This is a genomic window from Alloalcanivorax xenomutans, assembly GCF_900217905.1.
In the GTDB taxonomy this organism is placed as follows: Bacteria; Pseudomonadota; Gammaproteobacteria; order Pseudomonadales; family Alcanivoracaceae; genus Alloalcanivorax; species Alloalcanivorax xenomutans.
The window spans coordinates 56,684-112,873 of the sequence record NZ_OBMO01000015.1 but is presented as its reverse complement, the minus strand read 5'-3'; the positions used below and the strand labels follow the sequence as shown (position 1 = coordinate 112,873).

Annotated in this window: 55 protein-coding genes (2 of these 55 only partly in view); 39 read left to right on the top strand and 16 right to left on the bottom strand. The window is 62.5% G+C overall.

Going from position 1 to position 56,190, the window contains the following annotated elements; all coding sequences use genetic code 11:
* From flgD to flgL, 9 genes are all read left to right on the top strand, one after another.
* Nucleotides 1-675, top strand: partial view of a flagellar hook assembly protein FlgD gene (flgD, locus tag CRO06_RS13270; protein WP_097058623.1) — the 3' portion only. It extends 9 nt beyond the left edge of the window; only the last 675 of its 684 coding nucleotides appear in the window; the start codon falls outside the window, past its left edge; the stop codon is at nt 673-675.
* Nucleotides 676-689: 14 nt separating this feature from the next.
* Nucleotides 690-1,871 carry a flagellar hook protein FlgE gene (flgE, locus tag CRO06_RS13265; protein WP_097058622.1) on the top strand — a complete coding sequence of 394 codons (1,182 nt, stop codon included), beginning with the start codon at nt 690-692 and terminating at the stop codon, nt 1,869-1,871.
* Between the two features lie 17 nt (nt 1,872-1,888).
* Complete coding sequence (locus CRO06_RS13260; RefSeq protein WP_022995669.1) at nt 1,889-2,626, top strand: flagellar basal body rod protein FlgF; 738 nt, start codon at nt 1,889-1,891, stop codon at nt 2,624-2,626.
* 53 nt (nt 2,627-2,679) lie between these two features.
* A complete protein-coding gene (gene flgG, locus CRO06_RS13255; RefSeq protein WP_022995668.1) occupies nt 2,680-3,462 on the top strand; it encodes a flagellar basal-body rod protein FlgG in 783 nt (260 codons plus the stop codon).
* Entirely contained in the window at nt 3,431-4,123 is a 693-nt protein-coding gene (locus CRO06_RS13250) for a flagellar basal body L-ring protein FlgH (RefSeq protein ID WP_022995667.1), read from the top strand. The genes flgG and CRO06_RS13250 overlap by 32 nt, the downstream gene beginning before the upstream one ends.
* Nucleotides 4,124-4,137: 14 nt before the next feature.
* Nucleotides 4,138-5,274: a flagellar basal body P-ring protein FlgI gene (locus CRO06_RS13245; protein ID WP_022995666.1), complete on the top strand. Its 1,137-nt coding sequence runs from the start codon at nt 4,138-4,140 to the stop codon at nt 5,272-5,274.
* Nucleotides 5,274-6,173, top strand: coding sequence for a flagellar assembly peptidoglycan hydrolase FlgJ (flgJ, locus tag CRO06_RS13240; protein WP_097058621.1), 900 nt, complete (start codon nt 5,274-5,276; stop codon nt 6,171-6,173). The genes CRO06_RS13245 and flgJ overlap by 1 nt, the downstream gene beginning before the upstream one ends.
* Nucleotides 6,174-6,347: 174 nt before the next feature.
* Complete coding sequence (flgK, locus tag CRO06_RS13235; protein ID WP_022995664.1) at nt 6,348-7,967, top strand: flagellar hook-associated protein FlgK; 1,620 nt, start codon at nt 6,348-6,350, stop codon at nt 7,965-7,967.
* Nucleotides 7,968-7,987: 20 nt separating this feature from the next.
* The gene (gene flgL / locus CRO06_RS13230) at nt 7,988-9,181 is read left to right on the top strand and encodes a flagellar hook-associated protein FlgL (RefSeq protein WP_097058620.1); all 1,194 of its coding nucleotides are present in this window, start codon (nt 7,988-7,990) and stop codon (nt 9,179-9,181) included.
* Nucleotides 9,182-9,340: 159 nt separating this feature from the next.
* Here flgL and fliR read toward each other — a convergent pair whose 3' ends face one another.
* From fliR to fliF, 13 genes are all read right to left on the bottom strand, one after another.
* Nucleotides 9,341-10,132 (bottom strand): flagellar biosynthetic protein FliR, encoded by a 792-nt coding sequence (gene fliR / locus CRO06_RS13225; RefSeq protein WP_022995662.1) that lies wholly within the window; start codon nt 10,130-10,132, stop codon nt 9,341-9,343.
* Nucleotides 10,133-10,135: 3 nt separating this feature from the next.
* Nucleotides 10,136-10,405: a flagellar biosynthesis protein FliQ gene (fliQ, locus tag CRO06_RS13220; protein ID WP_014995753.1), complete on the bottom strand. Its 270-nt coding sequence runs from the start codon at nt 10,403-10,405 to the stop codon at nt 10,136-10,138.
* A gap of 13 nt (nt 10,406-10,418) precedes the next feature.
* Nucleotides 10,419-11,177, bottom strand: coding sequence for a flagellar type III secretion system pore protein FliP (gene fliP / locus CRO06_RS13215; RefSeq protein ID WP_022995661.1), 759 nt, complete (start codon nt 11,175-11,177; stop codon nt 10,419-10,421).
* Nucleotides 11,174-11,599 carry a flagellar biosynthetic protein FliO gene (gene fliO, locus CRO06_RS13210; RefSeq protein ID WP_097058619.1) on the bottom strand — a complete coding sequence of 142 codons (426 nt, stop codon included), beginning with the start codon at nt 11,597-11,599 and terminating at the stop codon, nt 11,174-11,176. The genes fliP and fliO overlap by 4 nt, the downstream gene beginning before the upstream one ends.
* A gap of 3 nt (nt 11,600-11,602) precedes the next feature.
* The gene (fliN, locus tag CRO06_RS13205) at nt 11,603-12,118 is read right to left on the bottom strand and encodes a flagellar motor switch protein FliN (protein ID WP_022995659.1); all 516 of its coding nucleotides are present in this window, start codon (nt 12,116-12,118) and stop codon (nt 11,603-11,605) included.
* The gene (gene fliM / locus CRO06_RS13200; protein WP_022995658.1) at nt 12,111-13,142 is read right to left on the bottom strand and encodes a flagellar motor switch protein FliM; all 1,032 of its coding nucleotides are present in this window, start codon (nt 13,140-13,142) and stop codon (nt 12,111-12,113) included. Before fliM ends, fliN begins: the two co-directional genes overlap by 8 nt.
* Nucleotides 13,143-13,184: 42 nt before the next feature.
* On the bottom strand, nt 13,185-13,652 hold the full coding sequence (gene fliL, locus CRO06_RS13195; RefSeq protein ID WP_031228450.1) for a flagellar basal body-associated protein FliL: 468 nt from the start codon (nt 13,650-13,652) through the stop codon (nt 13,185-13,187).
* Between the two features lie 284 nt (nt 13,653-13,936).
* Nucleotides 13,937-15,001 (bottom strand): flagellar hook-length control protein FliK, encoded by a 1,065-nt coding sequence (locus tag CRO06_RS13190; protein ID WP_097058618.1) that lies wholly within the window; start codon nt 14,999-15,001, stop codon nt 13,937-13,939.
* Between the two features lie 17 nt (nt 15,002-15,018).
* Complete coding sequence (gene fliJ, locus CRO06_RS13185) at nt 15,019-15,474, bottom strand: flagellar export protein FliJ (RefSeq protein ID WP_022995655.1); 456 nt, start codon at nt 15,472-15,474, stop codon at nt 15,019-15,021.
* On the bottom strand, nt 15,471-16,829 hold the full coding sequence (gene fliI / locus CRO06_RS13180; protein ID WP_022995654.1) for a flagellar protein export ATPase FliI: 1,359 nt from the start codon (nt 16,827-16,829) through the stop codon (nt 15,471-15,473). The genes fliJ and fliI overlap by 4 nt, the downstream gene beginning before the upstream one ends.
* Entirely contained in the window at nt 16,826-17,536 is a 711-nt protein-coding gene (gene fliH, locus CRO06_RS13175; RefSeq protein WP_026948654.1) for a flagellar assembly protein FliH, read from the bottom strand. The genes fliI and fliH overlap by 4 nt, the downstream gene beginning before the upstream one ends.
* Nucleotides 17,529-18,545 carry a flagellar motor switch protein FliG gene (gene fliG, locus CRO06_RS13170; protein ID WP_014995743.1) on the bottom strand — a complete coding sequence of 339 codons (1,017 nt, stop codon included), beginning with the start codon at nt 18,543-18,545 and terminating at the stop codon, nt 17,529-17,531. Before fliG ends, fliH begins: the two co-directional genes overlap by 8 nt.
* A complete protein-coding gene (gene fliF, locus CRO06_RS13165; RefSeq protein WP_097058617.1) occupies nt 18,532-20,226 on the bottom strand; it encodes a flagellar basal-body MS-ring/collar protein FliF in 1,695 nt (564 codons plus the stop codon). The genes fliG and fliF overlap by 14 nt, the downstream gene beginning before the upstream one ends.
* Before the next feature lie 265 nt (nt 20,227-20,491).
* Between fliF and fliE the strand changes: the two genes are divergently transcribed.
* On the top strand, nt 20,492-20,809 hold the full coding sequence (gene fliE, locus CRO06_RS13160) for a flagellar hook-basal body complex protein FliE (protein WP_097058616.1): 318 nt from the start codon (nt 20,492-20,494) through the stop codon (nt 20,807-20,809).
* A 48-nt stretch (nt 20,810-20,857) separates the two neighbouring features.
* Here the strand turns inward: fliE and CRO06_RS13155 are convergent, their stop codons facing one another.
* Both CRO06_RS13155 and CRO06_RS13150 read right to left on the bottom strand, forming a co-directional pair.
* The gene (locus tag CRO06_RS13155; RefSeq protein WP_022995650.1) at nt 20,858-21,208 is read right to left on the bottom strand and encodes a flagellar protein FlaG; all 351 of its coding nucleotides are present in this window, start codon (nt 21,206-21,208) and stop codon (nt 20,858-20,860) included.
* A 258-nt stretch (nt 21,209-21,466) separates the two neighbouring features.
* Nucleotides 21,467-22,360: a LysR family transcriptional regulator gene (locus CRO06_RS13150; RefSeq protein WP_097058615.1), complete on the bottom strand. Its 894-nt coding sequence runs from the start codon at nt 22,358-22,360 to the stop codon at nt 21,467-21,469.
* Nucleotides 22,361-22,497: 137 nt separating this feature from the next.
* Here CRO06_RS13150 and bla point away from each other — a divergent pair, with 137 nt between their 5' ends.
* Nucleotides 22,498-23,394: a class A beta-lactamase gene (gene bla / locus CRO06_RS13145; RefSeq protein WP_097058614.1), complete on the top strand. Its 897-nt coding sequence runs from the start codon at nt 22,498-22,500 to the stop codon at nt 23,392-23,394.
* 147 nt (nt 23,395-23,541) lie between these two features.
* Here the strand turns inward: bla and CRO06_RS13140 are convergent, their stop codons facing one another.
* Nucleotides 23,542-24,657, bottom strand: a complete 1,116-nt coding sequence (locus CRO06_RS13140) for a FliC/FljB family flagellin (protein WP_097058613.1) — start codon at nt 24,655-24,657, stop codon at nt 23,542-23,544.
* A 331-nt stretch (nt 24,658-24,988) separates the two neighbouring features.
* On the opposite strand from CRO06_RS13140, the gene fliD reads away from it, so the two are divergent.
* The 28 genes from fliD to CRO06_RS13000 form a co-directional block, all read left to right on the top strand.
* The gene (gene fliD / locus CRO06_RS13135) at nt 24,989-26,338 is read left to right on the top strand and encodes a flagellar filament capping protein FliD (RefSeq protein WP_022995646.1); all 1,350 of its coding nucleotides are present in this window, start codon (nt 24,989-24,991) and stop codon (nt 26,336-26,338) included.
* A gap of 114 nt (nt 26,339-26,452) precedes the next feature.
* The gene (gene fliS, locus CRO06_RS13130) at nt 26,453-26,878 is read left to right on the top strand and encodes a flagellar export chaperone FliS (protein WP_022995645.1); all 426 of its coding nucleotides are present in this window, start codon (nt 26,453-26,455) and stop codon (nt 26,876-26,878) included.
* Nucleotides 26,875-27,291 (top strand): flagellar protein FliT, encoded by a 417-nt coding sequence (locus tag CRO06_RS13125; protein ID WP_026948661.1) that lies wholly within the window; start codon nt 26,875-26,877, stop codon nt 27,289-27,291. Before fliS ends, CRO06_RS13125 begins: the two co-directional genes overlap by 4 nt.
* Entirely contained in the window at nt 27,288-28,376 is a 1,089-nt protein-coding gene (fliK, locus tag CRO06_RS13120) for a flagellar hook-length control protein FliK (RefSeq protein ID WP_097058612.1), read from the top strand. Before CRO06_RS13125 ends, fliK begins: the two co-directional genes overlap by 4 nt.
* Nucleotides 28,369-28,656: an EscU/YscU/HrcU family type III secretion system export apparatus switch protein gene (locus tag CRO06_RS13115; protein ID WP_097058611.1), complete on the top strand. Its 288-nt coding sequence runs from the start codon at nt 28,369-28,371 to the stop codon at nt 28,654-28,656. The genes fliK and CRO06_RS13115 overlap by 8 nt, the downstream gene beginning before the upstream one ends.
* Nucleotides 28,657-28,987: 331 nt before the next feature.
* Nucleotides 28,988-29,314: a flagellar transcriptional regulator FlhD gene (gene flhD, locus CRO06_RS13110; RefSeq protein ID WP_097058610.1), complete on the top strand. Its 327-nt coding sequence runs from the start codon at nt 28,988-28,990 to the stop codon at nt 29,312-29,314.
* A gap of 3 nt (nt 29,315-29,317) precedes the next feature.
* The gene (gene flhC, locus CRO06_RS13105) at nt 29,318-29,890 is read left to right on the top strand and encodes a flagellar transcriptional regulator FlhC (RefSeq protein ID WP_097058609.1); all 573 of its coding nucleotides are present in this window, start codon (nt 29,318-29,320) and stop codon (nt 29,888-29,890) included.
* 276 nt (nt 29,891-30,166) lie between these two features.
* Entirely contained in the window at nt 30,167-31,054 is an 888-nt protein-coding gene (motA, locus tag CRO06_RS13100) for a flagellar motor stator protein MotA (protein ID WP_022995639.1), read from the top strand.
* Nucleotides 31,051-31,911 carry a flagellar motor protein MotB gene (gene motB / locus CRO06_RS13095; protein WP_022995638.1) on the top strand — a complete coding sequence of 287 codons (861 nt, stop codon included), beginning with the start codon at nt 31,051-31,053 and terminating at the stop codon, nt 31,909-31,911. Before motA ends, motB begins: the two co-directional genes overlap by 4 nt.
* A 2-nt stretch (nt 31,912-31,913) precedes the next feature.
* Nucleotides 31,914-33,917, top strand: a complete 2,004-nt coding sequence (gene cheA / locus CRO06_RS13090; RefSeq protein ID WP_026948663.1) for a chemotaxis protein CheA — start codon at nt 31,914-31,916, stop codon at nt 33,915-33,917.
* Nucleotides 33,914-34,414, top strand: a complete 501-nt coding sequence (locus tag CRO06_RS13085) for a chemotaxis protein CheW (protein WP_022995636.1) — start codon at nt 33,914-33,916, stop codon at nt 34,412-34,414. Before cheA ends, CRO06_RS13085 begins: the two co-directional genes overlap by 4 nt.
* Nucleotides 34,415-34,465: 51 nt before the next feature.
* Complete coding sequence (locus CRO06_RS13080; protein ID WP_425319673.1) at nt 34,466-35,704, top strand: methyl-accepting chemotaxis protein; 1,239 nt, start codon at nt 34,466-34,468, stop codon at nt 35,702-35,704.
* On the top strand, nt 35,697-37,358 hold the full coding sequence (locus CRO06_RS13075) for a methyl-accepting chemotaxis protein (RefSeq protein WP_097058607.1): 1,662 nt from the start codon (nt 35,697-35,699) through the stop codon (nt 37,356-37,358). The genes CRO06_RS13080 and CRO06_RS13075 overlap by 8 nt, the downstream gene beginning before the upstream one ends.
* Before the next feature lie 19 nt (nt 37,359-37,377).
* Nucleotides 37,378-38,205, top strand: coding sequence for a CheR family methyltransferase (locus CRO06_RS13070; protein WP_097058638.1), 828 nt, complete (start codon nt 37,378-37,380; stop codon nt 38,203-38,205).
* Between the two features lie 129 nt (nt 38,206-38,334).
* A complete protein-coding gene (locus CRO06_RS13065; RefSeq protein ID WP_022995632.1) occupies nt 38,335-39,387 on the top strand; it encodes a protein-glutamate methylesterase/protein-glutamine glutaminase in 1,053 nt (350 codons plus the stop codon).
* A 33-nt stretch (nt 39,388-39,420) separates the two neighbouring features.
* Entirely contained in the window at nt 39,421-41,172 is a 1,752-nt protein-coding gene (locus CRO06_RS13060) for a methyl-accepting chemotaxis protein (RefSeq protein WP_022995631.1), read from the top strand.
* A 25-nt stretch (nt 41,173-41,197) separates the two neighbouring features.
* Complete coding sequence (cheY, locus tag CRO06_RS13055; RefSeq protein WP_097058637.1) at nt 41,198-41,587, top strand: chemotaxis response regulator CheY; 390 nt, start codon at nt 41,198-41,200, stop codon at nt 41,585-41,587.
* Nucleotides 41,588-41,677: 90 nt separating this feature from the next.
* On the top strand, nt 41,678-42,334 hold the full coding sequence (gene cheZ, locus CRO06_RS13050) for a protein phosphatase CheZ (RefSeq protein ID WP_097058606.1): 657 nt from the start codon (nt 41,678-41,680) through the stop codon (nt 42,332-42,334).
* A gap of 200 nt (nt 42,335-42,534) precedes the next feature.
* A complete protein-coding gene (gene flhB / locus CRO06_RS13045; protein WP_080531358.1) occupies nt 42,535-43,692 on the top strand; it encodes a flagellar biosynthesis protein FlhB in 1,158 nt (385 codons plus the stop codon).
* The gene (flhA, locus tag CRO06_RS13040; protein WP_022995627.1) at nt 43,689-45,773 is read left to right on the top strand and encodes a flagellar biosynthesis protein FlhA; all 2,085 of its coding nucleotides are present in this window, start codon (nt 43,689-43,691) and stop codon (nt 45,771-45,773) included. Before flhB ends, flhA begins: the two co-directional genes overlap by 4 nt.
* 22 nt (nt 45,774-45,795) lie before the next feature.
* Complete coding sequence (locus tag CRO06_RS13035) at nt 45,796-47,844, top strand: flagellar biosynthesis protein FlhF (RefSeq protein WP_097058605.1); 2,049 nt, start codon at nt 45,796-45,798, stop codon at nt 47,842-47,844.
* Nucleotides 47,841-48,290: a hypothetical protein gene (locus CRO06_RS13030; protein WP_097058604.1), complete on the top strand. Its 450-nt coding sequence runs from the start codon at nt 47,841-47,843 to the stop codon at nt 48,288-48,290. The genes CRO06_RS13035 and CRO06_RS13030 overlap by 4 nt, the downstream gene beginning before the upstream one ends.
* Nucleotides 48,287-48,679: a flagellar protein FlhE gene (locus CRO06_RS13025; protein ID WP_022995624.1), complete on the top strand. Its 393-nt coding sequence runs from the start codon at nt 48,287-48,289 to the stop codon at nt 48,677-48,679. Before CRO06_RS13030 ends, CRO06_RS13025 begins: the two co-directional genes overlap by 4 nt.
* Before the next feature lie 188 nt (nt 48,680-48,867).
* The gene (locus CRO06_RS13020; RefSeq protein ID WP_022995623.1) at nt 48,868-49,563 is read left to right on the top strand and encodes an RNA polymerase sigma factor FliA; all 696 of its coding nucleotides are present in this window, start codon (nt 48,868-48,870) and stop codon (nt 49,561-49,563) included.
* Between the two features lie 81 nt (nt 49,564-49,644).
* Nucleotides 49,645-51,225 carry a peptide chain release factor 3 gene (prfC, locus tag CRO06_RS13015; protein ID WP_026948670.1) on the top strand — a complete coding sequence of 527 codons (1,581 nt, stop codon included), beginning with the start codon at nt 49,645-49,647 and terminating at the stop codon, nt 51,223-51,225.
* 229 nt (nt 51,226-51,454) lie between these two features.
* Nucleotides 51,455-53,575: a purple acid phosphatase family protein gene (locus tag CRO06_RS13010; protein ID WP_097058603.1), complete on the top strand. Its 2,121-nt coding sequence runs from the start codon at nt 51,455-51,457 to the stop codon at nt 53,573-53,575.
* Between the two features lie 132 nt (nt 53,576-53,707).
* Nucleotides 53,708-55,309, top strand: a complete 1,602-nt coding sequence (locus CRO06_RS13005; RefSeq protein WP_022995620.1) for an isocitrate lyase — start codon at nt 53,708-53,710, stop codon at nt 55,307-55,309.
* Between the two features lie 276 nt (nt 55,310-55,585).
* On the top strand, nt 55,586-56,190 hold the 5' portion of the coding sequence (locus CRO06_RS13000) for an AMP-binding protein (RefSeq protein WP_097058602.1). 952 nt of this gene lie beyond the right edge of the window; only the first 605 of its 1,557 coding nucleotides appear in the window; the start codon lies at nt 55,586-55,588; its stop codon lies beyond the right edge, outside the window.

Below are 56,190 nucleotides of genomic sequence, written 5' to 3'. Positions count from 1 at the left end.
GCCACCCAGAACATTAGTAGCTCCGTGCTGAACAGTATGAACGGCACTTCCGGCACCAACGGCCGGGGCGCCGCCGGTGAATTGCAGGACAGCTTCATGACCCTGCTGGTGACGCAGTTGAAGAATCAGGATCCGATGAATCCGATGGAAAACGCGGAGATGACCTCGCAGCTGGCGCAGATCAATACCGTCAGTGGCATCCAGGAACTCAATGCCCGGCTCGGAGAAATCAACGATCAGATCGACGCCGGCAAGGCGCTGCAGGCCACCGCCCTGATCGGCCGGGGGGTGCTGGTTGCCGGCGACCGGGTGCTGGTGGGTGAAGAAGGCGCCACCACGCCGTTTGGCGTGGAGCTGGATAAAGCGGCCGACAATGTGGTGGTCACCATCACCGATGGTTCCGGCCAAGTGGTGCGCCGCTTTGAGCTGGGCGCCCTGGACGCCGGTGTCGAATCCTTTGTCTGGGATGGCAAGCTGGAAGACGAAACCCTGGCGCCGGAAGGCGCTTATAAGGTGGCCGTGACCGCCACCAGCGGTGATGCGTCGATGGATGTCACTACCTTGAATTATGCCCTGGTCAACGGGGTGAAGATGGGAACCGATGGTCAGCCGCGTCTGGATCTTGGCGGCATTTCCGATCCGGTGACGCTGGACGAAGTCCGGCAGATTCTCTGAACAGGAGCTGAAAGATGGGTTTTTCTCAGGCATTGAGTGGCCTTAACGCGGCCGCCAGTCAATTGGACGTGGTTGGCAACAATATCGCCAACTCGCAGACCGTGGGGTTCAAGGGCTCCTCGGTGCAGTTCGCTGATGTCTACACTGGTGCCAAGGTGGGGCAGGGCGTGCGTGTCTCGGGCGTGTTGCAGGATTTCTCCAACGGCACTCTGGAAAGCACCGGCCGCAATCTGGATCTGGGTATCAACGGCGCCGGCTTTTTCCGCTTCCTGCAGGGCGAGCAGATCGTCTATTCCCGTAATGGCCAGTTGACTCTGACCAAGGAAGGCTACCTGGAAAATGCCCAGGGAGCCCGGCTTACCGGTTTCCCCGCCGGGGTGGGCACCGGCGGCCAGCCCCAGGTGTTGCAGGTGCCGGCCGGCGGCATGAGCGCCAGTGCCACCACCGGGGTGGACGCCACCTTCAATCTGGACGCGGAGAGCGACATCATCACCGGCGCCTTTGATCCGGCGGATGACGATACCTACTCCTACGCCAACACCGCCACGGTGTATGACTCCCTCGGCGTACAGCACACCATGACGTTGTATTTTGTCAAAACCGGTGAGAATGAATGGGCGGTTCACAGTGCCGTGGACGGCACCGTGGATGCGGCCAACACCGGTGAGTTGCGCTTCAACAGCAATGGCACCCTGGACGAAGCCAACAGTGCTTTTCCGGATTATTCCTTTGCCATGAACAACGGTGCCAATGACGTGACGTTCGGCATCAACTTCGATGGCACCACGCAGTTCGGTCAGGAATTTGACCTGGGTTCACTGGACCAGAACGGTTACACCGCTGGCAGCCTGGTGGGGGTCACCGTGGATGATGATGGCAACATCATCGGTAATTACGCCAATGAGCAGTCCCAGGTGCTCGGCACTCTGGCGCTGGCCAACTTCCGTAACCCTGAAGGTTTGCAACCGGCCGGTGATAACGCCTGGGTGGAGACCGGCACTTCCGGGCAGCCTCTACTTGGCCTGGCCGGCACCGGTATGTTCGGCAACGTGGAGTCCCAGGCACTGGAAGTGTCCAACGTGGACCTGACTTCCGAACTGGTGGATCTGATCATCGCCCAGCGTAACTATCAGGCCAACACCCAGACCATCAAGGTGCAGGACGAGGTTTTGCAGAACGCGGTGAACCTGCGTTAATCGCCGAGGCTTGAGACATGGATCGCATCCTCTATACCGCCATGGTGGCGGCCAAGCAAAGTCAGGATCAGCAGGCGGTGGTCAGTAACAACCTGGCCAACGCCACCACCTCCGGCTTCCGCGAGCAGATTCACGCTTTGCGGGCGGTGCCGGTGCGGGGTGACGGTGCGTTGCCGACGCGGGTGTCGATGATGGCGACCACGCCGGGCACCGATTTCAGTATCGGCCCGATCAACGCCACCGGTCGTGATCTGGATGTTGCCCTGCGGGAGGGCAACTGGCTGGCGGTGCAGGGCGCCGACGGCGCCGAGGCTTATACCCGGCGCGGCGATCTGCAGGTCAACGGCGAAGGCTTGCTGACCAGCGGCGGGCGGCCGGTGATCGGTGATGGCGGCCCGATCGTGGTGCCGCTCGGCGCCAGCCTGTCGATTGGCGCCGATGGTACCGTCAGCGCCATCGGCGCCGGGGAACAGCCGGACGCCATCGCCGAGGTTGGGCGTCTGAAACTGGTTAACGATACCGCCGGGAACCTGGAGCGGGGCGATGATGGCTTGTTCCGCGCCGGGGACGGCGTGCTGCCGCGCGATGAGCTGGGACGCCTGCAATCCGGTGCTCTGGAAGGCAGTAACGTCAGCACCATGGAAGCCATGGTGTCGATGATCAACACCGCCCGCCGCTACGAAATGCAGCTCCAGGTGATTGAGCATACCGATCAGAACGCGCAGCGCGCCAACGCTCTGCTGTCGATGAACTGAGGCCGGCCCGCGAGCGCCGCCCGATAACGAGATAACCGAAAGAGGACATCATCATGATTCGCTCTTTGTGGACCGCCAAGACCGGTCTCGAGTCGCAGCAGGTGAAGATGGACGTGATCGCCAACAATCTGGCCAACGTCAGCACCAACGGTTTCAAGAAAACCCGCGCCGTGTTCGAGGATCTGTTGTATCAGAACCTGCGCCAGCCCGGAGGGCAAAACGATGTGCAGAACCGCCTGCCCTCTGGCCTGCAGATCGGTACCGGGGTACGGCCGGTGGCCACCGAGCGTCTGCATGCCCAGGGGGGGCTGGAACAGACCGGCAACTCGCGGGATCTGGCGATCAACGGCAAGGGGTTTTTCCAGGTGCTGATGCCGGATGGCACCATCGCCTATACCCGTGATGGCAGTTTCCAGCTGGATGAGAATGGCCAGATGGTGACCTCCAGTGGCTATCCGCTGGAGCCGGCGATTCTGATTCCCGACAACGCGCTCAGCGTCACCATCGGTCAGGACGGTATTGTCTCCATCACCGAGCCCGGTTCCACCGATGCCCGGGAAGTGGGGCAGTTGACCCTTTCCACCTTCGTCAATGCCGCGGGCCTGGAAAGTATCGGCGAGAATCTCTATCTGGAGACCGCCGCTTCCGGTATGCGCACCGAAAGCATGCCGGGCATGAATGGCGCCGGCCGGATTTACCAGTCCTATGTGGAAACCTCCAACGTCAATGTGGTGGAGGAAATGGTCAACATGATCCAGACCCAGCGGGCCTATGAGATCAACAGCAAGGCAGTGCAAACCTCCGATGAAATGCTTGCCCGGCTCACTCAGCTCTGATCCGCGCCTGTGGGGGCTGGCCCTGGGCCTGATTCTGTTGGCGGGCTGCGCGCAGCTGCCACGCCCTTCCGTGGTGGGTGAACAGGAGCGGGTGGAGATTGCCCAGCCGCCGGCGCCGCGGGCCAACGGATCCATTTTTCAGGCCAGGCGTGGCTATCACCCCTTGTTTGAGGACAATCGGCCGCGCATGGCCGGTGACGTGCTGACTATCGTGTTCGACGAAGAAGTCAGCGCCAGCAAAGTTTCCAGCAGTAACGCCAATCGTACCGGCAACAGCACGTTCACGCCGCAGGTGCTGCCCAAGGGGCTGGAGGACCTGGCCGACTATGGCTTCGACCTGACCGGTGAAAACACCTTCGAAGCGGGCGGCGGTTCCCGGGCCAACAACAGTTTCACCGGCACCCTCACCGTTACCGTTTTGGAGGTACTGAGCAACGGTAATCTGCGCGTGCGGGGGGAAAAACAGATCGCCATCAACCAGGGAACGGAATTCATTCGTTTCGCCGGCGTGGTGGATCCCCAGGTGATTCGCGGCGACAACTCGGTACTGTCCACCCGGGTCGCCGACGCGCGCATCGAATATGTCGGCGACGGCTACATCAATGAAGCTCAGCACATGGGGTGGCTGCAGCGGTTCTTCCTGAATATCTCCCCGTTCTGATGACGGCGCCAACCATGAAACTGTTTGCCTTACCTCGTTCCCGATCGCACCGCCCCAAATGGTTGGCGGCATGGTTATTCCTGCTGTTGTCATGGCCACTGTCCGCCGGCGCGGAAACTCTGCGGGAACTGGCCAGCTTTGCCGGCGTGCGTGACAACACCCTGGTGGGATACGGCCTGGTGGTGGGTCTGGATGGCAGCGGCGACCAGACCATGCAGACACCGTTCACCACCCAGGGGCTGACCAACATGTTTTCGCAACTGGGTATCACCGTGCCCGCGGGGACCAACATGCAGTTGCGTAATGTGGCGGCGGTGATGGTGACCGCCGATCTGCCGCCCTTTGCCCGCCCCGGGCAACGCATCGACGTGGTGGTGTCCTCGGTGGGCAATGCGCGCAGTCTGCGGGGAGGCACTTTGTTGATGACGCCCTTGAAAGGCGTGGATGGGCAAACCTATGCCCTCGCCCAGGGCAATCTGCTGGTCGGCGGCGTCGGTGCCGAGGCCGGTGGCAGCAGCGCCCAGATCAATCAGCAGGCCGGTGGTCGTATCAGCGGCGGTGCCATGGTGGAACGGGAGGTGCCGTTGCAACTCGGCGGCGACAACGGCGTGCTGGAATTGCAGTTCCATGACGCCGATTTCGATACCACCTGGCGGGCGGTGCAGGCGATCAATGAGGAATTCGGCTCGCCGGTGGCCAGTGCCGTCAACGGTGGGGTGATTCGTCTGGTCGGACCCCGTGACGATAATCGCCGTGTGGCGTTCATGGCACGGGTGGAGCGCATTCAACTGAATCCCTCGGACGCTCCCGCCAAGGTGGTGATCAACGCCCGTACCGGCTCGGTGGTATTGAACGGACGCGTTACTCTGCGTCCGGCGGCGGTGGCCCACGGCAATCTTTCGGTCACCATCGATACCCGTTTTGGTGTCAGCCAGCCCGCTCCCTTCGGTGAAGGCGAAACCGTGGTGGTGCCGGACAGTGATATCCGTATCGAACAGGAAAGCGGCGCGCTGCAAGTGGTGGAAGGCGCCGATCTGATGGAAGTGGTGGACGCGCTGAATGCGCTGGGCGCCACGCCCCAGGATCTGATGTCGATTCTGCAAGCGCTGAAATCAGCCGGTGCGCTGCGCGCGGAGCTGGAGATTCTGTAATGGCGATTGGCGCAAGCGACAACCAGTTCGCCCTTGATTTGCAAGGGTTGCAACGGCTCAAGCAAAAAGCCGCGCTGGACCCGGAGAAACAACTGGCGCATGCGGCGCAACAGTTCGAGGCATTGTTTCTCCAACAGATGGTCAAGAGCATGCGTGACGCCATCCCGCGTTCGGATTTGCTCGACAGTAATCAGTCGCGCTTCTATCAGTCGCTGGCGGATCAACAACTGGCACAACATGTGGCGGGTCGCGGCGTCGGTCTGGCCGAGCAACTGATCAGTCAGCTGTCGCCGCAAACCGGTGGTGGTACCGACCTGGCCGCCGCTTTTGGTGCCCCGCCACGTACCTTGGGGGCGGGGCAGGCACTGCCGGTGACCACGTCGGACACCGTTGCCGGAGCGGTGGCGCGGCAGGAAGGCTGGAGCAAGGAGATGTTCCTGCAGCGGCTCTCCGGGCCCGCCCAAGAGGCCAGTGAACGTAGCGGTCTGCCTCGGGAACTGCTGCTGGCACAGGCGGCGCTGGAAACCGGTTGGGGGCGCTATCGCATCAATACCGCCGATGGCGCCGACAGCCATAACCTGTTTGGTATCAAGGCTGGATCGGGGTGGCGCGGCAACACTACCGACATTGTTACGCACGAGTACGTGGACGGTGAGCGAGTGCGTCAGGTGGGCCGGTTCCGGGTCTACGATTCGTACGCCGATGCCTTCGCCGATCATGGCCGTTTGTTGAGTGAGAATCCGCGTTACGCCTCGGTAATGTCGGCGCCGGACGCACACAGCGCCGCCCGCGCCCTGCAAGCGTCCGGTTATGCCACCGACCCGGCCTACGCGGAGAAGTTGATTGCGGTCATGGAAGGGCTGAACAGCATGACGGTGGCCAGCACGACGATGAAATAACATCGCGGTTCTTGAACCACTGGCATTCCAAATACTCAGGTACGCTGGGGATATGGATTCATAGGTTGCTACAACGACGCTGTGGGAGCTTAAGCACAAATAAAGCCGCCGCCGGGACTCAAGTACCGCCGGCTGCCGCCGATAACCTGACTAGATAACGCAGGGATACCGTCGATGAGCTTGTTTTCCATTGGCCTGAGTGGTCTGAACGCGGCCCAGAATGCGCTGTACGCCACCAGCAACAACATCAGTAATGTCTACACGCCCGGCTATAACCGGGAGTTGGTTTTGCTGGGCGAGCGTGGCGTTGGTAATGGCGTCCAGGTGAATGACATTCAGCGCCAGTTCGACCAGTACGTGGCCGGGCAACTGAACCAGTCCACCAGCAACGCCAGCGCCTTGCAGGCCTACGAGACCCAGGTCAGCCAGATCGACAACTTGCTGGCGGACCAGGAAGCCGGTCTGGCCCCGCTGATCCAGAATTTTTTCTCCTCCCTGGAAGATCTGGCCGGAGCGCCTTCCGATCCTTCTTCCCGGCAGGGCGTGATCGGCAGTGCCGATACGCTGTCCGCCCAGTTCCGCTCGTTCCAACAGTATCTGGACGATATGCAGAACGGCATCAACGGACAGATCAGTGACGAAATCACCCAAATCAACAACACCGCCGAACAGATCGCCAATCTGAACCGGGAGATCGCCCTGGCCAAAGCCAAGCAGGGTGAAGCGCCGAACGCCTTGCTGAATCAACGGGACCAGCTGGTGGCGGAACTGAGTGAACGTATCGACGTAAAACTGTCGGTACAGGAAAGCGGCACCTACAACCTTAGCATCGGCAACGGCCAGCCGTTGGTGGCCGGAACCCGCAGTTTCGAACTGGAAGCGGTGGAATCGAAAACCGATCCCTCCCGCTTGGTGGTGGGCTACCACGATTCCGCCGGCAATCTGGTGGAGCTGAAGAGCAAGAATATCCAGGGCGGTTCACTGGGTGGCTTGCTGAACTTCCGCGAAGAGACGCTGGATAAAACCCAGAACGAGCTGGGCCGGCTGGCGGTGTCCCTGGCCCAGGCCTTCAATGAACAGCATCGTGACGGCGTGGATCTGAACGGCGACGCCGGCGGTGATCTTTTCGCCATCGGCTCCCCAAGGCTGTACAGCCATGCCGATAATACCGGCACGGCCACGCTGTCGGTTGCCTTTGGCGATGCCGAGGGGCTTACCACCAGTGACTACACGGTGACGGTGGTCGATCCGGCCACCGGCGAGTTCGCCATTACCCGCAACGACAATGGCGAAACCGTCAATGCCACCCTGGATGCCAATAATCAGCTCAGCTTTGGCGGTGTCGTCGTCACCATCGACGATCCGGCACAACTGGCCGCCAATGATCGCTTCGAAGTTCAGCCCACCCGGTACGCCGCCGGCGGTATGGAAATGTTGATTCGCGATACCGCCGAGATCGCCGCCGGTAGTGCCGCGGGCAGCGGCAACAACGAAAACGCGCTGGCGCTGCAGGAATTGCAGAACCAGTCTCTGGTCAGCGGCAACGCCACGTTCAGTCAGGCTTATGCCTCGCTGGTGGGGGACGTGGGTAATCGCACCAACATCGTCAAGGTGAATCTGGCGGCACAGCAGGGGCTGCAAGAGCAGCTCAGCGCCGTGCAGCAATCGGTATCCGGTGTGGACCTCAACGAGGAGGCCGCCAACCTGATTCGTTTCCAGCAGTATTTCCAGGCCAACGCCAAGGTGATCGAAGTGGGCAGTACCGTGCTCGATTCAATCCTGGGCCTGCGCTAACCGGTTGAGGAGCCATCGTTATGCGTATCAGTACGGTGACCATGTTCGAACAAAGCATGACTTCCATGAATCGTCAGCAGGCCGACTTCATGAAAGTCAGTCAGCAAATCGCTTCCGGACGCCGCGTGGTCAATCCCTCCGATGATCCCCAGGCCGCTTCCCAGGCTGTGCGCGTGGCGCAATCTCTGGCGCTTACCGAGCAGTATGGCGACGCGCGGGTCAGTGCCCGCAATGCGCTGTCCCAGGAAGAGAGTGTGCTGAACAGCGTTAGCGATTCAATCACTCAGGCCAAGACGCTGATCCTGCAGGCGGTGAACGGCACGCTCAGCGATGCCGATCGCGACTCCGCCGCCAGTGAGCTGCGCGGGATCTATGAAACGCTGCTGGGCCAGGCCAACGCCACCGATGGTAACGGCCGTTATCTGTTCGGCGGCTACCAGGACGACAGTCCGCCGTTCGTCAAAAACGGGGGCGGCGTGGATTATGTGGGGGATACCCAGGTACGACAGCAGCGCATTGATGCCTCCCGTTTGATGCCGGTATCCGATAACGGTGAGGACATCTTCCAGAGTGTGCATACCAGTGCCGGTTATCTGGCTCGCGCCGACGGCGGCAACAGCGGGTCCCTGACGTTCACCGGGCCGGACGTGGTCGACGTCGACGATCCGGACTTCGGCGGCGCCTTTACCATCGAGTTCGCCGACGACGGAACCGACATCACCTACACCGTCAACGGCGGCGCGCCACAACCCTACCAGGAAGGCGAACCGATCCGCTTTGGTGGTTTTTCCATGACGCTGGAAGGCACGCCGGCGGACGGTGACAGTATCGCGGTGGATAAAGCCGCCGACATGGATCCGGATTTGTTCGCTACCTTTGAGCGAGCTCTGGCGGTGCTGGAGAATCCGGCCTCCACCGACGCGGAGAAAGCCGCGCGTACCAATACCCTGAATAACGCGTTGCGCGAACTGGATAACGGCCTGGACAATGTCCTCACCGTGCGAGCCTCGGTCGGCGCCCGCCTCAACGAACTGGACGTGGTGGATACGGTGGCGGAGAACCGCGCCCTCAACTACGAGCAGACCATGTCCGATCTGGTTGATCTGGATTATGTGGAGGCGATTTCCGAGTACGTGCTTCGCCAGGTCGGTCTGCAGGCCGCTCAACAGAGCTTCATGGGCATCAAGGGGATGTCCCTGTTCGACCGGATGTAGCAGGCGGGCCAGTTTCCCATGGCGCGATCCGCGGCGCCGCTGTGGGAGCCTGCCAGCAGGCGAAAGGGCTGTCTTCCGGGACTGTCCTGATATTCGCCTGCAGGCAGGCTCCCACCGAGGCTTCGTAGTTACCTCTGAATTGATCTTTCCAAAGATCTCTCAAACGGGAGAGACCATGCGCTCCAGCAGATGCTGCAAAACGCCCAATCCTTCCCCGAACAAGCCCTGAAGAAAACGTCCCAGATCCCCCATCAGCACCGTAAGCAGGAACAGACCCAGGGTCAGTGACAGCGGGAAGCCCACCGAAAATACCGTCAGCTGAGGCGCGGAACGATTAAGGATGCCGAGCGCCAGATTGGTGATCAGCAGGGCGCAGACCAGAGGCAGTGCCAGCATCAGGCCGGATGCGAAGACAGTGCCGCCATAGCGCACCAGCAGTTCGAAGGCATCGCTATTGAGCCCGGCCAGTCCTACCGGCAGGGTCTGAAAACTGCCCGCCAGGGTGTCGATGACCATCAGATGGCCGTTCACCGCCAGAAACATCAGCAGCGTTATCATGTACAGAAAACGCGACACAATCATGGTGTTGGCGCCGGTATCCGGAGCCACGAAGGTGGCGAAGGCGAGACCCATTTGCAGCCCGATAAAATCGCCGGCGGCCATTACCACCGCGAACATGACCCGCAACACCAGTCCCATGGCCACGCCGATCAGCACCTGCTCCACCGACACGCCGAGGCCGGCCCAGGACAGCACCGGAATCGCCGGTGGCGCTGGCAGATGGGGCACGATCACGATGGTGATCAGCAGGCCCAGGCCAATCTTCATCTGCCGGGGCACGCTGGAGTGGCCGAGCAGCGGCGCGGCACTGAAAAACGCCAGAATGCGCAGAAACGGCCACCAGAAGGCGGTCAGCCAGGCGTGCAGCTGATCGAAGGTGACCTGGATCATGGATCAGGACAACAGCAAGGGCAGGTTCTGAAACAGCTCGCGGGTAAAGTCGATGATCAAATGCAGCAGCCATGGACCGGCCAGCACCACCACCGCGAACACGCCGAGAATCTTTGGAATGAACGACAAGGTCATTTCGTTGATCTGGGTGGTGGCCTGAAACAGACTCACCAACAGGCCGATCACCAGCGCGGTGATCAGCAGCGGCGCCGCCAGCATCAGCGTTACCATCATGCCCTGATAGGCCAGGCTCATTACCGCTTCCGGGGTCATGGCGTTTCTCCGTTCAGACGAAAAAGCTTTGCGCCAGCGAGCCGATCAGCAATTGCCAACCGTCCACCAGCACGAACAGCATCAGTTTGAAGGGTAATGAGATGGTGGCCGGCGGCACCATCATCATACCCAGCGCCATCAGTACACTGGCCACCACCAGATCGATGATCAGAAACGGAATAAAAATGGTGAAGCCGATCTGAAACGCGGTCTTCAATTCACTGGTCACGAACGCGGGCAGCAATACGCGAAGCGGCACGTCCTCCGGCCCATTCAGGTCCTCCGCCTTGGCCAGCCGCGCGAACAACGCCAGATCGGGTTCCCGGGTCTGTGCCATCATGAATTCCCGGAACGGCTCACTACCCACACTGAGCGCCTGTTCGAAGCCCATTTCATCGTTGGATAAGGGGACCCAGGCTTCCTGGTAAACCCGGTTCAACACCGGCGACATAATGAAAAAGGTGAGAAACAGAGTCAGTCCGAGCAGCACCTGGTTGGGTGGCGCCGACTGGGTGCCCATGGCCGTGCGCAGCAGACTGAACACGATGATGATGCGGGTGAAGCAGGTCATCATCAGCAACAGAGCAGGCAGGAACGCCAGACTGCTGAGCAGTAACAGCGTCTGCAGCTGGATCGACCATTGCTGGCCGCCGTCGGCAGTGGGCTGGCTGGTGAGACCGGGGATGCTGGCCTGAGCCCAGGACAGATTGGACAGGACCAAACCTGACACTAACAGGACCGCCAACAATAGCCGGCGCGGGCCGCGTTTCATGATCCGATCCCGCCGCTTTTGCCGTTGCCGCGAAGGGTTTTTTTTCCGTTAGCGCTGAGTGCTTTGGCGAAGCGGGCGGCGAAGCTGGTGCCTTCGTCGCCGGCATCGATTGACTCGTCCGCGGAGGCGGCCCGCGTCGGCGCGGGCATTTCATGAACCTTATTGATGCCGCCGCCGCCAACGCCGAGTACCAGCCAGGTGCCTTCCACTTCCACCACCACCAGCCGTTCCTTTGGACCCAGCGCGCGACTGCCGACCACCTTCAATGTCTGACCCTGTCCGGGCAGGCCGTTGAGGCGGCGCAGTAGCCAGGCGCACAACAGAATAATGGCGACGATCAGCAGTAGCGCGAACGCCGTCTTGCCGATCATGGCCAGTCCGATCCAGCCTTCACCATGTTGTGCCAGGGGCTCGGTGCTCATGGTTCAGCGATTCAGCTTCTGTACCCGCTCGGACGGGGTGACGATTTCGGTGATGCGGATGCCGTAGCGATCATCCACCACCACCACCTCGCCCTGGGCGATCAGGTAACCGTTGATGAGAATGTCCATCGGCTCGCCGGCCAGACCATCGAGCTCAATCACCGACCCCTGAGCCAGCTCAAGCAGCTGTTTGATGGTGATGCGGGTACGTCCCAGCTCCACCGTCAGCTTGACCGGAATGTCCATGATCATTTCCAGATCACGGGGGCCGGAGCCGATGCCGGTCTCGCCTTCCAACGGTTTGAATACCTGGCCGCCGGCATTGCGGGTGGCGTCGCCGCCGTTGTTACCGTTGCCCTGGTCGTTGCCGGGTGCCGAGGACTGCTGTTCGGCCAGGGCTTCGGCCCAGGGATCATCCTCGCCGCCGCTGTTCTGTTCGTTCAGCGCTTCGGACCAGAGGTCATCGTGGTCCGGCTTCTCCGGTTGATCCGGCTGATCGGGTTTGTTGGGATCACTCATCTTCGGATTCCTTGGGTTGCGGCGTGGACGCTTTGACGAACGGGGAGGTCGAAGGCGGGCCGGTGTGATCGATCATGCGCACCACGCGCAACGCCCGCTGGTCTTCACGGCTGCCGTATTCACACTCCATGACCGGAACACCGTCCACATGGGCGCGCACGCTGTCCGGTAATTCGATGGGCAATACATCACCTTGCTTCAATGCCATCACGTCCGCGATGCGGCTGGCCACGGAAACGAACTCCGCCACCAGCTCCACTTCGGTCTGGCGTAACTCGCCGGCCATCCGCCGGGTCCAGCTTTGATCGCCTTCACGGCCGTTGGGCCCCAGGTTGGTCAGCACATCGCGCAGCGGCTCGATCATCGAGTAGGGGATGCACACCTGAAAATCGCTGGCCAGATTGCCCACTTCCAGATGGAAGGTGGTATTGACCACGATCTCGTTGGGGGAGTTGGTGATGTTGGCGAACTTGGCCTGTATCTCCGAACGCAGGTATTGGACATCCAGGGCGAAGACCGTGCTCCAGGCTTCCTGGTAAGCGTCGATGGCGAGGCGCAGCACCCGGCGAATGATCCGCTGTTCGGTGTTGGTGAATTCCCGGCCCTCGGATCGGGTCAGAAAGCGGCCGTCGCCGCCGAACAGATTGTCCACCACCATGAATACCAGTCCCGGAGGGAACACCACCAGGGCGGTGCCACGCAGCGGCTTCATGGCAATCAGGTTCAGGTTGGTGGGGACTGGCAGATTACGGGCGAAGTCCTTGAAACTCTGATAGCGCACTGAATCCACGGTAATGTCGGCGCTGCGCCGGATCAGGTTGAACAGCGCCACGCGAAAATGACGCGCGAAGCGCTCGTTGATGATGTCCAGGCTGTGCAAACGCTCCCGGATCACCCGATGCTGCGAGGCCGGGTCGTACGGCTTGACGCGCGATTCGTCGGCTTTGGCGCTGTCGTCATCGCCGCCGGGGCCATTCAGCAGGGCGTCGATTTCTTCCTGGGACAGCAGATCGTCTTGGGACATGGCGTTATCGTCAAGCGGCGTCGGTGAATATCGGAAGGCGGCTCATTGGACAATGAACTCGGTGAACAGGACGTCGTCCACCCGCAGGGTCGGCTGGCCGTCCACCAGCTCTTCTTCGAACAGGGCGAGGATCTTTTCGATCAACGCTTCCTTCCCTTCCGGCGTCATCATCTCCTCCGCCTTCTGGCCCGAGGTCAACAGCAGCAGCCGGCTGCGCACCTGGGGCATGAAGTCATTGAGGAAGTCCTCTGTGGTGCTGTCGCCTACCTGCAAGGATATTCCCGCATACAGCAGATGGCGCCCACAGAGATCGTCGCGCAAGTTCACCGTGAAGGGGGCGACTTTGACATAGATCGGCGAACGGGCGGTCTGCACCACTTTCGCCGCGAGCTTGTTGTCGCTGCTCTTGTCCATCAGCAAATAGACGTTGGCCGCCGCCAGAGAGGTGGTCATCACCAACAACGCGGCGATCAGCCACACCAGTTTCCGTGAACCTGTTTTTTCGGCCATGCTCATCCGCCTGATCAACTACTCCTCACGCCGCCGAGTATGCCGCCGAAGACGCCATGACCATGGCCGGAATAGAACGCGCTAATGGGGTTATCTCGGGGTTTTAGCGGTGGGGAGAAGGCTGGCGGTGCACCAATCTTTGCTGAAGCAGCTTCCCACCGATCGGTCTATGAAGCCGCTGTGGGAGCCAGCCTGCTGGCGAATGCGGGCTTCTGGTGCCGGGATATTCGCTTGCAGGCAAGTTTCCACAGCGGCTTCGTCAGTGTGCTGATGCGTCCGGTATTTCAAGCGTACAAATCCACTCCCTGACTGACCGATACGGTGCGAACCGGAGAGCCGGCGGTTTCGAGGTCTTCGGCATCGGCCAGCATGACGCTGGAGGTGGCACCGGATTCCGTTTGCGCGAAATGGGACGGTTGCTGTTGTCCCGGTTGCTGATCGCTAACGCTTGCCTCCCCCAGGTTGATGCCTTGTTGCGCCAACGCTTCGCGCAATTGCGGCAGCGCCTGCTCCAGGGCCTGGCGGACCTGGCCATGGGCGGAGAAGAACTGGGCCTGGGCGCCCTGGTCATCCACCTTGAGTGAGACCGACAGCGGCCCCAGCTCCGCCGGATGCAGATGCAGTTCGACCCGATGTTCACCACGCTGTTGCCATTGCGCCAATTGCAACCCCAGCTCTTGTCCCCAACCCGGCTGGCCAACGGTGGTGGAAATGGTGGCGCTGGTCGTAACCGGCGAGGCCGGCACCGGTGCCGTGGCGGAATGGGAGCGCTCGGTACCCGGCGTGTTGAGTATTGGGGGCTCAGCGCCGGAGAGTGTCACCGCCGGCCGGGACAGGTCCGCTGATTCCGTCGCGGCCATGGTTTGTGGCAAGGCCGGCGCGGGGCCTTGATTGTCCGGCTTGATGGGCTGGCCCTCCGCCGTGACCGGAGACGGGGAGGTAATCACCGGTGGCATCCTGGCTTCACGTGATTCGGAACCCGACGGCGTGTTGTTGTCGGCGGGCGCCGTCGGGATGGCGGTTTGCACCACCGGCGCCAGCAGCGCCGTCATCGCTTCCGGATCGTCTCCGGAATCACTGTCGGTGGCGTGCTCCGGCAAGCGTTGCTGTTGACTCTTGGCTTCACCGAGCAGGGGCGCGCGCAGTGCCTGACTGAGTGCGTCGTCGGTCAGGGGGGCCAGCGCCGTGGTGGTGGGAGCGTTTGTCTGGATACCGGCCTGGGTCGGCGGGGCGGCGTTCTGGCTCAGCAACCGCAAGGCCGTGGCGAAGTCCGCGCCTTCGGCGGGAACGGCGTTCGTGGCGGGTTTCAGGCCACTGCCGGGCAAGGTCAACAGAGATTGAATGTCCATGGGGTTCCTCCGACTTTTCAGGTCGCCGTGCCGGGTAACCGGCGTTGGTGCAGGTTGCTGGCGATGTCATCGGTTTGCCGCCGTTCCTGGCGGTGCTCCCGATGTTGTTGCTGTTGTTGCCGCCGTGTCGCCAGAGTGTCAAACGAGGACAGCCGCTGTTGCCGTTGACGCCAATGGTCCTGACCGGCATCGATGGCGCGTTGTTGTTCGCACAGTACCTGCCGCGCCTGTTCGATGGCCTGATCCAGGGAGGCCAGGAAGCGGCGATAGGTATTCAGCGTCAGTGTATCCATACCCCGGGCGAGAGCGTCCTGTAACCGGCCGGCGTACTCATTGCGGTAATTCTCCAGTGTGGACAATTGCGCGGCGGTGTTTTGCTGGCCGCGCCGGGCTTCGGCCAGGCTGTGTCCGGCCTGGTCACGGGCCTGGCGGGCCTGCTCGATCAAAGTGTCCAGCGGCGACGATGATGTCATGGCGGATCTCCGATCAGGTGGGACAAGGCGCCGTGGGCGTCCTGCAGCCCGGCGCATTCGTTGATGTCCTGGCGCAGTAGCGCTTCCAGGCGCGGATACAGCTGCACTGCTTGATCCAGCTGCGGATCGTGGCCGGGGCTGTAGGCGCCGACGCCGATCAAATCGCGGTTGCGCTGATACAGGGAAAAAAGCTGTTTGAAGCGCTGGGCCCGGCGTAGCTGGGCGGCGGGCACCAGTTGCGTCATGGCCCGGCTGATCGAGGCTTCAATGTCGATGGCCGGGTAATGGCCGGCTTCGGCCAGGGAGCGCGACAGCACCACGTGACCGTCGAGAATGGCACGGGCGGCGTCGGCGATCGGATCCTGTTGGTCGTCGCCCTCGGTGAGCACGGTGTAAAAGGCGGTGATCGAACCGCTGCCGGGGGCGCCATTACCGGCCCGTTCCACCAGCCCCGGTAACTTGGCGAACACCGACGGCGGATACCCCTTGGTGGCGGGCGGCTCGCCGATGGCCAGGGCGATTTCGCGCTGCGCCATGGCGTAGCGGGTCAACGAATCCATGATCAGCAAGACGTTATGTCCGGCGTCCCGAAAGCCCTCCGCCAGCCGGGTGGCATAGGCGGCGCCCTGCAGGCGCTGCAACGGTGAGGTATCCGCCGGCGCCGCCACCACCACCGCCCGGCGGCGGCCTTCGGGGCCGAGAATATGCTCGATGAATTCCTTGACCTCGCGGCCCCGTTCGCCGATCAACCCCACCACGATGACATCGGCGCTGGTGTAGCGGGCCATCATTCCGAGCAGTACCGATTTGCCCACGCCGGAACCGGCGAACAGGCCCATGCGTTGTCCCCGGCCGATGGTGAGCAAGGCGTTGATGGCACGGATGCCGACGTCAATGGGCGTGTCGATGGGAGCGCGGTCCATGGGGTTGAGCGGGGCGCTGTCGAGACCGCCATGGGGACAGTCACCGAGCGTCGCGCCGCCGTCCAGAGGCACGCCGTTGCCGTCCACCACCCGTCCCAACAGGGTTTCACCGAGCGGGAAACGGCGTGTGCCGCCTTCGTCGGCGAGCGGCAGTACCCGGGCTCCTGGTGTCAGCCCGTGCAGTTCCGCCAGGGGCATCAGATACAACCGCTCGCCGGCGAACCCCACCACTTGGGCCTCGGCGAAACCACGCCCGGCCAGCTCGATACGGCAGCCGCTGCCGAGGGGAATACGCAGGCCCACCGCTTCCAGCACCAAACCGGTGGCCCGTACGATGCGGCCGCTTTCCCGGTAGGGGGGCGTGCTGGTCAGGCGCTGACCGACCCGTTGCAGGGCTTCGCGCCAATGGTCGTGGTGGGCGGCGGCGTTCATGTTTCGTTCTCGCGCGGCTGGCGCCGCAGTTTGGCCAGCAGCATGTCCCAGCGGCAGGCGCGGCTGGCATCCCGTTCGCCGGCATCGCCGGTGACCCGGCAGCCGCCCCGTTGCAGGTCCGGGTCGACCCGGGCTTGCCAGCCGGCGGCGGTCAGTTCCACGGCCAGGTGCTCTTCCACCAGGGCCAGATCATCCGGGTGCAGCCACAGGCGTGGATGGGCTCCCAGTTGCGGTTCCTGATGGAGCAACTCGCGGACCAGGGCCAGCACCTGCTCCGGTTTGGCCGCGAGCGCCTCGCCGGCCAGTTGCCTGCCCACCGCCAGGGCCAGATCGACAAGGTCGTCGGCGATCTGCCGATCCAGGGTCTGGACCGCGTTTTGAAACTGGGCGGCGAGTTCGGCCAAGGGGGCGAGACTGGCCGCCGCTTGCTCCCGTGCCTGTTGCTCGCCGTCGCGACGGCCCTGCTCCAGGCCCTGGCTGTACCCCTGTTCCTGGCCGGCCTCGAAACCGGCCTGGTGTCCCTCCTGATAGGCCTGGTCGCGAACCTGTCGGCGCAAGGCGTTCAGTTCGGCGCGGGCGTCGAAGTTTTTATCCGCCGGGCGTTGCGGCTGGGCGGCTCTATCTCCCGGACGTTCGGCCCGCGGGCGTTCCAGATCGCCCATTCGCCAGCGTTGCCAGGAAGTCTTTGGCGCGGTCGAATCAGACATAAAGGTCGTCCCCGCCGGACAGCACGATATCGCCGTTGTCGGCGAGGCGGCGCACTACCTGCAGAATGGCTTTCTGTTCGTTCTCCACCTGCGATACCCGGATCGGCCCGCTGGCTTCCATGTCCTCGCGCAACAGCGAGGCGGCACGCTGGGACATGTTGCGCAGGAATTTCTCGGTGAGCGCTTCCTCGGCGCCTTTGAGGGCCACCATCAGCGACTTGGTATCGATTTCCTTGAGCAGCAGCTGGATGCTGCGGTCGTCCAGTTCCAGCAGATTCTCGAACAGGAACATCTCGTCGATGATGCGCTGGGCCAGATCCTCGTTGTGGGCGCGCACGGTTTTGATCACCGCCTCTTCCTGGCTGGAATTCATCAGGTTGAGAATCTCGGCGGCGGTGCGCACCCCGCCCATCTTGCTGCGCTTGAGGTTCTGACCATCGAGCATGCCGCCCAGTACCTCGGTGAGCTCCTGCAACGCCGCCGGTTGCACGCCGCTGAAAGTGGCGATGCGCAGCACCACGTCGTTGCGCAATTTCTCGTCGAACTGCTCCAGCACATCGGCGGCCTGGCGCCGCTCCAGATGAACCAGAATGGTGGCGATGATCTGCGGATGTTCATCGCGAATCATCTCCGCCACCACGTTGGCGTCCATCAGATTGAGCGCGTCGATACCGGAATTGCCGGCGTGCTGTTCGAAAATATCCTCGAGCAGACTGGAGGCCCGTTCCTGCCCCAGCGCCTTGACCAGCACCGAACGGATATGATCGGTGGAACGCAGGTTGAGGGCGGCGAACTGTTCCTGCTCGTCGTAGAAATCCTCCAGCACCTGGTGCATTTCCTCATGGGAAATATGCTTCAGGCCGGCCATTTCCTGACTAATGTCCTGCACCTCACGGGCGGACAGGTGACGGAACACCTCCGCGGCGCTGTCTTCATCCAGGGCCAGCAAAAGGATGGCGGCGCGACGGGCCCCGCTGGCGGTACGCGCGCTGCTGTCAGGTCGGCTCATTACGGTTCATCCAACTACGCAGAATCATGGCCACCATGGCCGGATCGTCCCGGGCCAGGTCCTGCAGGTCCTGCAAATTGCTTTCGTACATCAGGGTCTTGCGCCGCTGGCGCCGGCGCCGGGCCACGGCTTCTTCCGGATCCGGATCATCGTCCTCGTCGTCGCCGACCACGGCGGAGACATTGCCCCCCGCCGCCGGCTGTGGGGGAGCGGCCGGGGTGGCGGTGTAGCGCTGTATCAACGGACGCAGGATCAACCGGTAGAGCAGCAGGGCGGCCAGTGCCACCAGAAGATAGCGGCCCAGACCCAACGCCAGATCCACCCACTGCGGTGATTGCCACCAGGGCCTTTCCTCGAATGGCTCGGACAAGTCGGCGAACGGGCTGTTGACCACTTCCAGGCCGTCGCCACGTTCCGCCGAGAACCCCATGGCGTGCCGGGCCAGGTCGGTGATGCGGTTGAGTTCCTCGTCACTCAGCGGTGCCAGTTGAACGGTGCCGTCCTCGCCGGTCTTTTCCCGGTAGTTGAGTACCACGGCCACGGAAAGGCGCTGAATGCTGCCCTGATGATGCTGGGTGTGGGTGACGTTGCGATCCAGCTCGTAATTGATCAGATCGTCCTGGCGGACACGCTGGGGCGGGGCGTCTTCTTCATCGTCGTTGCCGTCGGCATCGTTGTTGATCGGCGAGGCGGCTTCCCCCGGCGGCGTGTTGCTGAGCGCCCCGGGGATGCCACTGGCGCCGCCGTCCGGATCTTCATAAACGGCGTTGATACGCTTGCTGCGAATCGCCGCCGGATTGCCGTTCTGGTTCGGGCCGTAGCGTTCCTCGGTTTCCTCGCGGCGGCTGAAATCGATCTGCGCGGTGACCTGGGCCCGCACATTGCCACGGCCGAGAATCGGCTCCAGGATTTTTTCGATGCGCTGTTGATAGGCGCGCTCCACTTCCTCGGTATAGCGCAGGCGGGTGCCGTCGAGGTCATGGCCGGGACCGGTTTCGCGGGACAGCAGGCGGCCGCTTTGGTCCACCACGGTGACGTCTTCCGGCGCCAGTTCGGGTACGCTGCTGGCCACGAGATGGACCATGGCATTGACCTGGGCGTCGCCGAGCGCGCGGCCGGGTTGCAATGTCAGTACCACCGAGCCCTTGGCGGGCTGGCGGTCGCGAATGAATACGGAAGGCTTGGCCAGCGCCAGATGAACCCGGGCCCGTTCCACCGGGCCCAGTGCTTCGATGGATCGGGCCAGTTCGCCTTCCAGGCCACGTTGGAAGTTCACCTGTTCGGCGAACTGGCTGACACCGAACGCCTGCTTTTCCATGATGTCCAGGCCCACGTTGCCGCCTTCCGGCAGCCCTTGTTCCGCCAGTTGCAAACGCAACTTGTGCACCTGGTCGCCCGGCACCAGCAGGGCCTGGCCGCCTTCACTGAAACGATATTGCACGCCCTGCTGCTCAAGGGCGGCGATGATCCGGCCACCGTCCGCTTCGGTGAGGTTGCTGAACAGCACTCGATAAGTCGGCGCGCTCGCCCACATCAACAGCGCGGCGACGATCGCCACCACAGCCGCTCCCGCCACCAGCAATGGAATCAAGGGATTGGCGCGCAGTCTGGCCAGCCAGGGCGCCAGTGGACTGGCCTGGCTGGCCGCCGCGTTGGCATTACCGGTGGACGCCCCGCTCATGACGGCAGGGTTCCCGCTGCAAAGCGGTGCGCGGGGCCGCGCCGGGGACGCTGTCGATGCAGAAAAACGCGATACATGATCACCCTTGCCTAACGTATGGTCTCTTGCCGGAACGGGCTCATGGAGCCGTGGGCTTTGCCATTATGCGTAGAGCGCCGCCACGCAAAGGCGAGAAAAGCCTGTCTTTTTGTCGTCAATTACCGGCATGGCCATCCGTCGCCTCTTGCTAGTCTGGGTGCCATCAGGAAAACCGGAGAAAGTGACAATGAGTACGCCGGAGATTCAATCCGTACTGAGCCAGATGCGGCAGCTGGCCGCCGACGCCGGCGGTGTGTCCCGTTCCGGATTCACCGACGGACGTGGCGGTTTTGCTGGAGAGTTGCGCGCATCGCTGGAGCGGATCAATGGTCTGCAACAGGCCGCCGGTGAACAGGCGAGAGCCTTCCAGGCCGGAGATCCGAACGTGTCGTTGCCACAGGTGATGGTGGATTCGCAAAAGGCCAGCGTGGCGTTTGAAATGGGTGTGCAGATGCGTAACCGGCTGGTGTCCGCCTATAAAGAAATCATGAACATGCAGGTGTGAGGAAGTGCATCGAGGCCAAAGCCGTCCGTTGGCAAGCCCGCTCCCACGCTACACCTCCAGCCGCAACAGCCGTCCTTTCATTTCTTCCATGCGTTGATAGGCATTGAGCGCTTCCTCCGGGGGGATCTGCCGGATCACCTGACCGCTTTCCCGGTCCACCACCAGAATGATGGTCCGCCCGGAATCATCGCTGAGATCGAACTGCACGCCGTAGGGGCGCAGTACTTCGTTGATCCGTTGCACCGGTTCCACCAGGCTGTCGTGGTCCGGTTCGGGCTGGCGGGTTTGCGAGTCGGTCAGGGGTAACTGGGCCAGCACTCGCTCCACCCTTTGCCGGGCGGATTGAAAAGAAAACTGCGATGGCAAAGACGAAGCCAACGGGTCCACCGGAGCGCTCATGGCGATGATCCTTCTTGGTTTTCACGAGTAGCGTTTGACGAAATTATCGGCGTGCTATGAAAAAACTTTAGAGGGAAAGGGGCGCCGCTGGCATGTCTGTTTCCCGCAAATCAGACTACGAAGCCGCTGTGGGAAGCTGCCTTGGCAGCGAATGGGTTTCAGGCCCCAAGATTCGCTTGCAGCGGCCCGCCGCAGCTCCCACAGGGGCTTCGTGGCATGATCTTTGGGAGCCAGCCTGCTGGCGAATGGCGCGCGGGATCATCTCGCCAACGCCGCGGGGCCGTACCCGCGCAAAGACTGTTCCAGCCAGGCGCGAAGCTGTCCCATGGCCGGCGTTTCCTCCCGTGATTTCAGTTTGGTCAGCCAATAGCGGCCGGTATCCACGGCCAATTCGAAGGGTTGTTTCACCCTGCCTTGCCCGAGTGCCTCCTGGAACATCGCCACCGGTAACAGGGCCACGCCTTCGCCGCCGGCGGCGGCTTCCAGCAGCAGGGTGGAGGAATCAAACATACCGCCCCGGGGTGCCGGTGGCGCCACGCCGGCGGCGCGGAACCAGCGCTCCCACTCATCGCGGCGAAAGGAGCGCAGCAGTGGCACGCCATGCAAGTCCGCTGGTTGCTTCAATCGGTCCGCCAGGGCCGGGGCGCAAACCGGTGACAGCGGTGCCTCCAGTAGTGGCAAAGCATCGGTGCCATGCCAGGCGCCATCGCCGAAACGAATGAAATAATCCAGCCCCTCGGCAACGATATCCGCCACGTTGTTATTGGTCTTCAAACGCAAATCTATGGACGGGTGGCGATCGCGGAAATTGGACAGGCGCGGCAGCAGCCAGCCGATGGCAAAGGTGCCCACCACGCCGAGGGTGACCACTTCCTGAAAGCGCCCTTCCTGCAAACGGGTGACGGCGCCGCTGATGCGATCAAAGGCGTCGGTCAGCACCGGCAGCAGGGCGTGACCTTCGTCGGTGAGTGCCAGCCCCCGGGGGAGACGGGTAAAGAGGGTAACGCCAAGTTGGTCTTCCAATGCCTTGACCTGATGGCTGATGGCGGTTTGGGTGACGTTCAGCTCCTGTCCGGCGCGAGTGAAGTTACACAGCCTGGCGGAGGCTTCGAAGGCGCGCAGGGCGTTCAGGGGCAGTTGCGGGACATCCATGGGAGTGACAAGGCCAAGGTTTTCTCATATCTGAGTGGAGAATTGATCGTTTGTCAACGCGCCGGCGGCTTCCCATAGTAGCCGTCGCGACCGGAAGGAAAGGGCCGAAGGCGCGCTAACGACAAGGAGAACGGGACATGAGTGCGGAACTGTCACGCAGAGGCTTCTTGGTGGGCTCCATGCTGGCGCTACCGGCCGTGGGGTTGGCGGCGAAGGCCTCCGATCACGGTAAGGTGAGCGACGCGCTGGGCCATCGCTGCCAGGAGTGGGAGCGGCGGCATGGTGGCCGTATCGGGGTGGCGGTATGGAATCTTGCTACTGGCTATCGTGCCGGCCACCGCGTGGATGAACGCTTTCTGATGTGCAGTACCTTCAAGGCGCTGGCGGCGGCGCTGGTGCTGGCGCGGGTGGACCAGGGCCAGGAGAGCCTGGATCGGCGGTTGCTGGTGTCCCGGAAGGATCTGGTGGGCTGGTCGCCGGTGACCGAGAAGCGAACCGGAGAAGGGGGCATGACCGTGGCGGAGCTGTGTGAAGCGGCGGTGGCCTGGAGCGATAACGGCGCCGCCAATCTGCTGGTCAAGGGCTTTGGCGGTCCCGGGGCGCTGACGGAATTTCTGCGTGAAAGCGGCGATCCGGTAACGCGGCTGGACCGGCTGGAGCCGGAGCTGAACGGCTACGGCGGCGCCGATAAGGAAAGCGACACCACTTCTCCGGGGGCGATGTTGGATACACTGTACCGGCTGCTGTTCGGCGAGGTGCTTTCCGCCCATGGCCGAGCGCAACTGGCGGCATGGATGATCGTCAACAAAACCGGTGACCGGCGGCTGCGTGCCGGCTTTCCGGCTAACTGGCTGGTGGCCGACAAGACCGGTACCAGCGGCGATGAACTGGGCTACAGCAATGATATTGGTGTGGCCTGGTCGCCGGCGCGGGGAGCGGTATTGGTGACGGTGTATTGCGAGATGCCGAAGGCGGAAGCCGAGGCGCGGGACCGGATCATCGCCGAGGTGGCGGAGATGGTGAGCGGGGGGTAGAAGAGGCCGCTCGAAGCCGCTGTGGGAGCTTGCCTGCAAGCGAACCGGGTAGGGCGGCGGCCACAAAAAAAGCCCCCGAAAAACGGGGGCTGATGCGAAGGTGAGCGCAAAGGCGGCACCCGGCGAAGCGCCGGGCGCCGATAAGCATTAACCCAGCAGGGACAGCACGGACTGCGGTACCTGGTTGGCCTGCGCCAGCACGGAAGTACCGGCTTGCTGCAGAATCTGCGCACGGGTCATGTTGGACACTTCCACCGCGTAGTCGGCGTCCTCGATACGGGAACGGGCAGCGGACAGGTTGGTTTCGGTGGTGCCCAGGTTAGTGATGGCGGACTCGAAACGGTTCTGCATGGCACCCAGCTCGGAACGCAGGGAATCCACGGTGCTCAGAGCGGTGTCCAGGGTATCCAGCGGATTGGCGGTTGCGGTCAGACCCGCTTCCGCGTCGGCGTCGTATGCATCCTTGGCGGCTTGCAGACCTGCGGCATCGGTGAAGTCGTGGGTTACCACACCAGTAGTGCCGTCAACATCGCCGGCGGCAATTTTGTACATGTTGCCGTCTTCGTCTTTGATCGCATATTCAGCGTATTTGCCGGTGGTGGAGTCGTAAGCGCCGTAGCCGTGCAGGGTGACGTCACCGGCCGGACCGTTGGCGATGCCGCTTAAGTCGATCTGAGTGGTGGTGGTGTTGCCTGCGCCGTCATCGGTAGTGATTTCGGTCAGGGAACCGGACAGAGAGCCTACATTAAAGCCGCCGAGCTTCAGGGTGGTGGAGTTGATCTCTTTCAGGTTCAGGGTGATCTTCTCTCCATCGTTGGCGCCAACCTGAATGGACAGATCCTGGTTGCTGGCCAGCACTTTAACGCCGTTGAAGTCGGTTTCTTTGGAAATGCGGTCGATTTCAGACAGGCGCTGATTGATTTCGTCCTGGATTGAAGTCAGGTCGGAGCCGCTATTGGTGCCGTTCTGTGCCTGAACAGTCAATTCACGGACGCGCTGCAGATTGTCGTTGATCTGGTTCAGAGCGCCTTCCGCGGTTTGTGCCACGGAGATACCGTCGTTGGCGTTACGTTGAGCCTGGGAAAGGCCGGTGATCTGGGAGCTCATGCGGTTGGCGATGGCCTGGCCGGCGGCATCGTCCTTGGCGCTGTTGATACGCAGGCCGGAAGACAGCCGCTCCATGGAGGTTTGCAGAGCGCTCTGGGAACGGCCCAGGTTCTGCTGGCCGATCATGGCGGTAATGTTGGTGTTGATGACTGACATATCAGTGTCCTTTTGCTGGTGACCAAATCGGTTTAGCTACACCGGCGGCTCCCGGCGGGAGCGCCGCAACGGCGCGGGCCGTTACTCAGTCTTTCGGCGGTTCACCGGGGAGCTTTAGGGAGCAGACGAAAAAAAGCACCTCAGAACCCGAAGAAGCCGCCCATCCACCCTTCTAATCGGTGCTTCACTTTTTGCCAAAGACGCTAAAGTCCGCCGTGGTGGGGCCGATAGCTGAGGTAAGCGGTGAGGATCCGGAAGGCCTCACGCCGGGGAAAAGCCTGTCCCCTTTCGCACCTTCCGTTTCACTTTCCTGCCAGGAGAAGGAAGCACTATGGCCAGCATCGCATCTTTAGGCGTCGGGTCCGGCCTGGATCTGAACGGGTTGTTGGAACAGCTGGAGTCCGCCGAGCGGCAAAAGCTGACCCCGATCACCAACCAGGCGGCCAGCTACCAGGCGAAGATTTCCGCCTTTGGTACCCTGGAGAGCGCCCTGGACAAATTCCGTGACGCCGCGGAAGCGCTCGGCGAAGAAGACAGCTTCCGCAGCGTGGCCACCAACCAGACCGGTGAATCGGTTACCTTCACCACCGGTACGGATGTGGCGTTGGGCAGCTTCGATATCAATGTGACCCAGCGTGCCCGCGCTTACAGCATCGCCACCCAGGGGGTGGCCGATAAGGACGCGGACCTGGGGGCGGGATCGGTCTCCATTGATCTGGCCAACGGTGAATCCCTCGAGGTCACCTTGAGTGAGGACAAGAGTTCTCTCAAGGATCTGCGCGATGCCATTAACGACCAGAACAAGGGCGTGCAGGCCTCCATCGTCAATGACGGCAGCGGCACGCCCTATCGACTGGTGATGACGTCGGCGAAGACCGGAACGGAAGAGGCGATCAGCGGCGTCAGCTTCTCCGGCGGGCTGGGTTCCGCGCTGTCTCTGGATGGCGCCTCCGAGGTGACCGCCCGCAATGCCGAATTCACCATCAACGGCATCGCCATGCAGAGCCAGAGCAACAAGGTGGAAGACGCCATCCAGGGCGTCACCTTGAATCTGGTGGAAGAAGGCGAATCCAGCCTGGATATCACCCGGGACACGGATGCGATCAAAAAGGCGGTCAACGATTTCGTCTCCGCTTTCAATAACCTCAAGGAGAGTATCGGAAGCCTGACCAGTTTCAACAGTGAAACCGGAGAAAGTGGCGAGCTGATAGGGAATTCCACGGTGCGCCGTATTGAGTCCGAATTGCGCGGAGTGTTGAGCGCCGGCGTGGACGAGGGCGAATACCGGGTGCTGGCGGACCTGGGGGTTTCCTTGCAACGGGATGGAACCCTGAAGGTCAATGACGAGGATCTCGACGAAGCCATCAGCAACAATCTGGAAGGGGTGTCCCGTTTCTTCGTTGGCCGTGATGAGAACGACGGCATCATCGGCAAGCTGGACTCCGCGCTGGAGGACATGCTGGAAGATGACGGCATGATTGACCGCGTCACTGAGGGCTTTGAAACCAGCATCGACAGTCTGTCGAAACGCTACGACCGCATGGAGCAGAGCATTGCCGCCACTGTCGAGCGTTATCGTACGCAGTTCCAGAAACTGGACAGTATGGTGGCGCAAATGAATGCCACCAGCAGCTATTTGACCCAGCAGTTCGACATGCTCAATGCACAGTTGAAGCAGTAAAAATTGAAGCAGTAAACAAGACCTGAAAGGCTGACGAAGCGGAGGCATGGGGCGAAACCATGAGGGTTTGTCCGTGCCGGTTGGGCTTTCCATGCCAGGTTGGGAGCGCAGATCATGAACAATACCGGTGGTCATTCCGCCTTTGCCCGCGGAGCCGGCGCCTACGCCAGAGTGGGAGTGGAGAGCGGTGTGATGTCCGCCAGTCCACATCAATTGATTACCTTGCTTTTCGATGGGGCGCAAAGCGCCATCCGCACCGCCCGCCTGCATTTGCAGGATGGCCGCGCCGCGGAAAAAGGCGCGGCGATCTCCAAGGCGCTGGACATCGTCAACAATGGTCTGAAGGCCGCGCTTGACCAGGAGCGTGGTGGCGAGTTGGCCGAGCGTCTGGCGGCGTTGTATGACTATGTGGCGCGGCTGCTGCTGGCAGCCAACCTGCATAATGACGATGAGCGTCTGCGGCAGGCGGCGGAACTGCTGGAGAATATCGGATCCGCCTGGCGTGAAATTGATCCACGACGCTCCGCGGAGGGGGTATGAGTAACCAGAATACGGACACTGTGCCGACCCCCGAAGGGGTGTTGGTGAGCTATGAGACCCTGCTTGCCCGGTCCACCCGGATGCTGGCCTGTGTGCGGCAGAAGGACTGGGATGCACTGGTGGATGAGCAATCCCGCTATGTGCTGGAGGTGGACCGCCTGTCCCGTATCGAACGGGATTTGTCCTTCAATGTGGAGGAGCAGGAGCGCAAGGCGGCGTTGCTGGAGCGGATTCTCGAACAGGATCTGGAGGTGCGCCGTTGCCTGATGGCGCGTCGCGACGAGCTTGATCAGCTGCTCGGCACCAGCCGGCGCCGCCAGGACCTGCATCGCACCTATCAGTCCCATTCCGCCCAGGTAGTGGACGGCCGCGCGCGCTTTCATCGCGACCCGTTGCTTAAAGGGACACCGTGAGCACCATCACGCCGTTGCTCGATACCTTGCTGCACCAGGTGCTCGGGCGACGGATGGATGGGCCAGCGCCAACGCCGCTCAATCAGCCGGTCACTCCCCTGGTGCCGGGGCAGGCGGTGGAGGCGCTGGGACGCGACGAGCGTCCGCCGTTAACACCGAGATCAGCAACGCCGAAGTCACCGGGGGTGGCGGAGACTGGCGCCCGGGATGCGGCCAAAGCCGGGGAGCGGGCACCGTTGCCCGCGTCGGCATCGGACACCGCGCCGGTATCCGCCAGAACCCATTTCAGCGGCGCTGCGCGCGCCATCGCCGATCTGTTGATCCGTTATCCGGCGCCGCCTTCCGCCGTGCGGCCGGCAGAGCCGTTGTTGCCCGGGCCGCCGCTGTCCACCGCTCCGTTGGCGGCGGCGTTACGAGGCAGCGTGGAGCACAGTGGCCTGTTCTACGAATCCCACCTCGGCGAATGGTTTCGCGGTGAGCGTCCACTGGCGGCGTTACGGCCGGAGCCACAGATGCGCCTTGCCACCATGGCCGCCTCTGTCACCTCCAAGTCCGCCGCGGCGCCAGCTCCTCCATCGGTCAAGGGGCAAGAGGGCATGGTGAATGCCGGAGGCCGGGAGATGGAAGGGGAGCCGCGAGCGGCCGCGGCGGGCGGACACCGTGGCCCCGCCGGCGTGGAGGAGAGTGTGCAGCCCGTGGTGCGCCATCAGTTGGAGTTGTTGGCGACGCCGGTGTTGCGCTGGGAAGGCGACCTCTGGTCGGGACTGTTCGCCGCGCTGCTGATCCAGGCCCCGCCACGAGAATCCCGGCCCGACGGCGACCCTGAAAACCCGGGCCGTTCCGGTGAGGAGGAGGGGGCCTGGCTGTCGCAATTGGAAGTGCGCACCGAAGCGCTGGGTGAAATTCGGGTACAGCTGCGGTTGCACGGCGGCCATTTGAATCTCGAGCTGGCGGCGCCCCGGGAGGAAACCCTGACGCGTCTGCGTGAAGGGCAGCCGGTGCTGCGGGATCGCCTCGAGGCCCTGGGGTTGCAGGCAACGATCAAGGTGGTGAATCGTGATCTGGAGCAAAACGCCAATGAGTGAGAAGGGCGATACTTCGCGCCGCCGGGCGGTGGCTCTGGCCTATCGGGAAGGCGAGGGTGCTCCGAGGGTAATGGCCAAGGGCTACGGTGACGTGGCCGAGCGGCTGGTGGAAGAAGCCCGCCGCCATGGTGTCTTCGTCCATGCCGCGCCGGAACTGGTGGCCTTGCTGATGACCGTCAATCTGGACCAGCGGATTCCCGAGGCCCTGTATCAGGTGGTGGCGGAGTTGCTGGTCTGGGTGCATCAACTGGAGCAGGACCCGCCAGGGGGGCAGACATAAAACCAGCCGGTTCGCCGCCGTTTCCCGCATTCTCCCTTCTCTATCCCGCAAGAAGTCGAAAGTTTGAAATAATTCAAAAGTGGTATGTGAAATGCATCACTATTTTGGTACTTTAGTGTGATGCTCGTCACGCTAAAAGCTTAGTCGTGACCGAACGTCACGACCCAGAAGCCCCGCCGGGACAACGCTATCACCGGTGCTGACGAGCAGGCTCCCGCCGCCATCGAAACGATGCCGGCGGGTAAGACTGATGGATCGGGGGATCGGGAGTCCTCGGCCAAAGCGGGTCAGGGACTCTCTCGGTATGGGTACCGAAGGAGCAAGCGCAACAATGAACGTCGATAACGTACTGAATGAAATTCAGGATCTGAATCTGACCTATCTGCTGCTGGCGCAACGCCTGCTGCAAGAAGATTACGCCACCGCTGTGTTTCGTTTGAAAATCGACGAGCCCATGGCGGAGGTGTTGTTGTCTCTCTCCGCGCGTCAACTCAGCCGCCTGGCACGTACCAACCAGTTTCTGTTTCGTCTCGGGTTGGACGATGCCGGCCAGTTGCAAGCGCTGACCAATCACAAGCGAGAGCAGGGACTGGAGCAGACCCATGCCGCCCTGTTGATGACCGCCACCGGCGATGCCGTGGCCGCGCGGCAAGGGTGAGACATGAGTGAAAAGAGTCTGGTTGGCGAGATGCAGCAGGTGCAGCTCGCCATCGAACTGATTGAACTGGGCGCCCGGCTGCAGGTGCTGGAATCCGAGACCGAGCTCAGCCGAGGCCGACTGATCCGTCTGTACAAGGAAGTGCGGGGCATGTCACCGCCGAAGGGTATGTTGCCGTTTTCCACGGACTGGTTCATTACCTGGCTGCCGAACATTCACTCGTCGTTGTTCTATGGCTTTTTTCGCCACCTCACCGTGCATCAGCGATGCGGGCGCATGGAGGGGTTCGTCAAGGCCTACCGGCTGTACCTGGAGCAAATGGCATTGGATGGCGCCGAGCCGGTACTGGGGCTGACCCGGGCCTGGACCCTGGTGCGGTTCTTCGAAAGCGAGATGTTCGAGTTGTCCGCCTGTACCTGTTGCGGGGGGCACTTCGTCACTCATGCTCATACCCCGACACAGAATTTCGTCTGCGGTATTTGTCAGCCGCCATCACGGGCGGGCAAGACCCGCAAGCGGTCCCGACGGACAGGGCCGCTGCTGGACGATGATGCCATATCGGCCTCCTACGCCTAGGAGGTTGCCCGTTGCAGGGGATTCTCTGATCTCCTGCAACGCGAATGTGGCCTCCGGTGTTGTTTCATTCGCTTGCAAGCAAGCTTCCCACAGTGACTTCGCCGTCCCATCCATGGGAAGCGGCCGGCTGGTTACGGCAGGTTCAACGAGAACCACCACACCCACGCACATTCCCCCTAAAGCCTTACCCATTCCTGCCGATACAGAAATGAGAGTGTTCGTAAACCGCGCCCCCGGGAAGCGGTGAACTGATCCAGCGGCGTAAGGAATCCGGTTGTGCTGATCCCCATTGGTTTCATCATCGTGGCGTTCTCCGTGTTCGGCGGCTTTTTCCTGGCCGGCGGTCATCTCGGTCCGCTCTATCAACCCAGTGAAATCATGATGATCTGCGGTGCCGCCGTGGGGTCCTTCATCGCCGCCAACAATGGCAAGGCGATCAAGGCCACGCTGCGTTCCTCGTCTCAGCTCAAGCGCACCACCCGTTACGGCAAGGAAACCTATATGTCGTTGATGTCGCTGCTGTACAAGCTGCTGTCGAAGATGCGCCGTGAAGGGGTGTTGGGCATTGAGCGGGACATCGAAAACCCGCAGGACAGCGATCTGTTCGCCGACTATCCGGAGCTGCGGGAAGATCCGATGATAATGGGGTTCATCACCGATTACCTGCGGCTGATGATCAGCGGCAGCATGGACCCGCACGAGCTCGATGAGCTGATGGCGCATGAAATCGAGGCCTTCGAGGACGAAGCGCATATTCCCGCCGATGCACTGTCCAAGGTCGGGGACGCCTTGCCGGCTTTCGGTATCGTCGCCGCCGTGCTCGGGGTGGTGAAGGCGCTGGGGGCCGCCGACGCCGGCGTGGACGCCATGGGTTATATGATCGCCCAGGCTCTGGTGGGTACGTTTCTGGGTATTCTGCTGGCCTATGGTTTCGTCAATCCGCTGGCCAGCCGTATCGACCGGCAGGTTCGCGAGGGCGTGAAGATGCTGCAATGCATTCGCGTCACTCTGCTCGCCAACCTGAATGGTTACGCCCCGCAACTGGCGGTGGAATTCGGTCGCAAAGCTCTGCACACCAGCGAGCGGCCCAGCTTCAGTGAGCTGGAGGATCATGTGCGCGGCGCCCCGCGTGATGACAAGGGCGTGGGTGTGGGTGAAGCATGAGCGAAGCCGTTCGTCGCATCGTCGTTCGCCGCCGCTCGCGTCGTACCGAGGCGCACCACGGTGGCAGCTGGAAGATCGCGCTGGCCGACTTCATGACGGCTTTGATGGCGCTGTTTCTTGTGTTGTGGATGATCTCCACCGCCACGCCGCAGCAATTGCAGGGTCTGGCCGAATATTTTCGCACGCCGCTGAATGTGGCGATGACCGGTGGCGATCGCAGCACCGCCAGTACCAGTGCCATCCCCGGTGGCGGCGATGATCCCGCTCACGCCAAGGGAGAACAGGCGCGCATTGATCTGCGTGACCAGACCCGGCCGGCGGAAATGCAGCGTCAGTTCCTGGAATTGCAGCGCCGTATCGAGAGCACTATCAATGCCGACGACAGTCTGCGCGAGCTGCGTCAGCAGATGCGTTTCGACGTCACCCCGGAAGGGCTGCGCATTCAACTTCTGGATACCGATCCCCGCCCCATGTTCCATCTTGGCAGTGACCAGGTGGCGCCTTATATGCGTGAGCTGTTACGCACGCTGGCGCCGCTGCTCAATGACCTGCCCAATCCACTCAGCATTACCGGCCACACCGACAGCGTGCCTTACGCCAACGGTGAACGCGGCTACAGCAACTGGGAGTTGTCCGCCGACCGTGCCAATGCCAGTCGCCGTGAACTGATTAGCGGTGGTCTGGCGCCGGACAAACTGTTGCGTGTGGCCGGTCTCGGCGATCGCGTGCCGATGGCCGGCAGCCACCCCGGTGATCCGGTGAACCGCCGTATTACGCTGCTGGTGCTGAATGAGCAGGCGGCACGCCGTATCCGTGCCGAAAGCGAGCCCGCCAGCCGCGCCCCGCTACAGGAGTAACCATGGATATCAGCGATTTTTACAGCACCTTCTTTGAGGAAGCGGAGGAATTGTTGGGGGACATGGAAGCCCATTTGCTGGCGCTGGACGTCGACAATCCGGATATGGAGCAACTCAACGCCATCTTCCGGGCGGCCCACTCCATCAAGGGGGGGGCTGGTACTTTCGGATTCGAGGCGCTGCAGAGGACCACCCATTTACTGGAGAACCTGCTCGATTACACCCGTCGCGGTGAACTCACGCTGCGTCGTGACATCGTCGATACCTTTCTGGAAGCGAAAGACATGCTACACGACCAACTGGACGCCTATCGTCAAGGCGTGGAGCCGGACGCGGAGGCGATGGCCCGTATCTGTGAGGTGCTGCAGAAGCTGGCGCTGGAGGAAATTGGTGAGCCGGCGGGCGATGTGGCTCCCGCTACCACGGTGGCTCCGTCCACGCCGCCGCCGGCCAGTGGCGGGGCTGGACAACCCCTTAGCGTGGCTCTGCTGGGCGTGTCGGAAAGCGATCGGAAACTGCTCATCGAGGAGTTGGGTCAGCTTGGCGATGTGCTGGAAACGCGAGGTGAAGACGACCGCTACGAGGTGTTGATGCAGTCCACCGCCAGCGCCGATGACATCGAGGCGGTGATGTGTTTCATCGTCGAGCCTGAGCAATTGGACATCCGCAGTATCCCTCCGGAACAGCTGCCGGTGCCGGTGAAAGCGCCGGAGCCGCCTCCCAAAGCCGAAACCAAACGCGCCGCGCGGCCGGCCGTCGACAGCCGGGACAGCGGCGCCAATTCCTCGATCCGGGTTCCGGTGGCCAAGGTCGATCACATCATCAACCTGGTGGGTGAACTGATCATTACCCAGTCGATGCTCAATCAGGTGGTGGAGGATTCCGAATTCACCGGCGATGGCGGCTTCGCCTCCGGCCTCAGTCTGTTGCAGCGTACCGCCCGGGATCTTCAGGAAGCGGTGATGTCCGTGCGGATGGTGCCTATGGACTATGTGTTCAGTCGTTTTCCGCGTCTGGTACGCGATCTGGCCGGCAAGCTGGGCAAGGATGTGGAGCTGATTACCGAGGGCAAATCCACCGAGCTGGACAAGAGTCTCACCGAACGCATCATCGACCCTCTCACGCATCTGGTGCGCAACAGCCTGGATCATGGCCTGGAAACGCCGGAGCTTCGTGCCGCCGCCGGCAAGCCGGGCACCGGCCGCCTTACGCTCTCCGCGCAGCACCAGGGCGGCAATATTCTGATCGAAGTGAGCGATGACGGCGCCGGCCTGGATCGCGAACGGATTCTTGCCAAGGCGCGCAGTAATGGGCTGCCGGTGTCCGACAACATGAGTGACGAGGAAGTCTGGCAGCTGATCTTCGCGCCGGGTTTCTCCACCGCCGAGGCCGTCAGTGACGTTTCCGGCCGCGGGGTCGGCATGGATGTGGTCAAGCGCAACATCCAGGCCATGGGCGGCCATGTGGACGTACTCTCCGAAGCCGGCCAGGGCACCCGCACCCGCATCGTATTGCCATTGACCCTGGCCATTCTTGACGGCATGTCGGTGCGGGTCGGTGAGGAGACCTTCATTCTCCCGGTCAGCGCGGTGATCGAATCGCTGCAGCCGCGTGCCGATGACCTCTACACCATGGCCGGCGGTGATGTGCTGCTGAAAGTGCGTGAGGATTATCTGCCGTTGGTGGCCTTGCACCACGCCATGGAAGTGTCCGGCGCGGTGACCGACCCGACCTCGGCCATTGTTGTCATCGTACAAGGCGAAGGGCGCCGCTATGCCTTGCTGGTGGACGAACTGGTGGGCCAGCAGCAAGTAGTGGTCAAGAATCTGGAAACCAATTACCGCAAGGTTCCCGGAGTGTCCGCCGCCACCATTCTCGGTGATGGCAGCGTCGCGCTGATTCTGGATATCCCCGATCTGCACCGTCTCAGCCAAAGCAAGAAAGCGAGTGACGCGGTCGCTCGAAACTCCACTGTCCTTTCCTCCAAGGAGGTTTCCGCATCATGAGCAACCTGGTTTCCGTCAATCCCGTCAAGAAAGCCGCCGAGATCAGCAGCCGTGAATTCCTGGTGTTCTCCCTGGGTGACGAGGAATACGCCATCGACATTCTCAAGGTCCAGGAGATACGGGGTTACGAGAACGTCACCCGCATCGCCAATGCGCCGGATTTCATCAAGGGGGTGGCCAACCTGCGTGGCGTGATCGTGCCGATTGTCGATCTGCGTCTGAAATTCCGCCTGGCCAGTGCCGACTATACCCAGCAGACGGTGGTGATCGTCATCAATATCGGTACCCGTGTGGTGGGTATCGTGGTGGATCAGGTGTCGGACGTGATGACCCTGACCGCGGAGCAGATCAAACCGCCGCCGGAGTTCGGTATCAGCCTGCCTTTGGACTACATCCATGGGCTCGGCAATCTGGAGGAACGCATGCTGGTACTGGTGGACATCGAGAGACTGCTCACCAGCGAGGAACTGGCCATCGTCGAGCGCGTTGGTGAATAACAGCCTGCTTATGGTCTCTATGAGACGAGTGAGATAACCATCGTGAAAGTAATGGATAACATGACGGTCAAAGTAAGTTGGGGACTGGTTCTGGCCGCGTTCTCGCTGTTGATCCTGATCCTGAGCGCGCAGAGTGTGTACATTCTCAATCAGAGCCATGACGCGATGATCCGGCTGGCGGCGCAATCCGGTGACGCCGGCAGTCAGGCGCTGGCTGCTTTCGACACCTACGCCGCCACGATGCGCTGGGGGATAGGCGTGGTGATCGCGGCATCCGTGGTGCTGGTGGTGATCGTGCTGTGGGGCGTGACCGTGAATGTTATCCGGCCATTGCGCAAGGTAGTGGGGCACTTCGAACGGATGGCCAAAGGCGATTTGTCGGAGCGGATCGAGGCGCGTGGCGATAACGAAATTGGTCAACTGTACGCGGCCTTGTCGGATATGCAGCAAAGCCTGTCCCGAACCGTCGCCACCGTGCGCGACAGCAGTCAGGGGATCTATCAGGGCGCGGGTGAAATCGCTCAGGGCAATAGTGATTTGTCCTCGCGCACGGAACATCAGGCGGCGTCGCTGGAACAGACCGCCGCCAGTATGGAGGAGCTCACCTCGACGGTGGAGCAGAACGCCGACAATGCCCGTCAGGCCAGCCAGTTGGCCGCCAGCGCTTCACAAACCGCGCAGCGCGGCGGCGAGGTGGTGGGCGAGGTGGTGGGCACCATGACTGAAATCAGCGGCAGTGCGCGCCAGGTGACCGAGATCATCGAGGTGATCGATTCCATCGCCTTCCAGACCAACATTCTGGCGTTGAACGCTTCGGTGGAAGCGGCCCGGGCCGGCGAGCAGGGCCGTGGTTTCGCGGTGGTGGCGGGAGAAGTCCGTGCTCTGGCCGGGCGCAGTGGCGAGGCGTCGAAAAAGATCCGTGCATTGATCGAAACGTCGGTGGAGCGCATTGAAGCCGGTACCCGGCTGGTGGATCAGGCGGGCAGTACCATGACCGACATCGTCGAAGCGGTGCGGCGGGTAACCGACATCATGGATGAGATTGCTTCCGCCTCGCAGGAGCAGAGCAAGGGCATCGGCCAGGTGAATCAGGCCATCACACAAATGGATCAGGTTACCCAACGCAACGCGGCTTTGGTGGAGGAGGCGGCCTCGGCGGCCAGTGAGCTGGAAGGGGAAGCCGCGCGGCTGCGGCAAGCGGTGGCGCTGTTCAAGCTGGCCCAGGCGAGAGACGACTCCGCCGATGGTGGCTTTGCCGTCGCTGTCGAGGCTGAGGTGGTGCATGCGTGATAACCAGCCCGTCACTCAACGGGAATACCCTCTGCGCGATGATCACTTTCTGATTTCCCGCACGGATCTGCGTGGCAAGATCACCTATGCCAATCCCGCCTTTATCGAGGTCAGTGGCTTCAGCCGGGAGGAGTTACTGGGCGCGCCTCACAATCTGGTTCGCCACCCGGATATGCCGCCACTGGCGTTTGAAAACCTCTGGAACACGCTCAAGGAGGGCGGCACCTGGGTCGGTGTGATCAAGAATCGCCGCAAGAACGGCGACCACTATTGGGTCAAGGCCCACGTCACACCGATCATGGAAGAGGGTGAAATCAAAGGGTATGTGTCGGTGCGACTGAAACCGGACGCCGACAGCGTGGCCCGGGCGGAGCACGATTATGCCGCCATGCGTCAGGGTAAGGGGCAGCATCTCTCGCTGGAACGGGGTGAGGTTCTGCGGCGGGGACCGTTCGGCTGGTGGCGGCGGCTGGGCCGGCGCGGCGGCGCCTTGCGCCTTGCGGGATTGGTGTTACTGGCCGTGGTGTTGTTGGCGATCAGCAGCGCGGCGGGGCTCTACGGCGCAAGCCATTTGCAGTCGGACGATCCCGTGCGCGGTCGGTTGATCCTCGCGCATGGTTTACTGTTGGCCGCCGGTGTGCCGATGCTGGTGTTGCTTGGCGTGATGACCGCCGGCGCCTTGTTGAAGCCGCTGCATGAGGCGGTGATGTTCACCTTTCAAATCGCCGCCGGCAATCTGGCGGCGCAGCCGCCGAATCGCACCGTGGGCGAAGCGGGGCGGCTGGTGCTGGCTCTGACGGTGATGCAGCGCTGCCTTGGCAGTATCGTCGGCCATGTCAATGAAGGCATCGCGGCGGTGACACCGGCTGCCCGCGGTATCGCCGAAGCCAATCGGGATTTGTCCTCCCATACCGAGCAGCAGGCCGCTTCTCTGCAGCAAACCGCGTCCAGTATGGAACAGATCACCAGCGCGGTACGGCAAAACGCGGACAACGCCCGGCAAGCCAGCGGTCTGGCATCGCAGGCGGCTGGCCAGGTGGCGCGCAGCGGTGAGGTGATGGGCGAGGTAGTCAGTACCATGGAGCGCATCACGGCCAGTTCCAACAAGATGACGGTGATCATCGACAGTATCGACGCCATTGCCTTTCAGACCAATATCCTGGCGCTCAATGCCTCGGTGGAGGCGGCACGCGCCGGCGAACAAGGGCGTGGCTTCGCGGTGGTGGCCAGTGAAGTGCGCAACCTGGCGGGACGATCCGCCGCCGCGGCGAAAGAGATTCGCGATCTGATCGCCAACTCGGGCCGTGAGATCCAGGGCGGCGCCGATCTGGTACACCGGGCGGAGAGCACTATCCGGGAAGTGGTGGCGTCGGTGACCCGGGTCAACGACATCATGGGAGAGATCACCTGTGCGTCCGAGGAACAGAGCTCCGGCATCGCCCAGATCAACCAGGCGGTGACACGGATGGACGAGACCATGCGGCACAACACGCGCCGTATTCAGGGTTCCGCCGATGCCGCCGGCGCGCTGCGGGCCGAGGTCGAGACACTCGAGCATTCCGTGGCGGTGTTTCGTTTGCGCGGCGCCGACCGGGAAGAAGCGGGCCGTGCCCTTCGCGCCGGGCCCCCGCTGGTGATGGATGCGGGGAGCTGATTTGAATCCGACCCAAGATATGGCCGCTTCGTCCCTGTTTTCAGAGCGCGATCTGCATTTTTCCGCCAGTGACTTTCAGGCCATTCGTACGCTGATTTACCAGCGCGCCGGCATTGTGTTGGCGGAACACAAGAAGGACATGGTTTACAGCCGTGTCGGTCGCCTGGTGCGTGCCCGGGGCCTGACCCGTTTCGCCGATTATCTGGCCGGCCTGAAAGCCAGTGGGGAGGGGGGTGAATGGCAGGCGTTCGTCAACGCGCTCACCACCAACCTGACCTCCTTTTTTCGTGAATCGCACCACTTTCCGATTCTGGCCGACCATGTCCGAGGCCGTCGTGATCCGGTCCGGGTATGGAGTGCCGCGGCGTCCACCGGCGAAGAGCCTTATTCCATCGTCATGACGTTGCTGGAAACCCTGGGGGAGCACGCCAACGTGGAGGTGCTGGCCACCGATATCGACACCGAGGCCCTGGACCGGGCCCGGCGTGCCGTCTATCCGCTGGAGCAGGTGGCGCGCCTGGATGACCAGCGCATGCGGCGTTTTTTTCAGAAAGGCAGTGGCGCTCGGGCCGGCTATGCCCGGGTCAAACCCACCCTGGTGGCGAAGGTGCGTTTTCAGGTGATGAACCTTGTCGCCCGGGACTGGCCCTCCGAGCACCGTTTCGATGCCATCTTCTGCCGTAACGTGATGATCTATTTCGATCGTGATACCCAGACCCGGGTCTTGGGACGGCTGGCCGACCGGCTCAAACCTGACGGGCTGTTGTTCGCCGGCCACTCGGAAAATGTCTCCTATCTGAGCGATCGCTTTCGCTCCCGCGGTCAGACGGTGTACTCGCTGGCATGACCGTGACGGTGGCGCTGCTTCGCCAATCCGGCCTCAAGCTTGGCGCGTCACGGCCGATAAGCTAACCAGTAGGACTGTTGAACCAACGCCATTGCATTGTTTTCACCGTAACAGGGGCGGGTTTGGGTTATGGAAAAAATTCGGGTGCTGTGCGTCGACGATTCCGCGCTGATTCGTGACTTGATGCGCGAAATCATCAACCACCATCCCGATATGGAAGTGGTGGCGGTGGCGCCGGATCCCATTGTGGCAAGAGACCTGATCAAACGGCATAACCCGGATGTATTGACGCTGGATGTGGAAATGCCGCGCATGGACGGACTCGACTTTCTGGAGCGTCTGATGCGTCTGCGGCCGATGCCGGTGCTGATGGTGTCTTCACTGACCCAGGCTGGATCGGAAGTGACTTTGCGGGCGCTGGAACTGGGCGCGGTGGATTTTATCGAGAAGCCATCGTTGGGGATTCGCTCCGGCATGCTCGATTACAGCGAACTGATCGCGGAAAAAATTCGCGCCACGGCCCGCTCCCGGCCGCGCCGGGCCAATGAGGCCGGGGTATCGCCGCCGAAGTTGAAGGCACCGATTATCTCCAGCGAGAAACTGGTGATTCTGGGCGCTTCCACCGGCGGAACCGAAGCGATTCGGGAAGTGTTGTCACCGCTGCCGCCGAACAGTCCGGCGATTCTGATCGCGCAACATATGCCTGGTGGGTTCACCCGGTCGTTCGCCGAACGGCTCAACCGGCTCTGCGCGGTGACGGTGAAGGAGGGTGAACACGGAGAGCGGGTGCTGCCCGGTCACGTGTACATCGCGCCGGGGGACGCGCACATGCTGTTGGCCCGTAGCGGGGCGAACTATGTGATCCACCTTGATCAGGGGCCGCCGGTGAACCGTCACCGGCCCTCCGTGGATGTGCTGTTCCGTTCCGCGGCGCAGCACGCCGGCCGCAACGCCATTGGCGTCTTGCTCACCGGTATGGGCAAGGACGGTGCCGGGGGACTGCTTGCCATGCGTGAAGCCGGTGCCCACACCCTGGCCCAGGATCAGGACACCTCCCTGGTGTTCGGGATGCCCCGTGAGGCCATCGCTCTGGGCGCGGCGACCGAGGTGTTGCCATTGGACCAGGTGGCGCCGCGTCTGATGGCACTGGCGGCCGCTTCCGGGCGGGCTCAGCGGGTATAGACAGAACAACCTTGAAAAAAGGAAAGGCCGGCTATGATGAAATTCGTGCGAAATATCAACATCAATACGGCAGTGGCCGGGGCTCTGATTTGCTGTGCGCTTTTGATCAGCGGTCTCGCCGCCATTCGCATCCTGACCAACCAGATGGTGGATTCCTCGATTTCCACCCTCAATCAGGTCAACGTGCAGCAACTGAACCAGGTGGCCCGGGCCACGACCTTGTTGAACCAGGCCCGTATTGAAATGGATCTGGCCGCGGACTATCTGGATAACGGCATGCGGCTGGTGGCGGACAACCAGATTCAGCGAGCCAGTGGTTTCCTGGAGCGCGCCGAGCAACGGTTTCAGAATTTTCTCGATAGCCCGAAAACGGAGATGGGGGCGGCTCGCGCCGACGAACTGGGCAGTGCTTTCCAGGAGGTGCTGCGGTTGGTGAAACTGCAATACGACTATCTGCAAAAGGCCGATTTGCGCACCTACCGTAATTTGCGCCAGGAGTTGCTGACTCCCAACGACAGTCTCAATGACAGTCTCACCGATTTCACCCGCTATGCGGACGAACGCGGCCAGGAGGTCATGGGCCATTACCACCAGCAGACCACCTTATTCTCTTACATCGGCATCGGCATGCTGGTGCTCACCGGTATCATCATGGTGCTGGTGTATCTGATGTTGCGTGGTGTGGTGGTGAAGCCGCTGAGCTGGGCGGTGGAGAATCTGCAGCGCATCGCCCGCGCTGATCTGTCCGAGGACATCAAAGTGCCGGGCAACAACGAAATCGGCAAGCTGTTCACCGCCATGGCGGAGATGCAGCACAGTCTCGGCAAGATCGTCACCGAGGTGCGTGAAAGTGGCAACGCCATCTATGTCGGCGCTTCCGAAATCGCCAGCGGCAACGCGGATCTGTCTTCCCGCACCGAACAGCAGGCCGCTTCCCTGGAGGAGACCGCCACCAGCATGGAACAGCTCACCGCCACGGTGAAGCAGAACGCCGACAACGCCCGGCAGGCCAGCGGCCTGGCCAACGACGCCTCCGGCACCGCCGGTCGTGGTGGCGCCGTGATGGAGCGGGTGATCGGTACCATGCGCGGTATCTCCGACAGCTCCCGTAAGGTGGCCGAAATCACCAGCATGATCGACTCCATTGCCTTCCAGACCAACATTCTCGCGTTGAACGCCTCGGTGGAGGCGGCTCGCGCCGGCGAACAAGGGCGTGGTTTCGCGGTGGTGGCCGGCGAAGTACGTAACCTGGCGGGCAACAGCGCCGATGCCGCCCGGCAGATCAAGGAGTTGATCGAGAGCTCCGTGTCCCAAGTGGACGAAGGCTCGCGTCTGGTGGAGGAAGCCGGTGAGACCATGCGGGAAGTGGTGGCCGCGGTGAAACGGGTCACCGACATCATGGATGAGATCTCTTCCGCCTCCCAGGAACAAAGCGGGGGCATCGAGCAGGTCAGCCAGGCGGTAACGCAAATGGACGAAGTGACCCAGCAAAACGCGTCGCTGGTGCAGGAAGCCACCGCCGCCGCCGCATCGCTGGAAGAGCAGGCCCGGCGTTTGGAAAAAGCAGTGGCCATCTTCCGCCTGCGACCGGAACAGCTTGACTCGTTGTCTCTCTGGCGCAAGCCGGAGCCGGAAGATGACCCGGAAATCTCCGGGGAGATCGAAGGGGATGACGACGACAATGCCGCCAAGCCGGAAAATCCGGCAACGGCGGAAGAGAAAATGAAAAAGGTGGTGCCGCGCCGCGAAGCGGTGACCACCGAGGATGACTGGGAAGAGTTCTGACCGGAATCAAGTAGCGGAGAGCACAATCGTGGACAAGAACATGAGTATTCTGGTGGTGGATGATTTTCCCACCATGCGCCGCATCATCCGCAGCCTGCTCAAGGAGTTGGGATTCGGCAATGTGGATGAAGCGGAGGACGGTCAGGAAGCCCTGACCAAGTTGCGCGGGGGCGGCTTTCAATTCGTGGTATCGGATTGGAACATGCCCAACCTGGACGGTCTGGAAATGCTCAAGCAGATTCGCGCCGATAGTGATCTGAACCAGTTGCCGGTGTTGATGGTGACTGCGGAGGCGAAGAAGGAAAACATCATCGCCGCGGCCCAGGCCGGAGCCAACGGTTACATCGTCAAACCCTTTACCGCCGTCACCCTGGAAGAAAAGCTCAACAAGATCTTCGAGAAACTTGGCGCATAACCCGTTACAGGCAGCATCCGGGAAGGGTGATGGCGCGCCGCCGGCCAGGGCCGGCGGGACGCCAGGCTTCCCGAGGCAGGAGAAAGCAACATGAGCAACGAGGCCGGGCATATCAGCGAAGGGGCGGCCGGATCCGACGATCTGGTCCAGCGTATTGGCCAGCTTACCCGCATGTTGCGCGACAGCATGCGCGAGCTGGGTCTGGATAAGGAGGTGGTCAAGGCGGCGGAGGCGATTCCCGATGCCCGGGCCCGCTTGAACTACGTGGCCACCATGACCGAGCAGGCGGCCGACCGGGCGCTGAACGCCATTGATCGCGCGCAGCCACTGCAGAATCAAATGGCCGCCCGCGCCGGTGATCTGGATCAGCGCTGGCAAGCCTGGTTCCAGGAACCGAAGGAACTGGACCAGGCCCGTGATCTGGTCAATGACACGCGGGCGTTTTTCGGCGAAGTGCCGGATCTGGCTCAGGCCACCAACAAGGAGCTGTTGGAAATCATGATGGCTCAGGACTTCCAGGATCTCACCGGCCAGGTGATCAAGAAGATGATGGAAGTGATCCAGGAGGTGGAGCGGCAGTTGCTGCAGGTGCTGCTGGATAACGTTCCGGAAGGCCGGGAGCGTGATGAAATGCAACGCCGCCGTGACGAGTCGCTGATCAACGGGCCGCAGATCGACGCCGCCAAGGAAGACGTGGTCAGCAGCCAGGATCAGGTGGATTCCCTGTTGGATGAGCTGGGGTTCTGAGGAATCTGCTTTCTGGCCTTGCCCTCTGCGGGAGCTTGCAGGCAAGCTCCCGCAGCGGCTCCGTAGCGCTCTCCGTGGGAAGCGCGCTTGCTTGCGATTCTTTCGAATAACACCCATTCCCTGCCTCTAATCCACCGTTAGCCGTGTCGCCGCTTTGCCGACAATGATGGGCCGAATACCCAGCCCTCCTTGACGGTGCCATGGCGGACGATACCCAGGACCAGGAAAAGACCGAACCGGCCACTCCCCGACGATTGGAACAGGCGCGGGAAGAAGGCCAGGTGCCGCGTTCGCGGGAGCTGGCCACCTTTTTGTTACTGTTCGCTGGGGTCGGTGGTCTGTGGGTCATGTCCGGCCCGTTGTTCGGCCAGCTCGGTCTGGTGATGGAGCAGTCGTTCCTGTTCGAGCGGCGCCAGGCGCTGGACACCGGCCCGATGCTCGGCCATGCGGCGGATCTCGGGGTGCGAACCCTGGTGGCGCTGGTGCCGTTGTTCCTGACACTGCTGGTGGTGGCATTGGTGGCGCCGATGCTCACCGGCGGCTGGTCCATGAGCGCCAAGGCGCTGCAACCGAAGTTCTCCAAACTCAATCCGATAGCGGGCCTGAAACGCATGTTTTCCAGCCAGGCGCTGGCGGAGCTGGCCAAGGCGTTGGCCAAATCGATATTGGTGGGGGGCGTGGCGGTGTTTTTTCTGTTGCGGCACAAAGGAGAATTCATGGCGTTGATGGAGCAGCCGTTACGTCTGGCGATGACCAACGCGCTGACGCTGGCCGCTTCCGCCAGTGGTTTGATGGTGCTGACGCTGCTGGTGGCCGTGCTGATCGATGTGCCTTACCAGCTCTGGAGTCACGCCAAGAAGCTGCGTATGAGCAAGGAAGAGATCAAACGCGAACACAAGGAAAGCGAGGGGGATCCGCAACTCAAGGCGCGTATCCGTTCGCAGCAGCAGAGCGTGGCGCGCCAGCGCATGATGAGCAAGGTGCCCGAGGCGGATGTGATCGTCACCAACCCCAGCCATTTCGCCGTGGCCCTGCGTTACCAGGAAGGCCTCATGTCCGCGCCGCGGGTGGTGGCCAAGGGGGCGGATCAGGTAGCGGCGCGCATTCGCGCTTTGGGCGAGGAACACCGGGTGCCGTTGCTGGAAGCGCCGCCGTTGGCGCGTGCCCTGTATCGTCACGTGGATCTGGACCAGGAAATCCCCGCCGCTTTGTACACCGCCGTGGCGGAGGTGTTGGTCTGGGCGTTCCGTCTCAAGAGTGCCCGCGGCAGTGGTGAAGCGTCTCCGGAGCCGCCACGGGATTTGCCGGTGCCGGATGAGCTGGCGGTGCCCGCCGCCGATCAAGGGAGCGTGTCATGATCGGATCGCTGCTGGGAACGGGAGGCCGTTTATCGGTGAAGAACGTGCCGATGAAGATCATGGCCGGTCCGGTATTGATCCTGCTGGTCATGTCCATGCTGATCCTGCCGCTGCCGCCGTTCGCGCTGGATCTGTTCTTTACCTTCAATATCGCCCTAGCGGTGATGGTGCTGCTGGTCAGCATGTTCACCCTCAACTCCCTGGACTTCTCCGCCTTTCCATCGGTGCTGCTGTTCACCACCCTGATGCGGTTGTCGCTGAATGTGGCTTCCACCCGGGTGGTGTTGATGGATGGACACGAGGGTGGCGACGCCGCCGGTAAGGTGATCGAGGCGTTCGGTCAGTTTCTGGTGGGCGGCAACTTCGCCGTTGGCCTGGTGGTGTTTCTGATCCTGGTGGTGATCAACTTCGTGGTGATCACCAAAGGCGCCGGGCGCATCGCCGAGGTGGGCGCGCGCTTCACCCTCGACGCCATGCCTGGCAAACAAATGGCCATCGATGCCGACCTCAACGCCGGTCTGATCGGTGAGGAGGAAGCCCGCCGCCGCCGTGCCGATGTGGCCAAGGAAGCGGATTTTTACGGTTCCATGGACGGTGCCAGCAAGTTCGTTCGCGGCGACGCCGTGGCCGGGCTGGTGATCATGGTGGTGAACGTGCTCGGCGGTTTGTTGATCGGCATGCTGCAGCACGACATGAGCTTCGCCGAAGCGGGCCGCACCTATGCGCTGCTGACCATCGGTGACGGCCTGGTGGCACAGATTCCGGCGCTGGTGATCTCCACCGCCGCCGGTGTCACCGTGTCGCGGGTCAACACCGATCAGGATATCGGCGAGCAGATCATCGACCAGTTGCTGGTCAATCCCAAGGTAATGTTCCTGGCCGCCGGTGTGATGGGGCTGCTGGGGCTGGTGCCGGGGATGCCGAATCTGGTGTTCCTGTTATTCACCCTCGCGCTGGGGGGGCTTGCCTGGTATCTGATCCGGCGGCGCGACCGCAACCTGGCGGAACAACACATCGAGGCCGCGGCGGCGCCGGAGCCGGAAGCGCCGGAGGCTACCTGGGACGATGTGCGGCTGATCGATACCCTTGGTCTGGAAGTGGGGCACCGTCTGATCCCGCTGGTGGATCATCGCCAACACGGTGAGTTGCTCGGCCGCATCAAGAGCGTGCGCAAGAAGTTTGCTCAGGAGGTGGGCTTTTTGCCGCCGGTGGTGCACATCCGCGACAACCTGGAGTTGGATGCCAACAGTTATGTGATCACCCTCAAGGGGGCGGAAGTGGGACGCGGCCAGGCTTTCCCGGGCCAGTGGCTGGCCATCGATCCCGGTCAGGTATCCGGCACCCTGGAAGGACGTGCCACCCACGACCCCGCCTTCGGCCTGCCGGCGGTATGGATCGACGAATCCCAGCGGGAACGGGCCCAGGTGTACGGTTACACGGTGGTGGATGCCGGCACCGTGGTGGCCACTCACTTCAATCATCTGTTGCACCGTTACGGCGCGGAAATGCTGGGGCGCAAGGAAGTTCAGCAGTTGCTGGACAAACTGGGCGAAGAACAGAAGACGTTGGTGGAAGAGGTGGTGCCCAAGGCCGTGTCGCTCACCACGCTGCAACGCATTCTGCAGAACCTGCTGGACGAGGATGTGCCGATCCGTGATCTGAGCACCATCCTCGATGCCCTGGCCGAGCCGGGCAATGCCCAGACCGACGCGGAAGAACTGACCGCCCGGGTACGCGTGGCCCTGGGCCGGGCCATCACCGACCGCTGGTTCTCCGCCACCGGTGAGCTGGCGGTGATCGGTCTCGACGCCGGCCTCGAACAGGTGCTCGAACAAGCGCTCAACGGCGGTGGCGCGCTGGAGCCGGGACTGGCGGATACGCTGATGAATCAGGCTGGCGCCGCTCTGGAGCGACAGGAGAATGCCGGCTTGCCGCCGGTGCTGGTGGTGGTGCCGGCCCTGCGTGGCTTGCTGGCCCGTTTCCTGCGCCGCCGCCTGCGTCACCTGGTGGTGCTGTCCCAGGCGGAAATCCCCGATGACCGTACCTTGCGCGTCACTGAACTGATCGGAATGCAGCCATGAATGCCGATGAAGGAAGAGGGTCATGAGTGTCCATCGTTTTGTCGCGCCCACGCAGCGCGAGGCCATGCGCCGGGTCCGTGAGGCCCTGGGTGACGATGCCCTGATCGTGGCCAACCGCCAGGTGCCCGGTGGCGTGGAGCTGGTCGCCCTGCGCGAGGGGGAAGACACCCCAGCGTCTCCGCCTTCCGGCGAGGCCCTGCCGATGGCGGAAGGCGACGCTGATGTCAGCCGGTTGTTGCTGAAGGAAGTGGAAACACTGCGGGCGCTGTTGCGGCGCCGGGAGCGTGGCGAGGGCGCCGCCGATTCGCCGTTGGCGGCGACGCTTCGCGGCGCTGGTTTCAGTGCCGCCCTGATCACCGATGTGCTGGCGGGGCTGCCGGAAGAAGCGGGTGAGGGCGATGCCGCCCGCGCCTGGGTGGAACAACAACTGGCGCGCCGCCTCGATGCCCAGGCGCGGCCCTGGGACAAATTGGCCGAAGGCGGCGTCCTGGCGTTGGTGGGCCCCACCGGCGTGGGCAAAACCACCACCGCCGGCAAGCTGGCGTCGCACTACGCCATGCGCTGGGGGGCGGATCAGGTGGCTCTGGTCAGCGCCGATGGCTACCGGGTGGCGGCCCGGGACCAATTGCGTGTCTACGCGGAACTGCTCGGCGTGGATCTGCATCTGCTGTCACCGGGGCGCACGCTGGCCTCGTTGGCGGGAGTCTTGAACGACAAGCGTCTGGTGATCATCGACACGGTGGGGCTGGGACAGCGCGATGAACGTCTGGCGGAAGGGTTCGCGCCTCTGGTGGGCGGCGCGCGCAGCACCCGGGCCGTGCTGTTGCTGAACGCGGCCAGTCAGGCGGAGACCCTGGACGAGGTCAGCACTCACTATCGCCGTGCCGCGCGGCAAGCCGGGATGACGCTGGACGATGTCATCATCACCAAGAGTGATGAAGCGGCCCGTCTGGCGCCGTTGCTGGACGTGGTGATCGGTCAGGGACTGCGGCCCTGGTTCCAATGTGATGGCCAACGGGTGCCGGAAGATCTGGCTCCTCTGGACGGTGTCGAACTGGTCCGGCAAGCCTTGAATCAGGGCGATTGCCGGACCGGCGGCGCGCTGCCGTTCAATCCACTGGCCCAGACCGGCACCCTGGTGAATACCCTCGCCGACCTGCGTCGCGACGTGCCCGGCTTCTCCTGGCTGGAACAGGCACTGGCGGGGCAATGGCAGAGGCAGCCGCCGCTGCCGCGGGGCGACGAGACCGGCTGGCTGTTCTGGCCGGCGGCGCGGGATGAGGCTGCCCTGGTGGTGGGCAAGGAGGGCGAGGCCTGGCCGCTGTGGCCGCCGGAGGAGGCTTCCCGCATTCGCTGTTTGCAATGGTGCCGCCGCCATTACCCGTCACTGATGCCGGTGCTCTCCGGTGTGCCGCAAGCCACCGTCTGGCGGTGGCTGGATCGTCAGGCGATAGACTGGATGGCGAGGGTACAGGCACAGGCGCGGGTGCGTTATCGGGGAGACATCCAGCCATTGTGGGCGCTGCGCGAACAGGCGCCGGAACAGGGAGAGGCGCTGTTGCGCCAGAAGGGGCGCACGTTGCGGGTCAGCCTGCGCGCCTTGCCGGTGGCGGCGGCTTCCGGCCGTCGTTATAGCGGGCTGGTTCGCGCCTGGTTCCTGCAAGCGCGGGATCCTGATACCGATCGGGTGCGCGGCTGGCGTTATGCCCTGTTGCCCAATGACTGGGACCTGTCGCGGGCGCGACCGCATTTGCTGGCGTTGTGGCGGGGGCAGGCGGTGGCCGGGCTCAGCCAGCGGGCCATGCGGGAGCTGCCGGCGGGCGCCGCCTTGTCACCGGGCGATTCTTCACCTTCCTCTTCCCGCTACGCGTCTTATCGTTCCGCCGCCGCCGGACTGGCGGCCCTGGCCTGCCGTCTCGACGAGGAGCAGAGCGACTGGGCGGTGGCCACTCGCGGCCGGGTCCTGGGCCTGCTCGGGCCACGCCGCCGGCGCACCCCGGAACGGTTGCTGACGGCGCTGCTGCATGTGATCCGCACCCACGACGCTCTGCGTCTGATGAGGGCGTCATGACCGCCGTGCCCGGTGTGGATCAAGCCGCCGGACTGCGGGCCTGGGCCGCCACGCGCGGCCAAAGTGTCGCGCCGACCCTGGTGGTGGTGGGCGATCCGCTGCCCGCCCAGGCCGGACGGCGGGCCCGGGCGGTGCTGGAGTACTGGGCGGACCGCGGCTGGCGCTGGGTCGGTGTGGCACAGGACTGGCGCATCGTGCTGCTGTCTCCAGCTTTGCCGGTGCCGGCCAGTGCCCGGCGCGAACCCCGTTGGGCGCTGTGGGTGGAGCCGGACGGCGCCGGTTTGCGCCGGGCGCTGAGTTGTCTGGAATCGGTGCGGCGTCAGCAAGGACCGCGGCGCTTGCTGGCGCTGCACCCGCCCCGGCTGCAACGGCGCGGCCTACTGGACAACCTGCAACAGGCGGCCTGGCGTTTTCTCGACACCGATCTGGTGGTGCTGGCGCCATGACACTGCTGCGCGGGCTGCTGTGGATGAGCCTGCTGTGGCCCTGGCTGGCACCGGCGGCGCCGGGCAGCTGGAGTGCCGAGGCGCCTCCGGTGCGGGTGGCGGTGCCGGGACGGGTCTATCACAGCGAGGAACTGCTGCCACCCGGTGACGCCGCTTCGCGGGGCAATTACATCCAGAAAGTACGCTGGCGCTACAGCACGCCACCAGGGCGTTCGTTGCGGGCCTGGTTATGCCAGGGCGAACGCTGCCTGCGTTTGTCCGGCAACCGGGGCATCAGCGAAGCGCTCCAGGGACCGGCTTGGTCGCCGCTGTCGTTCCGTTTCCAACTGCCCGACGGTGAACGCCGCGCGGTGACGGTCACCGACATTCAGGTTCTGGTCAATTACTGAATTACTGATAGTGACGATTGGTTGCGGACCTGGTGCCCAGTGCCGTGTCTCCGCCAGTCGCCGGAATAACCCCCAACAATGCCGTCTTTTCCGGGCATGGCCATCGCCATGGAAGCGAATAATGGATGGACTCCCGCGATTCGGGGTGATCAGTGCGGACGCCGATGGGGCGCTGTTGAGGACAGGGCATGTACACCGCTCAAGGGAAAATCGACCAACAGGCGCTGCTGGAGGAGCACTTGCCAGCGGTGCGGCGCCAGGCGCTTGCGTTGCAGGTCAAGCTGCCTGCCAGCATTGAACTGGACGATCTGATCCAGGCCGGTACCGTCGGCCTGCTGGATGCTCTGCGCCGTTATGATCCCAACGCCGGCGCCAGTTTCTCCACCTTTGCCAGCCAGCGCATTCGCGGTGCCATGATCGATGAATTGCGTTCACGTGACTGGTTGCCGCGCAGCGTGCGCCGCCATGCGCGCGAACTGGACCGGTGCGTGCACCGGCTCGAGCAACGTCTCGGCCGTGCCCCCCAGGAACGGGAAGTGGCCGCCGAGATGGGCATGAGCCTGGAGGAGTACCGGCAGTTGCTCAGCGACACCAATAGCGGCCTGCTGCTGCCGTTCGAGGACATCGTCGCCGAACAGGGCGAACCGGATGCCGGCGGCAATGGCCCGCCGGACCCGTTCAGCGCCCTGGTGGACGGGCAGCAGCGCGACCGCCTGATCGCCGCCATCGAGGCATTGCCGGACCGGGAAAAACTGCTCATCGGGCTGTATTACCAGGAAGACCTCAACCTCAAGGAAATCGGCGCCGTGCTGGGCGTCACCGAATCCCGGGTTTGTCAATTGCACAGCCAGGCGGTGAGCCGTTTGCGCGGCCGCCTGGCTTGATTCTCGCCCGCGGTAACGCGGCTTCCTACACGAAGCGGTCCGTCAGCGCTACAATGCGCGCCGACGCAGACCGAGATCGCTATGAAGCCCATCGACGAAATCCACAAACGGCGCACTTTCGCCATCATCTCTCACCCGGACGCCGGTAAGACCACCATTACCGAGAAGCTGCTGCTGTACGGAAATCAGATCCAGCTGGCGGGCACGGTGAAGGGGAAGAAATCCGGCCGCCATGCCACCTCCGACTGGATGGAGATGGAGAAGGAGCGGGGCATTTCCGTGACCACCTCGGTGATGCAGTTCCCTTATCAAGACGCCATGGTCAATCTGCTCGACACGCCGGGGCACGCCGATTTCTCCGAGGATACCTATCGTACCCTGACCGCGGTGGATTCCGCCTTGATGGTGATCGACGCCGCCAAGGGCGTGGAGGAGCGGACCGTCAAGCTGATGGAGGTGTGCCGGCTGCGCGACACGCCGATCCTCACTTTCATCAACAAGCTGGACCGCGACGTGCGTGATCCCATCGAGGTGCTGGATGAGATCGAGGATGTTCTCAATATCGAGTGCGCCCCGGTGACCTGGCCGATCGGCATGGGCAAGAGCTTCAAGGGCGTCTACAACCTGCTGCGCGATGCCACCGTTCTGTATAAGACCGGCCAGGGCCATACCATCCAGGACGTGCGCGAGATCGAGGGCCTGAATAATCCGGAACTGGATCAGGCGGTGGGGGCGGACTACGCCCAGGAACTGCGTGACATGCTGGAACTGGTGCGCGGCGCCAGCCACGATTTCGATCTGCAGCGGTTCCTGGATGGCCGGCTGACCCCGGTGTTCTTCGGTACCGCCCTGGGTAATTTCGGCGTCGACCATATGCTCGACGGCCTGGTGAAATGGGCGCCGGCACCGCAACCCCGGGAAGCGGTGGAGCGCAAGGTGGAAGCGGAGGAGCCGAAGATGACCGGCTTCGTTTTCAAGATCCAGGCCAATATGGATCCGCGCCACCGTGATCGGATCGCCTTCATGCGCATCTGTTCCGGCAAGTATCAGAAGGGTATCAAGCTCAAGCAGTGCCGTACCGGCAAGGAAGTGCGTATCTCCGATGCGCTGACATTCCTGGCCGGGGAGCGGGACAATGTGGAAGAAGCCTTTGCTGGCGACATCATCGGCCTGCACAACCACGGTACCATCCAGATCGGTGATACCTTCACCGAGGGCGAGGACCTGCGCTTCACCGGTATTCCGCACTTCGCGCCGGAGCTGTTCCGGCGGGTGGTGCTGAATGATCCGCTGAAGAGCAAGCAGCTCCATAAGGGCCTCACCCAACTGGCGGAGGAGGGCGCCACCCAGGTGTTCTTCCCGCTGCGGAACAATGACGTGGTGCTGGGCGCGGTGGGAACGCTGCAGTTCGACGTGGTGGCGGCTCGCCTGAAGGCCGAATACGGGGTGGAGTGCCGTTACGAGCCGGTCAACGTCACCACCGCCCGCTGGATGGAAGCGGACAGCGAACGCGAACTGGCGTCTTTTGAACGCAAAGCCTACGACAACCTGGCCCGCGACGGCGCCGGTCATCTGACCTACCTGGCGCCTACACGCGTCAACCTGCAACTCACCGAGGAACGGCACCCGGAAATCCGTTTCCTGGAGACCCGGGAGATTTGATCTCCCGGATTTTCCCGGACACCGTTGCCGTACAAATTTTAAACGGACTGAAACCTGCCAGTCCCCGCTTTGCAACAACGGGGACCTAGGCTCCTCCCCCAGCGCCTTTGTCTCCATCTCCGCCGTTCTGGCGGCTATCCCATGAATTGTCGCGAAAACCACACCCGTGAGGGTGCCGGGACCTTTGGGGGGCGCTTCCATAGCATCAATAACATCGGGGAGCACAGTCATGTTTTTTTCTTCTCGCCCCGGCCGTCTGGCCCGGGTGTTTCTGATTCTGCTGTTGTCGATACCGTCGCTGGTGTTGGCGCAGTCCGCTCCGAACCCCACGGTTCGGGATACCGTGTTCGATATCCAACAACGCTTTCTTGAGCAGTTCAGTACCGAGGCGTTGCAGTCGATGACACCGGATCAGGTGCTCGCCAACCTCTCCGCCGAGGAGCGTCATATTCTCGGCACCGACTTTGTTCGCTTCACCGTGAACGTACCGGTGGTGGTTTCGGTGATACGGGATCCATGGCCGGTGGCGCAGTTCTGGTTGGCGGACCTGGGGTTCGAGAAAACCGATCTGAAGGCCCGCATTCGCCATGAGACCGAATGGGAAGTGTGGCAGGCGACGTTTCCCGCCGGCGAGGTGGGGCTTGGGGTCAACGGCATCATCGACGGTGATTCCAACGGCAGTATCGAGTCCTACGCCATCGCGGTGGCCCCGGTGAACGCGGATGACGAACTGGTGATCAGCGATCTCTACCATCCGTCCTTCGGCCTGGATACCGTGGCTCTGGAGCGTCCGGCCTGGGCCGATGAAGAGAGCCGTTACTTTATCGAGCTGCCGGACCAACTGGTGGGACAGCAGTCCGTGCAGTTACTGCGGACTCGCCGCAACGATGGCCAGTTGATCCATTTCGCCAATGTCACTCCGTATCCATCCACCGCGAAGCCGGACCAGGTGGTCCTGACACTGGGCGATGATCCCGCCACGTCGGCGGTGGTGCAATGGCGCACGGGCCGCACGGAAAACGCCGGCAAAGTCGTGTTCCAGGAAAAAAGCCGTTTTACCGGCTTCGAGGCCGGCGATGACTATCTGTCCGCCTCATCCGAGGGGCCGGTGGTGATTGACTCGCCGCGGGAGGACATCCTGGCCGAGTACGACACGCTGGACGATTACCCCGGTGGCTTGCTTGAGCTGCGCCCGGAGCCGGGCAATGATCCGGTGGTGAACCGGCATATCGTTCCCCTGCGTGATCTGAAACCGGCCACCACCTACGTCTATGCCGTGGGTAACGGCGAGGATGGCGGCTGGAGCGCGCCGCGGGAGTTCACCACCGATCCGGCCGATCCGGAGGCCTTCTCCTTTATCTATATGGGCGACGTGCAGCACGGCTTCGAGGAATGGGAGCCGCTGGTGCGCCGGGCCTATGAATACACGCCCAACGCCCGTTTTATCGTGATGACCGGCGACATGGTCAACCGCGGGCCGGAGCGGGATGACTGGGACGCTTTCTTCCACGCCAGCGAAGGGGTGTACTCGGAACAGCCGCTGGTGCCGGTGCTGGGCAACCACGAATACAACGGCCAGGAACCGACACTCTATCTGGACCAGTTCATGCTGCCGGAGAACGGCCCGCGGGGCATGGAGGAACGTCTCTACAGTTTCCGTTATGGCGACGCCTTCTTCGCCATCATAGACGGCAGCCTCAAAGGTGAGGAGGAACTGGCCAAGCAGGCGTCCTGGCTGGATCAGCAACTGGCTCAGGCGGACGCCACCTGGAAGTTCGTGGCCATCCACCAGCCCATTTATGGCTCCCGCCCCACCCAGGACGAACCGGAGTTGCGCCAGGCCTTCTTACCGATCTTGGATCGTCACGGTGTGGATCTGATGCTGCAAGGTCATACTCATGCTTATCTGCGCACTCAGCCGATGAAGGGCGGAGAGGTGGTCCCCGAAGGGGAGGGCACGGTGTATCTGGTGGCCAATTCCGGCACCAAGTTCTATGAAGTGGGGGGCTTCCAGGAGAAGTATGGGGTGGAGCCGGCGGTCATGATCGCGGATCTGGCCACTTATCAGGTCATCGATATCGACGGCGGGGAGCTGCGTTACCGGGCCTACGATGTGGACGGGGCCGTGGTCGACGCCTTTACCCTGGAGAAAACACTGGTGGATGAGGAAGAGCCAGTCGACCCCGAGCCCGAGCCGGAACCGCCGGCTTCCGGGGGCGGATCCGGTGGTGGGGGCTGGGGGCCGGGTCTGCTGCTGGCGGGCGCCCTGCTGCTTTGGCGCCGCCGTCCGCGCCGGCGCGGCGTTTCCGGGGCTTGCCACTACCATTCACCAGAGAAATATTGGGTATAACCCATATTGATTGTTTTTATGGGCAAGGGCCCCCTAGAATGCGCGCCATCGGTAGCCGGCGTCGGGTAGGGGCCCTTTTCCCTGCATGACCGGCGGCTTCGGTGTTCATTCTTCTATCGACAAGGATTGACCATGTCACAGTACCTCAAAGAGATCGAAGCACTGAGCTCCGTGGTTGGTGCCAATAACACCTGGCACGACATCAACCCGGAATCCGCTGTTCGCATGCGCCTGCAAAACCGCTTCAAAACGCATCTGGACATCGCCAAGTACAACGCCAAGATCATGCGCGAAGACATGGCGGCCTACGATGCGGACTCCTCCAAGTACACCCAGTCCCTGGGTTGCTGGCACGGTTTCATCGGTCAGCAGAAGATGATTTCCATCAAGAAGCACTTCGGCAGCACCAAAGGCCGGTACCTGTACCTGTCCGGCTGGATGGTCGCCGCTCTGCGTTCCGAATTCGGTCCGCTGCCCGATCAGTCCATGCATGAGAAGACCGCGGTCGCCGATCTGATCCGCGAACTGTACACCTTCCTCAAGCAAGCCGACGCCTGGGAACTGAACCACCTGTTCCGTGCCCTGGACGACGCCAAAGCCGCTGGTGACGAAGCCAAAAAAGCCGAAATCATCAGCCAGATCGACAACTTCGAAACCCACGTTGTGCCGATCATCGCCGATATCGATGCTGGCTTCGGTAACCCGGAAGCCACCTATCTGATGGCCAAGCAACTGATCGAAGCCGGTGCTTGCTGCATCCAGATCGAGAACCAGGTTTCCGACGAGAAGCAGTGTGGCCACCAGGACGGTAAAGTGACCGTTCCCCACGCCGACTTCCTGGCCAAAATCAACGCTGTGCGTTACGCCTTCCTCGAGCTGGGTGTTGACGACGGTGTCATCGTTGCCCGTACCGACTCCCTGGGCGCCGGCCTGACCAAGCAGATCGCCGTGACCAACGAGCCGGGCGACCTGGGCGACCAGTACAACGCGTTCCTGGACGGCGAGTACATCGACGACGCGTCCCAGATCAACAACGGTGACGTTGTGATCAAGTCCAACGGCAAGCTGCTCAAGCCGAAGCGTCTGGCTTCCGGCCTGTTCCAGTTCAAGGCCGGCACCGGTGTTGACCGTGTGGTTCTGGACTGTATCACCAGCCTGCAGAACGGCGCCGATCTGCTGTGGATCGAAACCGAGAAGCCGCACGTGGGCCAGATCGCGGAAATGGTTAACCGTATCCGTGAAGTAGTGCCGGACGCCAAGCTGGTTTACAACAACAGCCCGTCCTTCAACTGGACCCTGAACTTCCGTCAGCAAGTGTTCGACGCTTGGGAGAAGGAAGGCAAGGACGTGTCCGCTTACGACCGCGACAAGCTGATGAGCGCCGACTACGACGGCACCGAGCTGGCTCAGCTGGCCGACGAGTGGACCCGGAACTTCCAGCGCGATGCTTCTCGCGAAGCGGGTATCTTCCACCACCTGATCACGCTGCCGACCTACCACACCGCTGCTCTGTCCACCGATCAGCTGGCCAAGGGTTACTTCGGCGACGAAGGCATGCTGGCCTATGTGGCCGGCGTACAGCGCCGCGAGATCCGCGAAGGCGTTGCCACCGTGAAGCACCAGGACATGGCCGGTTCCAACATCGGTGATGACCACAAAGAGTACTTCTCCGGTGAAGCCGCGCTGAAAGCCGGTGGTAAAGACAACACCATGGGTCAGTTCGAGAACATCTAAGTCTCGATCTTACTCAGGTAAGTCTGAAAAAGGCGGGCCCTCGGGCCCGCCTTTTTTGTTTGGCAGAATTTTCCACAGACCGTGCCACAGCGGCCTTGTAGCCAACTGTGAGTTCATGACCCTTTTCGTCAATGGATCTGGCGTGATCGGCGATTGTCCCGGCCCGCTCCCCGGGCGGATGATGCTGAAACCCTCATAAAAGCGTGGGCCGCGCCCGCGATATCAGAACAACAATACCCGACCCCGACCGCGGGGCATGAAGAACGGAGAGGCGAGATGCAAGACGCTCACGATGTTGGTCTGACGCTGGGCACGCTCGTCCTGCGTGCTCTGGCACGTCATCCGGACCGCACCGCCTTCACCTGGGAAGGCGGGGAACTCAGCTATCGCGGTGCCGCCGATCTGATCGGCCGACTGCAGAAAGTCTTTATGAACCACGGCCTGCAACGGGGCGACCGGGTCGCCGTGCTCAGCGCCAACCGGGCCGATGGCTGGTGCGCCGGGGTCGCGGCGCAGCTGTGTGGTGCGGCCACCACCGCTTTGCATCCCAAGGGGGCGTTATCCGATCACCAGTTCCAACTGGAGGACTGTGATGCCGCTTTCCTGGTGGCGGACGCTGAAGCGTTCGGTGACGTCGGCGCGGCGTTGTCGGCCCGGCCGGGGATGACCACGTTTACCCTGACGGCGGCGGAGTATGGCGTCGACCTGAGCCGGGCGGTGGCGCGGATCGGCGCCGCGACGGCCCGTGATCTGGCTCAGGCCAGTGATATCGCCACCCTGAACTACACCGGCGGCACCACCGGGCGCTCCAAGGGCTCGTTCCGCCGCCATCAGGCGCTGGTGGCTTCCGCCGTGGCGATCCTGGCGGATTTCGAACTGCC

Excerpts from the sequence above, each read along its gene's own strand:
- CRO06_RS13075 (WP_097058607.1), top strand. The coding sequence starts at position 35,697 with ATGCGTGATAACCAGCCCGTCACTCAACGGGAATACCCTCTGCGCGAT.
- fliO (WP_097058619.1), bottom strand. The coding sequence starts at position 11,599 with ATGAGCACCGAGCCCCTGGCACAACATGGTGAAGGCTGGATCGGACTG.
- CRO06_RS13035 (WP_097058605.1), top strand. The coding sequence starts at position 45,796 with ATGAGTGTCCATCGTTTTGTCGCGCCCACGCAGCGCGAGGCCATGCGC.
- flhC (WP_097058609.1), top strand. The coding sequence starts at position 29,318 with ATGAGTGAAAAGAGTCTGGTTGGCGAGATGCAGCAGGTGCAGCTCGCC.
- CRO06_RS13065 (WP_022995632.1), top strand. The coding sequence starts at position 38,335 with ATGGAAAAAATTCGGGTGCTGTGCGTCGACGATTCCGCGCTGATTCGT.
- flhB (WP_080531358.1), top strand. The coding sequence starts at position 42,535 with ATGGCGGACGATACCCAGGACCAGGAAAAGACCGAACCGGCCACTCCC.
- fliF (WP_097058617.1), bottom strand. The coding sequence starts at position 20,226 with ATGAGCGGGGCGTCCACCGGTAATGCCAACGCGGCGGCCAGCCAGGCC.
- prfC (WP_026948670.1), top strand. The coding sequence starts at position 49,645 with ATGAAGCCCATCGACGAAATCCACAAACGGCGCACTTTCGCCATCATC.
- fliQ (WP_014995753.1), bottom strand. The coding sequence starts at position 10,405 with ATGACCCCGGAAGCGGTAATGAGCCTGGCCTATCAGGGCATGATGGTA.
- flgL (WP_097058620.1), top strand. The coding sequence starts at position 7,988 with ATGCGTATCAGTACGGTGACCATGTTCGAACAAAGCATGACTTCCATG.
- fliL (WP_031228450.1), bottom strand. The coding sequence starts at position 13,652 with ATGGCCGAAAAAACAGGTTCACGGAAACTGGTGTGGCTGATCGCCGCG.
- fliJ (WP_022995655.1), bottom strand. The coding sequence starts at position 15,474 with ATGACATCATCGTCGCCGCTGGACACTTTGATCGAGCAGGCCCGCCAG.
- CRO06_RS13250 (WP_022995667.1), top strand. The coding sequence starts at position 3,431 with ATGAAATGCTTGCCCGGCTCACTCAGCTCTGATCCGCGCCTGTGGGGG.
- CRO06_RS13190 (WP_097058618.1), bottom strand. The coding sequence starts at position 15,001 with ATGGACATTCAATCTCTGTTGACCTTGCCCGGCAGTGGCCTGAAACCC.
- CRO06_RS13155 (WP_022995650.1), bottom strand. The coding sequence starts at position 21,208 with ATGAGCGCTCCGGTGGACCCGTTGGCTTCGTCTTTGCCATCGCAGTTT.
- CRO06_RS13150 (WP_097058615.1), bottom strand. The coding sequence starts at position 22,360 with ATGGATGTCCCGCAACTGCCCCTGAACGCCCTGCGCGCCTTCGAAGCC.
- CRO06_RS13010 (WP_097058603.1), top strand. The coding sequence starts at position 51,455 with ATGTTTTTTTCTTCTCGCCCCGGCCGTCTGGCCCGGGTGTTTCTGATT.
- CRO06_RS13070 (WP_097058638.1), top strand. The coding sequence starts at position 37,378 with ATGGCCGCTTCGTCCCTGTTTTCAGAGCGCGATCTGCATTTTTCCGCC.
- CRO06_RS13005 (WP_022995620.1), top strand. The coding sequence starts at position 53,708 with ATGTCACAGTACCTCAAAGAGATCGAAGCACTGAGCTCCGTGGTTGGT.
- cheZ (WP_097058606.1), top strand. The coding sequence starts at position 41,678 with ATGAGCAACGAGGCCGGGCATATCAGCGAAGGGGCGGCCGGATCCGAC.
- CRO06_RS13025 (WP_022995624.1), top strand. The coding sequence starts at position 48,287 with ATGACACTGCTGCGCGGGCTGCTGTGGATGAGCCTGCTGTGGCCCTGG.
- CRO06_RS13060 (WP_022995631.1), top strand. The coding sequence starts at position 39,421 with ATGATGAAATTCGTGCGAAATATCAACATCAATACGGCAGTGGCCGGG.
- fliP (WP_022995661.1), bottom strand. The coding sequence starts at position 11,177 with ATGAAACGCGGCCCGCGCCGGCTATTGTTGGCGGTCCTGTTAGTGTCA.
- fliM (WP_022995658.1), bottom strand. The coding sequence starts at position 13,142 with ATGTCCCAAGACGATCTGCTGTCCCAGGAAGAAATCGACGCCCTGCTG.
- flgK (WP_022995664.1), top strand. The coding sequence starts at position 6,348 with ATGAGCTTGTTTTCCATTGGCCTGAGTGGTCTGAACGCGGCCCAGAAT.
- fliR (WP_022995662.1), bottom strand. The coding sequence starts at position 10,132 with ATGATCCAGGTCACCTTCGATCAGCTGCACGCCTGGCTGACCGCCTTC.
- flgE (WP_097058622.1), top strand. The coding sequence starts at position 690 with ATGGGTTTTTCTCAGGCATTGAGTGGCCTTAACGCGGCCGCCAGTCAA.
- flgG (WP_022995668.1), top strand. The coding sequence starts at position 2,680 with ATGATTCGCTCTTTGTGGACCGCCAAGACCGGTCTCGAGTCGCAGCAG.
- fliE (WP_097058616.1), top strand. The coding sequence starts at position 20,492 with ATGAGTACGCCGGAGATTCAATCCGTACTGAGCCAGATGCGGCAGCTG.
- motB (WP_022995638.1), top strand. The coding sequence starts at position 31,051 with ATGAGCGAAGCCGTTCGTCGCATCGTCGTTCGCCGCCGCTCGCGTCGT.
- fliH (WP_026948654.1), bottom strand. The coding sequence starts at position 17,536 with ATGTCTGATTCGACCGCGCCAAAGACTTCCTGGCAACGCTGGCGAATG.
- bla (WP_097058614.1), top strand. The coding sequence starts at position 22,498 with ATGAGTGCGGAACTGTCACGCAGAGGCTTCTTGGTGGGCTCCATGCTG.
- fliD (WP_022995646.1), top strand. The coding sequence starts at position 24,989 with ATGGCCAGCATCGCATCTTTAGGCGTCGGGTCCGGCCTGGATCTGAAC.
- fliI (WP_022995654.1), bottom strand. The coding sequence starts at position 16,829 with ATGAACGCCGCCGCCCACCACGACCATTGGCGCGAAGCCCTGCAACGG.
- CRO06_RS13020 (WP_022995623.1), top strand. The coding sequence starts at position 48,868 with ATGTACACCGCTCAAGGGAAAATCGACCAACAGGCGCTGCTGGAGGAG.
- CRO06_RS13140 (WP_097058613.1), bottom strand. The coding sequence starts at position 24,657 with ATGTCAGTCATCAACACCAACATTACCGCCATGATCGGCCAGCAGAAC.
- CRO06_RS13125 (WP_026948661.1), top strand. The coding sequence starts at position 26,875 with ATGAGTAACCAGAATACGGACACTGTGCCGACCCCCGAAGGGGTGTTG.
- fliN (WP_022995659.1), bottom strand. The coding sequence starts at position 12,118 with ATGAGTGATCCCAACAAACCCGATCAGCCGGATCAACCGGAGAAGCCG.
- flgJ (WP_097058621.1), top strand. The coding sequence starts at position 5,274 with ATGGCGATTGGCGCAAGCGACAACCAGTTCGCCCTTGATTTGCAAGGG.
- cheA (WP_026948663.1), top strand. The coding sequence starts at position 31,914 with ATGGATATCAGCGATTTTTACAGCACCTTCTTTGAGGAAGCGGAGGAA.
- fliS (WP_022995645.1), top strand. The coding sequence starts at position 26,453 with ATGAACAATACCGGTGGTCATTCCGCCTTTGCCCGCGGAGCCGGCGCC.
- CRO06_RS13080 (WP_425319673.1), top strand. The coding sequence starts at position 34,466 with ATGGATAACATGACGGTCAAAGTAAGTTGGGGACTGGTTCTGGCCGCG.
- flhA (WP_022995627.1), top strand. The coding sequence starts at position 43,689 with ATGATCGGATCGCTGCTGGGAACGGGAGGCCGTTTATCGGTGAAGAAC.
- CRO06_RS13245 (WP_022995666.1), top strand. The coding sequence starts at position 4,138 with ATGAAACTGTTTGCCTTACCTCGTTCCCGATCGCACCGCCCCAAATGG.
- flhD (WP_097058610.1), top strand. The coding sequence starts at position 28,988 with ATGAACGTCGATAACGTACTGAATGAAATTCAGGATCTGAATCTGACC.
- CRO06_RS13260 (WP_022995669.1), top strand. The coding sequence starts at position 1,889 with ATGGATCGCATCCTCTATACCGCCATGGTGGCGGCCAAGCAAAGTCAG.
- CRO06_RS13085 (WP_022995636.1), top strand. The coding sequence starts at position 33,914 with ATGAGCAACCTGGTTTCCGTCAATCCCGTCAAGAAAGCCGCCGAGATC.
- fliG (WP_014995743.1), bottom strand. The coding sequence starts at position 18,545 with ATGAGCCGACCTGACAGCAGCGCGCGTACCGCCAGCGGGGCCCGTCGC.
- CRO06_RS13030 (WP_097058604.1), top strand. The coding sequence starts at position 47,841 with ATGACCGCCGTGCCCGGTGTGGATCAAGCCGCCGGACTGCGGGCCTGG.
- CRO06_RS13115 (WP_097058611.1), top strand. The coding sequence starts at position 28,369 with ATGAGTGAGAAGGGCGATACTTCGCGCCGCCGGGCGGTGGCTCTGGCC.